Genomic DNA, 56,324 nt, shown 5'->3' on the forward strand with positions numbered 1-56,324 from the left:
ATCGTGGCTGTCGTGCTCGGGGTGGCGCTCATCCCGGTCGCCGTCGCGAACGCCCACGGCGAGTACGGCTTCCATTTCTGGTGGATCGTCATCGTCCCGGTCCTCGCCGGCCTGTACTTCGGTGTGGCCGGAGCCGTCGGGCTCCGCAACCGCCGCTGAGGCCCGCGGCGGCCGCAGGCGCCCCCGGAATCTCGCGTACCGTTGGCGGGATGAGTGACGACACCGCGACCGAGGAGCACCGCAGGACCGCTGCGCACGCCTACAGCGCGCTCGGCTGCCTGCTCCTCGACGCCGGCACCTCTGTCACCGACGTCCGCGACTCCCTGGAGCGCGCCACGATCGCATCGGGCGACGAAGGCCTCGCCTTCTCGGTGCTGCCGCAGCTCATCATCGTGAACGACGTGCGCACCGGCGCGGTGCTCGCGGCCGGCAACACGCACGGCGAGCTGTCGTTCCGCGGCGCGGCGCGGGCGAACCGGCTCATGCGCGAACTCGAGCTCGGACACTGGCCGGTCGGTGACCTGCCGGCCCGCATCCAGTCGATCCGGGAGACACCGCGGCCGCATGCGTCGATGCACTGGGTGGTCGGGAACCTGCTGCTCGCGGGTGGGCTCGCGCTGCTGTTCCGCTGCCCCTGGTGGGCGATCGTCGCATCCATGCTCGTCGGTGCTTTCGTCGGCCTCGTCATCACCCTGCTGGCGCGGTGGCGGGGAGCGGTCGCGATCGCCCCGTTCGTGACGGCGTTCGTCTCGACGACGCTCGTCGGGACGCTCGCATCGGCGATGGATCTCGGTCCCGTGCCGCTGTTCGCCGTCTGCGCGCCGATCGCGATCCTCGTGCCCGGCGCGCTCATCACCAACGCCCTGCTGGAATTGACGGCGACGGACATCGTGACGGGCTCGGCACGCCTGATGTACGGGCTCATCGTGCTCGCCTTCATGGCGGCCGGGATCTCTGCCGGGGCGCTGCTCACCGGCCTGTCGATCGACCCCGACTCGACGGCGCTCGTCGGTCAGGTGGGCCGCGGGAGTTCGGACCTCGTCGGGTGGGAGTCGGTCCCGCCGCTGTGGTTCACGTGGATCGGCGTCGTGATGCTCGCGGCCGGGATCGGGATCGCGTTCGGCTCGGGCCGCTCCCTGACGCTGCTGACCATCTGCGTGATGGCGCTGACCTACGCGGGCATCGTCCTGTTCGCCCCGCTCGTGGGGAACGCGGTCGCGACGGGGCTCACCGCCGGAATCGTGTTCGTGGTCGCTCGCATCGTCGAGCGGTACTCGGCGGCGGTGCCGTCCAACGTCACGTTCCAGCCGGCCCTGCTCATGCTCGTGCCGGGCACCGTTGGCCTGGTCTCCCTCGCGACGCTCGAGGGCTCAGCGGTCACGGCGGCGCTGACGGTCTTCATCAGCCTCTGCGTCGGCGTCAAGACGGCGGCGGTCCTCACCGGGGTCGTCATCCCGCCGGTGCGTGCGAGCGCCCGTCCTTGAGCCGCCCGGAATCGTCCGAAACCGAGCCGAATCCGTGCAGATCCGGGCGACTCAGCGGCTCAGCGCAGCCCGCGCCCGCGCCTTGATCGCGAGGATGACCTCGGTCTTCGCGTCGGCGTAGTCATTCATGTCGTCCCAGGACCTCCCGAGCAGCTCCCGCTTGGTGCGCTCGTACAGCGCGCGGTCGTCGGCGTCGGAACGCAGGTGGTCGCGGAGGAGGAGGTACTCGTCGATCTCCGGTGCGCCCTGCTCGTAGAGGTGCACGTGGACGTCGCGCTCCGGCGTCCGCACCATCCGATGGCGGGGCTCACGGACGCGCAGCACGTAGCCGGCGGTGAGCAGGGGGTCGAGGTAGTCCTCCTCCGCCGTGATGTCCTCCACAGCGACCACGATGTCGACGATCGGCTTCGCCGCGAGTCCGGGCACCGAGGTCGAGCCGATGTGCTCGATCGCGACGGTGCTCGTCTCGAGCGCGTCCAGGATGCGCTGCCGGTGCTCCCGGTACCGTTCGGGCCACTCCGGGTCGGCGTCGTGCAGCTCGACCCGGACCGGCTCGGGGCCTCCGACCAGCTCGAGCGTCGTGACGTCCGGGCGGCAGGGCCGTCGGAGTAAGCCGTTCTGGATGGCACGGATGTTGTCGCCGAGCACCCCCGAGGCCAGCAGTCCGGAACCGAGCGGCCCTGACGGATCGGTGCCGAGCGCCGGCAGGAGGCGCAGTGCCGTGCGGGCCGGTTCGCTCAGGTGCTCGAGCTGCCAGGCGATCTCGGCCGTGCCGGCTCCGGCCTGATGCAGCTCGGCGGCCTTCGCCGCGTAGGCGGCGGCGCCGAGCGCGTGGGCGCCCATGTGCGCGACACCTGCGGCCTGCCCGGCCGACCACGCGGCGGCTTTGGCTGCGGGTGAGGACACCACCTGCGAGGCCCGGTTGGCGACGAAGCGGCGGCGGATCTCCCCGGCGGTGTCGAGCTCCCCACTCGCGTACGCCCGCGCGCGGGCGATCGCGTCACGTGGACGATCGTCGTCCGGGGCCTCCGCTTCGAACAGCGGCAGCACCCGCTCGGCGCAATCGGCGGCCCACGAGGCGACGAGACGGCGGTCGGCTTCACTGAGGGACTGCGGGGAGAGCATGCTCCACCCTCGCACACCCGCCGCGCTCGGAGCGTGGGCAGGCGGGTTAGCGTAGAGGGATGGCCGCCTTGAACCTGCCCGTGATCTCCTGCAGCCTCGATCCGGCGAGTCGGAGCCGGACCCTCGCTTCAGCGAGCAGCGGGCTGCTGCGCGAGCAAGGTCATGACTCGTCCGTCATCGATCTGGCCGAGATGGAGCTGCCGCCGTTCGACAACGACCGGGTCTTCGAGAGCCCTGCGTTCCGTCGCCTGCATGCGTTGATCACTGCTGCGGACGGCGTCGTCCTCGCCTTCCCGATCTACAACTGGGCGCCGGCCGCGTCGGTGAAGTCGCTCATCGAGGCGACCGGCGCGACCGGTGAGGACGGCAGGGTCGCCGCCTGGTTCGACAAGGTCGTGACTTTCGTCTGCGCTGCCGGCCTGCCGCACAGCTACATGGCGACCGCCACGCTGGGGCAGTCGCTCATGCTGGACTTCAAGTGCGTCATCAACCCGTACACGGCATACCTGTCGGAGCGGGACTGGGAGCGTCCCGAGGTGCTGAAGGCGGACCGCGCCGAGCGGCTCGCCAAGACGATGAGCGTGCACGCTGAGCTGTCGGCGCTCCTCGCCGAGCGGAGCTACCGCTCGGTCTGGGAGGTGTGAGACGCGGTCTCGCCACGAGGATGAGCGTGCGCGCTGAGCTGTCCGGGCTCCTCGCCGAGCGGAGCTACCGCTCGGTCTGGGAGGGGGTGAGGGCGGAGCGCCACGGTCCCGCGCCTCACAACCGCACGACGAGCTTGCGGGCTGAGACGCCGCCGTGGAGTCGGTCGAGGGCCGGCTGGATCGCTTCGAGGCCGTCGCCGACCACCTCGGGGGCTGGCGCGCAGACGTGTCGTCCGCCGGCGAGCGCGCCCGGCAGGTAGTCCTCCCACAGCATCGGCCCGACCTCGTTGGTCATGAGTGAGCTGCCCCACACGTACCGCGCCGAGATCCCCGCCCGACGGGCACGGATCTGGAGGGCGACGTTGGCCGCCACGAGTCGGGTCATGGTGCGGACGAACGTCAGACTCGGGCCGGCCCGACGCGGCAACGACCCGAACGACACCGACGGGCTCGCGAGTGCGACGCGGCGTGCCCCGGTGGCGGCGGCGACGGCGACGGCTGGTTCTGCGGAGCCGGTCCCGACGGCGAGGACGCCGACGACCGAGGAGCCGCGGAGGGCGGTGACCAGATCCGCCACGACGGTCGGGCTGCGGTAGTCGAGCACGATGTCGGCACCGAGCTCGCGCATCCGGTCGTGGTTGTGCGGCGAGGCGGTGGTCGCGACCCGGTGGCCGGAGGCGACCGCGAGCTGGATGGCGTTGCTCCCGACGCTCGTGGCACCGCCCCAGACGACGACGGTCGTCCCGGTGGCGGTGGGGTGCTCCGAGGGGTGGGGGAGCGCGAGGTGGTCGCGTTGGAAGAGGGCGGTCGCGGCCGTCGAGATCCCGAGCGGCAGGACGACCGCGTCCTCGTATCGCAGACCGTCCGGGATCGGGGCAGCGAGGTCCGCCCGCACGACGGTGAACTGCTGGAACCCGCCCTCGGCGACATGGCGCCGACCGCGCTCCATGCCGACCGCGTACGCCACGACGCGGTCGCCCACGGCGAAGCGACGGACGTCCGGCCCGACGGCCACGACCTCGCCGGCGACGTCCTCACCGAGCACGGCGGGCACTGGCAGCCACCGGTACATGAGGTTCCCGGTCTGCTGCTTGACGTCGTCGAGCGGGTTCACCGCGACCGCACGGTTCCGGATGAGGAGTTCGCCCGGGCCGGGTTCGTGCATCGCGGCCGGACCGACGACGAGGTCCGCGCGGGGTGCTGGCAGCCAGGCTGCGGTGTTCGTCGGCATGAGGTCTCCAAGGATGCTGCGGATTGATGGCGCGATGATGACACGGTGTGCCATCACTGTACACCTGACGACACGACGTGTCATCGACTATCCTGATCGCATGGCACGCTGGGCACCCGACGCCGCTCTCCGACTGGAGAGCGCTGCGATGGCGCTGTTCGCCGACCGGGGCTTCGCGGCGACGACGGTCCCGGAGATCGCCGAAGCCGCCGGGCTCACCACCCGCACGTTCTTCCGTCACTTCGCCGACAAGCGCGACGTGCTCTTCCTCCGCGAGCGCGAGCTCCCGACGGTGGTGGGGCGGCTGGTCGCCGCGGCGCCAGCAGGGCTCGACCCGCTCGCCCTGGTGATGTCCGGCCTCGAGACCGTGGCCGCCGGTGAGCTGCAGCGCTGGCGGGACGACATCGCCGCCCGCCGCGCTGTCATCCGGTCGGAACCGCAGCTGCGCGAGCGGGAACGGTTGAAGTCGGCGGTCCTCACCGACGCGATGCGCGATGGCCTTATGGAGAGTGGTGTCACGTCAGCCGACGCGGCACTCGCCGCGTCCATCAGTTCGGCACTCTTCGACGCCTCCCTCGAGCAGTGGCTCGCCGGACCGGACGACGTGCTCCTCGTCGACGTGCTCCGCGCGATGCGCGCCCGACTCGGCGACCTCGCGGGTCGCTAGGGCCGATCCCGGCTCCGCGTCTGCTGCTCGGGGAGCCCGACCTGCCACAGGATGAACGCCACCGCGCTGCAGACCGCGAGCGCGGCGCCGATGATCAGTGCAGCCGTGCCGGTGGAGGCGAGCCAGTCGTGGTGGCTGATCCAGCCGGGATCGTCCTGCGGGAAGTCGAGGAACGACGCGTAGGTCGAGATGCTCACGACGCCTGCCCCCAGGAACGCCGCGGCCAAGACTGATGCGCACCAGGACAGGGTCAGCCAGCCTCGGGTCTGGGTCGCGCCCGGGCGCGCTCGTGTGCCTCGCGATTCCCCCATGCAGCGAGGCTATCGCGACGCCGTGCCACGAGGTCGATCGATGGAGCGGCGTCAGATGGTCGAGGATGAGGGCATGTCGAAGCAGCAGTCGGGCTCGCAGGAGCACCGCGATCCCACCACCAACCCGTACCGGATGAGTCGACGGCGCATCACGACGTGGACTGGCGCGCTCATCGCCTCCGTGGTGCTGCTCGTCGTCGTCGCGATCGTCTTGGCCGCCATCGGCGGCGACAGTGCCGAGTCCTGGGTCGCGATCGTCCTGTTCGTGGCGTTCGGCGTACCCGTCGCTGCGGCCGCCGTCTTGGGCGGGTTGGCGATCGCCTCATGGGGGTGGGTGGCCGGCACGGTGTTCGGTGTCGGGTGGCTGACGCTGCTCGTCGTCGTCGTGAACAACGGGTTCCATCTGCTCTTCGACGGTCAGGCTGTGGGACCCGTGATCTATGACGAGGCGATCTGGCAGGCAAGCGGGGTGGGCGGACTGGTCGTCGCTGGGGTGTTGTTCTTCGTCGCCGGCTGGCAGGGCGATGTCCCGATGTGGATCGGCGGGCCGGCCGGGGGAATCGACGTCTCGCGCAGGCGCTTGTCGGGTAGAGAAGACGACTCGGTCGGCTCTGGCGCCGTGGTCCCGCCACCGAAGCGGAAGCCGCGTCCGAAACCGAAGCGTCGCCCGAAGCAGCAGCGACGTCGCTGACGGCTCACGCGGCCCGGGCGGACCGGTCAGTCGCCGCCGCCCCCACTGCCCCCGTCTCCGCCGCCGCCGGAGTCGCCGCCACCGCCACCGCCACCGTCCCAACCGCCGGAGTCGCTTCCGCCGTGGTGGCTTCCGCCGTGGTGGCCGCCTCCATGGTGACCGTCGCCATCGACGATGAACGGCATGCCGGAGTCCGACGTCGTACCACCGCGATGCTTCGACCCGCCGGCACGTCGTCTGGCCTGCACGGTGATCGTGAAGACGATGACCGCGATAGCGGCGAGGACCACGATCATGATGACGGTTGAGCTGTCCATGGCTCGACCGTAGCGATGTCCGACGGCTGCCGCGAGGATCGGCGTCCGACCGGACTTCAGCGCCTCGGGATGGTGGAACCGCGGAGGACGAGGCGGCCCGGCAGGTACTCGATGCCCGGTGGGACGTCCGTGCCCTCGATCGCCTCGAAGATGCGGGTGGCGGCGAGCCGGCCGAGCTGTTGCAGGTTGGCGTCGATCGACGACAGCTCCGGGCGCGAGTTGGTGGCCAGGATCTCCCAATTGTCGAAGCTGACGACCGCGACGTCGCTCGGGACGTCGCGCCCGAGGTCGCGGACGGTGTCGAGCACGCCGCGGGCGATCTGGTCGGAACCGGCGACGATGCCGTCGATCTCCGGGTGCTGTGCGAGCAGCATCGCCGCCGCATCGCGACCCCAGTGCTCGGTCCACTCCGAGAACATCGGCGAGCCGACGAGCTCCAGTCCCGCCGCCGCGAGGGCGTTCTGCACGCCCGTCACGCGGTCCCTGGCAGCCGCGTACTGCGGCTCACCCGTGATCATCGCGATGCGGGAGCGCCCGCAGGCGATCAGGTGCTCGACGGCGAGGCGCCCGCCGTCGCGGTTGTCGGGGGTGATGGACACGTCCGTCGGATCGTCGGACGGTGCGTACGCGTAGACGACGGGGACGGGCAGCTTGTGGCCGAGCGAGGGCCGTGGGTCGGTGCTGCGACCCACGACGATGATGCCGTCGACGCGCCGGGTGAGCAGCGCGTTGAGTTGGTGCTGCTCGCGGATCGCGTCGCCGCGGGCGTCGCAGAGGAACACGTTCACCTGGCCTGCGCCGAACGCGTCCTCGGCGCCCATGAGGATGGGGATCACGAACCGGCCTTCGAGGTCGCTCGTGAGGAGGCCGACGGTGCCCGTCCGGCCGTTGATGAGGCTCCGGGCGAGTTCGTTCGGGGTGAACGAGACGGACTTCGCGGCATCGAGCACGCGCTGTCGGGTCTTCGGCGCGACCTCGCTCCGCCCGTTGATCGCCTTCGACGCCGTGGCGATCGAGACGCCCGCGATGCGCGCGACGTCACCGAGGGTCGCCGCCCGACCGGCAGCGATCCCGGTCGTCGCCGAAACATCGTTGTCTGGCATGAAACGCCCCCTCTTCATCTTTCGGAAACGTTACCGGATATTCCTCTTGACGCTACTCTGATCCCAGGCTAGCTTTACCGAAAGGGCTTTCGACAGTTTCGAAACCTCTCCCGAAGCACCGCCGGACCCGACCGGTCCGCTCAACGAAGAGTCAGAGGAGTCACACATGCGCAGCACGCACATCACACGCAAGCAGCGGGTCGGAGGGGTGTTGGCGGCCAGCGCCCTGCTCCTCGGCCTCGCCGCCTGTTCGTCCAGCGGCGGTGGGAGCGCCCCGCTCGCCAGCGCCGGACCCGAGGGCGTCGACGACGGCTCGGAGCTCACGCTCTGGACCCGCGCGCCCCTGGAGAAGCAGGCCAAGCTGCTCGTCGAGGCCTACAACGCCTCGCACGAGAACCAGGTCAAGCTCACCGTCGTCCCGAACGACGACTACGTCGCGAAGGTGGGTGCGGCCGCCGGTTCGGACAGCCTCCCCGACCTGTTCGCCGCCGACATCGTCTACGTCCCGAACTGGGTCGAGCAGGGCCTCTTCCAGGATCTCACCGCCAACATCGACGGACTCGACTTCAAGGACGAGATCAACCAGGGCCACCTCGCCGCCGGCACCGCGGACGGTAAGGAACACGTCCTCCCCTTCGTCCTCGACCTCTCGATGCTCTTCTGGAACAAGGAACTCTACAAGGAGGCGGGCCTCGACCCCGAGCAGGGTCCGACGACCCTCGCCGAGTTCGCCGAGGACGCCAAAGCCGTGCAGGCGCTCAACAAGCCGGACACCTACGGCACCGCCACGGGCCTCAACTGCGGCGGCTGCCTCGTCTTCACCTGGTTCCCCAGTGTGTGGGCCGACGGTGAGCAGGTCATGAACGAGGACGGCACCGAGTCGCTCCTCGCCGAGGACGGCGCGAAGGAGGTCTACAGCACGTGGGCCGATCTGTGGAAGTCGGGCGCCGTGCTCCCCTCCTCGAAGGACGAGGCCGGACCCACCTGGACCGCCGGCTTCACCGAGGGCAAGGTCGGCGTCATGCCCTACCCGGCGACGCTCCTCTCCTCGACCCCGTTCGACGTCGGCGTGTCCGGCATCCCGGGGCCGAAGGGCGGCGACTCGACCTTCGTCGGTGGCGACGGCATCGGTGTCTCCAAGGACAGCAAGAAGGCCGCGCAGTCGTGGAACTTCCTCAGCTGGCTGATGTCCGAGGACGCCCAGGTCGGTGTTCTCGCAAAGGACAACGACGTGGTCTCCCGCTCCGACCTCGCGGAGAACGAGTACTCGAGCAAGGACCCGCGCCTGGTCACGATCAACGAGGTCGCATCGAAGGGTGACACCCCGTACTCGTTGAACTTCCAGGAGGCCTTCAACTCGCCGACCAGCCCCTGGCTGACGCTCGTGCGCAACGCGGTACTCGAGGGCACCGACTCCGTCGACGCCGACAACGACGCCATCACGGACGTGCTCTCGCAGTAGTCCGACCGCCGGTGCGCCGCCGTGATCCCCCCATCGCGACGGCGCATCGGCACCCACCCGTTCGAAAGGTCCCACCCATGAGTACCACCCTCGCCAGACGAGGCCCGACGGACTCGGTCGGTGCCAGGAAGCGCCGCGCCGCGCAGGCCCGTACCGGCTGGCTGTTCGCGCTCCCGACCGCCGTCTTCGTCATCCTCCTCTTCCTCGTCCCGCTCGGGCTCGTCTTCCAGATGGCGGGGTCCGACTGGCCGCTCCTCGGCGGCAACCAGGGTGTGAACTTCCCCGAGAACTTCCCGAAGGCGATCGACAACCGCTTCTTCCTCGACTCGGTCGTCTTCACGCTGAAGTACACCGTCATCGCGACGGTCCTCCTCATCGGCCTGGGGCTCGGCCTCGCGCTCCTCGTCCAGGAGTCCAGCCGATGGAAGGGCTTCCTCCGCACCGCCTTCCTCATCCCGAGCGCGCTCGGCCTCGCCTCGGCGTCGCTCCTGTTCTACGTGCTGTACTCGCCGATCGCCGGCCCGTTCGCGGACCTCACCAAGGCGATGGGCTTCACCTTCCTCGGGACCCCGGACGCGGCGCTCTGGTCGACGGTCTTCCTCATCGTCTGGCGTTTCGCCGGCTTCTACATGCTGCTCATGCTCGTCGGGCTGCAGGGCATCCCGGAGGAGGTCTACGAGGCCGCCCGCATCGACGGCGCGTCGCGTTGGCAGACCTTCCGCGACATCACCGTCCCGCTGCTGAAGCCGACCCTCGCCCTCACCACGGTGATGTGCGTCACCGGCTCGCTCCTCGCGTTCGAGCAGTTCTACATCCTCACCAAGGGCGGTCCCGACAACAGCACCATCACCGTCGTCCAGCTCATCTACAACGTGGCGTTCCAGGGCCCCAACAACCTCGGCGTCGCCGGTGCGCTGTCGGTCATCGTGCTCGCCGCGCTCATCGTCATCAACATCGTGCAGATCCGCGCGTTCAGCAAGAAGGTCGAGGACTGAGCATGACCATCACCCGAAAGGAACCGGCCACCGTCACCTCGACGATGCCCGACGTCCGTGCTCGCCGCGGCGGGCCCCGACGCGGCTCCGGCGGACCCGAGAAGTCCACCAACTTCTTCGGCATCGCGATCAAGATGCCGTTCTGGCTCTTCTCCGGCGCACTCGCCGTGATCTTCCTCTACCCGCTCGTGTGGACGGCCGTACGATCGGTCTCCCCGCTGGCCGGCACGAACCAGACCGAGGGCTGGGGGCTCGGCAACTACATCACCCTCGCCGGCTACCAGGACGGCATCCTGCAGTACATCGGCAACTCGGCGTTCGTCTCGCTGCTCACCGTGGTCCTGACGCTCGTCATCTCGCTGTTCGGCGGCTACGCCTTCGCCAGGTTCCAGTTCCGCGGCAAGAACGCCCTGTTCCTCGCGACCATCGCGATCCTCATGGTCCCGTACGCCACGCTGCTCATCCCGCTCTACGTGCTCCTCAACCTGGTCGGTCTCTCCAACTCGCTCGTCGGGGTGGCGCTCGTGCTCACCATGTTCCAGCTGCCGTTCTCGACCTTCATGATGCGGATCGCCTTCGAGTCGATCCCGAAGGAGCTCGACGAGGCGGCGATGGTCGACGGCTGCAACTCCTGGACCGTGCTCTGGAAGGTGCTCGTCCCGGCGGTCAAGCCCGGCCTCATCACCGTGGGACTGTTCGCGTTCCTCGCCGCCTGGAACGACTTCATGGCGCCGCTGATCCTCATCAACGACTCCGCGAAGATGACCCTGCCGCTCGCCGTGTCGAACCTGCGCGGCCAGGTCCAGGGCGTCGTGGACTACGGCGCGACCGAGGCCGGCGTCGTCGTCCTCGCGTTGCCGTGCATCCTCCTCTTCCTCATCCTCCAACGTCACTACGTGCGCGGCTTCATGTCCGGCGCATTCAAGGGGTAACCATGAGCACCACCATCAGGACCACAGCAACGGGCACGGGGACCAGCATGGCCCCGGTCGTCCCCACCACCGGTGCGCTCACCCCGCTCGGGCTCGACGAGGTCGGCATCACCGAGGGGTTCTGGGCGGACCGCCAGCGCGTGAACGGCACCGCGACCCTCGCGCACGTCGAGCACTGGCTGGAGCGGGAGGGCTGGATCCGCAACTTCGACCTGGCCGCCGCCGGCACTCTGCCGGAAGGTCGCCGGGGTCGCGAGTTCGCAGACTCCGAGGTCTACAAGTACCTCGAGGCCGTCGCCTGGGAGATCGGGCGACGGGGCGGTGACGACGCGCTCGAATCCCGGTTCCGCAGCGTCGTGGACCGCGTCGCCGCCGCACAGGAGTCCGACGGGTACCTCAACACCCGCTTCGGCCGGCCCGGCCAGGGCGCGCGCTGGTCGGACCTCGAGTGGGGCCACGAGCTCTACTGCCTCGGTCACCTGTTCCAGGCGGCGGTGGCGCGAGCGCGCACGAGTCCCGGTGCCGACGACGGCCTGCTCGGCATCGCGACGCGTGCCGCCGACCTCATCTGCGAGGTGTTCGGCGCAGACGGCATCCAGTCCGTGTGCGGGCACGCCGAGGTCGAGGTCGGTCTGGCCGAGCTCTCCCGCGTGACGGGGGAGTCGCGGTACCTCGACCTCGCGTCGCTGTTCGTGGAACGTCGTGGCCACGGGGTCCTCCAGGACATCGAGTGGGGGCGCGCCTATTTCCAGGACGACCTCCCGATCCGCGACGCCGAGGCGCTGCGGGGACACGCTGTCCGGGCGAACTACCTCGCCGCCGGTGCGACCGACATCGCGGTCGAACACGGGGACACCGGGCTGCTCGACGCGCTCCGCGGCCAGTGGGACCGCACGATCGCCCGGCGCACCTACCTGACCGGTGGCCAGGGGTCGCACCACCAGGACGAGGCCTTCGGTGAGGACTTCGAGTTGCCGTCCGATCGCGCGTACTCCGAGACCTGCGCCGGCATCGCCTCCATCATGTTCAGCTGGCGGCTCCTCCTCGAGGACCGCGACGTCCGGTACGCGGACCACATCGAGCGAGTGCTGTACAACGTCGTGGCGACGTCGCCGTCAGCCGCCGGCACCGCGTTCTTCTACGCCAACACGCTGCACCAGCGGACGCCCGGGGAGTCGAGCCCGGACGACGAGGTGTCGCCCCGGGCGTCGTCGTCGGAGCGCGCGCCCTGGTTCGACGTCTCCTGCTGCCCGCCGAACGTCGCCCGCACGCTCGCGAGCCTCGCGGCCTTCATCGCGACGACCGACGACCACGGCGTGCAGATCCACCAGTTCGCCTCCGCCACGATCGACACCGTCGTCGGCGGTGAGCACGGCGGCCGGTTCCGGGCCGAGCTGGTGACGGAGTACCCGCGCACCGGGGTGGTCTCGCTTCGGATCGTCGAGGCTCCCACCCAGGCACTCACGGTGTCGCTGCGCGTCCCGTCCTGGGCGGACGACGCCCGGCTCGTGGTGCAGACGGCCTCGGGCTCCCGCGACGAGCATGAGGTCCCGACCGGGTACGCGGACGTCACCCGCGCGTTCTCCGCCGGCGACGTCGTCGAGCTGTCCTTCAGCATCCGGCCTCGGGTGACGCACCCCGACCCGCGCGTGGACGCGATCCGTGGCACCGTCGCGATCGAGCGCGGACCCGAGGTCTACTGCGTCGAGTCGGTCGACCTGCCGGGTGGCGACGAGTCGCTCGCCCGCGTCGAGATCGACGAGCACGCGGACATCGAGGAGGCGTCCGACGGGCGCCTGACGATCGTGCTCCGGACCCGCCCGGTCGTGGACGCCGCCTGGCCGTACGCGGACGGGTTCGACGCCCCGGGTGACGCCGATCCGTTCACCGCGAGCATCGCCCCGTACCACTCCTGGGCGGAGCGCGGTCCGTCGACGATGCGCGTCTGGATCCCCACGACGCGGAGCTGACCGACGCCCGCGGAGCGCCGTTGAACGCCCGACACCACACCGAAACAGCTGGACTTTCGGTGTGGTGTCGGGCGCTTTCGTCGTGCTGTCATCCGATTTCCGCCCGGTGTGCCGAAACTTCCGAAAAGCCTTGCGAAGTCTGCGAATCTCCCGATAACCTCCCCGGGAGTGTCCTACTCACTGACGAGAGGGAATCAGACAGCGTGGTCAGAACACAGCAATCCACCCCCAAGCGGGGGTCGCGTGGATGGCGTGGCGGGATCGCGGCGACAGCCGCTCTCGCCGTCATCGGCACGACCTTCCTCACGGCGCCGGCGCAGGCCGCGAACGCCGACATCGGCTACCCGACGTTCTCGGGCAGCGACACCCCGGTCCCCGCCACCGGCACCGGCTACACGGCCGGCAACCAGCTGCAGGCGATCTTCGACGCGGACGTGGCCGCTGGAGCCGGAGCCCTCGGCGGGCCCGACTTCTGGATGGACCGGATGCTCCAGCGCACCGGCACCACCGGCAGCTTCGGCGACGACAACCAGTGGCTCTTCAGCCGCGGCCGTGCCGTGTTCATGAAGGAGCACGACCCGTCGAAACTCGGCTTCGGCGGCCAGGTCGCCTACTGGGAGGCCATCGACGGCAAGGCCGCGTACACGGTCGCGGCGAAGATCGACGGCTCCGACGTGACGCTCACGGAGGACACGGCGAGCCGGGTGCAGACGCCGAGCTACTGGCGCAGCGTGCACCGCCACGCGGCCTCGGGGATCGAGGTCGTCCAGACGAAGTACATCACCGACGGGAACGTCGCGGTCACCGGGCTGCAGGTCCGCAGTACCAACGGCGCGCACACCGTGCAGCTCACGGCCAGCTCGGCCTACACGACGACCGTCGAGGGCGATGAGCTCACCGGCGTCGTGTCCGCGGCCAACAAGCTCACGACGATCTTCCCGCGGCTCTCCGGCGACGGCTTCACGCCGGACGGCGGCGGCATCACGGCCAGCCTCGCCGTCCCGGCCGGCGGCACCGTGTCCACCAAGGTGCAGCTCGGGTTCGTCACCGACGAGATCGCGGAGTCGCGCACCCAGTACGACGCCGTCCGCGGACTCGCGCCCGACGCCTCGTACACGGCGCAGGTCACCGCGTACAACCAGTGGTGGGCCGACAACGTGCCCTACCTGGACACGCCCGAGGACAACATCGACAAGACGCTGTACTACCGCTGGTGGCTCATGCGCTTCAACTTCCTCGACGCCGACATCCCCGGCAACGACTACCAGTTCCCTACCTCGATGGAGGGCGTGCTCGGCTACAACAACGCCATCGTGCTCACCACGGGCATGTTCATCGACGACCTCAAGTACTTCCGCAACCCGATCTACTCCTACGGCCCCTGGGTGTCGGCGGGGGAGACCTCGAAGAGCTACAAGTTCGTCGACAACCCCGGTGACCCGGCGAACTGGTCGAACAGCTACACGCAGTACATCTCCGAGGCGGCGTGGCGCTCCTACCAGCTGCACGGCGGACCGACGGCGATCGCCGAGAACCTCGCGAAGTACGCCGAGGACGACGTGAAGGGCCTGCTCGACGCGTACGACACCGACGACAGCGGCCTCATCGACTACAACTGGGGTGCCATGACGGGCAACGACGCCGACGCGGTGTCGTTCCACGAGCGCCCGAACGCGTACATGGACCGCACCGAGAACGCGTACCTGTACTCCAACGCGCTCGCCTCGGCCGCCGCCTACCGGACCGCCGGCAATGAGGCGAAGGCCGTCGAGATGGACGAGTTCGCCCAGGGCATCAAGGACAAGGTCGTCGAGCTCCTCTGGGACGCCGACGCGAAGGTCCTGAAGCACCGGTTCACGTCCGACGGCAAGCTGGCGAAGTGGAAGGAGATCAACAACTTCTACCCCTTCACCGTCGGCCTCATGCCGAAGCCGGGCGACGCGGACTACGCCGACGACTACGTCAAGGCCCTCGACCTCTTCGCGGACGACGCCCAGTACCCGATCTTCCCCTTCTACACGGCGAACCAGGCCGACCAGGCGGACTACGGCGGACCGGGCAGCAACAACTTCTCGGTGATCAACTCCACCGTGACGTTCCGCATGCTGGCGAAGGTGCTCCGCGACTACCCGACGAAGGCGATCGACGCCGAGTGGTACAAGAAGCTCCTGTATTGGAACGCCTGGTCGCACTACCAGAACGGCGGCGACAACCGCCTGCCCGACCAGAACGAGTTCTGGTCCGACGGCGACGCCGACCCGCAGGACATCGGCTACCGCTCCTGGATCCACCACACGATCCTCGGCGCGACGAACTTCACGATGATCGAGGACACCATGGGGCTCCGTCCGCGGAGCGACGCGAAGATCGAGTTGGACCCGATCGACATCGACTGGGACCACTTCACGGCGAACAACATCGCCTTCCGCGACCAGGACCTCACCATCACCTGGGATGCTCCGGGCGGTGAGCGCCACTACGGCGACAGCATCCCGGAGGGCTACTCGGTGTTCCTCGACGGCAAGCTGGCCTTCACCATCGACTCCCTGAGCAAGGTCGTCTACGACCCCGCGACGGGCACGGTCGAGGTGGCGGACGACGTCACCGTCCTGTCCTCGACGACCGCCTCGCTGCAGGCGCCGCAGGACGTCTCCTTCGCCGCCGGCGACCGGGTCGTGGACCTCTTCGCCAAGGCGGGCGCCGACGTGGACCCGGCCAGCGCCGGATCCGCGAACGCCGCCGAGGGTGCCGAGGTCAGCGCGAGCTTCTCCGCGCCGAGCCGTCCCGCCACCGCGGCGGTGGACGGCACGACCGCCAACGAGCCCTTCTGGGGAACCGCGGGGTCACCCAACGCGAAGGACTCGCTCGTGGTCGAACTCGGAGGCACCAAGACCTTCGACGACGCCAGGGTGTACTTCTACAACTCCTCGTCCACCGCCACCGTGCAGGGGTACTCGGAGCCGGCGACGTACTCGCTCGAGGTCCGGAACGGCGACACCTGGACGGCGATCCCGGCCCAGGCGCGTGGCCCGGTCTACCCCCGAGCCAACTACAACCATGTGCAGTTCCCCGAGATCACCGGCGACGCCGTGCGGCTGACGGTCAACCACGCCGCCGGGTTCAAGACGGGGGTCAAGGAGCTCCAACTCTTCGCGACCGGCGTTGCGGCACCCGCCTCCACCAACCAGGCTCCGTCGGTGAACGCCTGGGTCGACCAGGCGAACTCGGCCGGCGGCACGCTCGCGCTCGTCGGCGAGGTCAAGGACGACGGGCTGCCGCTCGGCGACGTGACCTCCTCGTGGTCCGTGGTCGACGCCCCGGACGACGGTCTCGTCATCTTCGGTGACGCCACCGCGGCGTCCACGACGGCGAGCTTCACCGCCGAGGGTTCGTACACGCTGCGCCTCACGGCGAGCGACGGCGAGCTCACGAGCACGAAGGACCTCGTGGTCCAGGGTGCGGTGTCGGCGGGCGGTCAGAACGTCGCCCGCGAGGCGACGCCGACCGGCGAGTTCACCGCGGGGTGGAACAACGTCAACGCGGTGAACGACGGCACGGTCCTCCACAGCGGCGGGTCGCAGGCCGACATCTGGGGCACCTGGTCGGGGAGCCGCCCGGCCACCCGCTGGCTGCAGTACGACTGGGCGAACCCGGTCCGGGTCGACGCCGCGACGGTGTCGTTCTGGGCCGACCAGACGAACCCCTCCTCCGGCGCCGGTGTGAACGTGCCGAAGTCCTGGAAGGCGCAGTACTGGACCGGCGACGCGTGGGCCGACGTCACGGGCGCTTCCGCCTACGGCGTCGAGCGCGACGCACCGAACGCCGTCGACTTCGACGCCGTGACCACCACCAAGCTCCGCCTCGTGCTGAGCGCGGCCGGTCCCGGCACCGGAGCCGACCCGTACGCCGGTGTCGCGGTCAGCGAGTGGGAGGTGTTCGCGGTCGCGCCGACGGCGATCGAACCCATCGACGTCCGCACCACCACGGGTGTCGTGCCGACATTGCCGTCGACGGTCGACGCGACGTTCGCGGACGGCAGCCACGCCGACCTCCCGGTCTCGTGGGCGTCGATCACACCCGAGCAGGTCGCGGGTGAGGGCAGCTTCTCCGTCGTCGGTCTCGTGACCGGCTCCGCGGTGCCGGCGAAGGCGACCGTCTGGGTGCGGGCGACCGCCCCCGGGCAGATCAACGCCGTCGACCCGGTCGCGGTCACCACCGCAGCCGGGGTCGCACCCGCACTGCCGGCCTCGCTCGGCGTCCTCTACAACGACGGGTCCCGCGAGGACCTGCCGGTGACGTGGGCCACCGTCGATCCCGCGTCCTATGCGGCCGAAGGTGTCTTCGAGGTCACGGGGACGGTCGAATCGGCCCTCCCGGGAGCGAAGACGGCGACCGCCACCGTGACGGTCGGCGCCGGTGGCGGCGAGGAGGACGACACCGCTCCGGTGGTCGCCCTCACCGTCGATCCGGCGGCCCCGGCATCGGGCTGGTACACGGGAGCGGCGACCGTCTCGGTCACCGCGACCGACGACCGCGACTCGGCGCCCGTCGTCGAGGTGTCGGTCGACGACGCCGCCTGGGCTCCGTACACCGGTCCGGTCGCCGTGAGCGGGGACGGTGTCCACACCGTCGCCGCCCGCGCGACGGACTCCGCCGGCAACCGCTCCGCCTCCTCCGACGTCACCGTCCGGATCGACGCGACAGCGCCGTCGGTGACCCCGGTCGCCGACGCCGCGGCCCGCACGGTCAAGGCGACCGCGACGGACGCCGGTTCCGGCCTCGCCTCCATCGAGGTCCGCATCGGTGACGCGGCGGAGTGGATGCCCTACACCAAGGCGGTCCTCGTGGGCCTGGAGGAGACCACGGTCCACTTCCGTGCCACCGACACCGCGGGCAACGTGTCTGCGGACACCACGGTCGTCGTGCAGAAGAGCGACGGTCAGCTCCGCCGGAACGTCGCGATCGGCGCCGTCCCCACGGCCTCGTTCACGGCCGCCTGGAACACGGTGAACGGCCTCAACGACGACGTCGCTCCGACCTCATCGGGTGATGTCACGCCGAACGACAACGCGACCGTCTGGGGCGCGTGGCCGGAGATCGGTCAGCAGTGGGTCCAGTACGACTGGGCGGAGGCGGTCACCGTCGGCGAGACCGGGGCGTACTTCGTCTCGAACCTCGACGACGCGGGCCTCGGCATCGAGGTCCCGGCGTCCTGGAAGGCGCAGTACTGGGACGCCGAGGCCGGAGACGGCGCCGGCGCATGGGTCGACGTCGAGGCGCTCGGTGCGTACGGGACCGAGGTCGACGCGTTCAACCCGGTCGCCTTCACCCCGGTGACGACGACGAAGCTGCGTCTGCGCCTCGAGGCCTCGGGCACCGAGAGCGGCAAGGGCAGCCTCGGGATCAAGGAGTGGCAGGTGTTCGAGGCGGCCGACCAGCCGGTCCCGGACGTCACCGCTCCCGTCGTGACCACCACGGTCACCCCCGAGCGGCCCGCCTCCGGATGGTTCCGCGAGGACGTGAGCGTCTCGGCGACCGCCGTCGACGACCGCGACCTCGTCGCGACCCTCGAGGCGCGGGTCGGGACCGGCGAGTGGGCGGTGTACACCGGCCCGGTCGTCGTGACCGATGACGGGGTCGCCACGGTGTCCTTCCGTGGAACGGACGCCGCCGGCAACGTGTCGGAGCCGTCGGTCGTGGAGGTGCGGCGCGATGCGACCGTCCCGACAGCCGCGGGGACGTTCGACGGCACCGGGCGCACCGTCACCGTGACCGCCGAGGACGAGCACTCCGGTGTCGCCTTCACGGAGGTCCGGGTCGGGGACGGGGTGTGGTCCACGTACACCGCACCCGTCGCCACAGGTGAAGCGGCGACCACGGTGGCCGTCCGCGCCACCGACGTCGCGGGCAACGTCTCGGAGTCCGTCTCCGTCGACGTCCCCGCGAAGCCGGTCACGCCGGAGCCGACGCCGACCCCGGTCGACCCGACGCCGACGCCCGGCCCGAGCGAACCGAGCGGTTCGCTGACGGGTGACGAGGTGCTGCGACTCGGCGTCACGAGCGTGGCCCCCGGCGGAGCGCTGCCGGTGTCGCTGACGGGAGCCCAGCCGGGCGCGGTGTTCCGCGTCGAGCTGCGGTCGACGCCGGTGACGCTCGGGACGCTCACGGTGGGTGCCGACGGCACGGCGAACGCGGTGTTCACCGTCCCGTACACGACCACGGCCGGCGTCCACACGCTCGCCCTGGTCCTGCCTGGCGGCGAGGTGACGGCCCAGGTGACCGTCATCACGCCGGGTGCCAGCACGCCGGACGCCATCGCATCGACCGGTGTGCCCGAGGAGGCCGCCACGTTCGGTCGCCTCGCCGCCCTCGCGGTGCTCCTCGGAGCCGCCGCCGTGCTGATCGCCCGCCAGCGGGCCGGACGCACGCAGCTCGAGCGCGGACCGACCGGACCGCTCGTCTGATCGCCTCGGCAGGCCCGGGGAGCGCATCCCGCTCCCCGGGCCTGCCCCGGCTGCCGCCCCTGCCCCCTGCGCCGGTCCCTGAGCCCGTTCACCCCGGTCCGTGAGCCCCTACCCCGGTCCCCTACCCCGGTCCCTGAGCTTGTCGAAGGGCCACCCGCACCACCACACCGATCACTGGAGATCCTCGTGTCCCGTCCCCTCCGCCTCGCCGCTCTCGGAGCCGCGACCGCCGTCCTCGCCTCACTGCTCACGGTCGTCGTCGGTTCACCACCGGCTGAGGCGGCCACGCAGAACCCCATCATCGGCGACGGCTCCGTGTACTCGGCGGACCCCGCCACCCTGGTCGTCGACGACGAGCTCTACATCTACGCGGGGCGGGACGAGGCCGGCCCAACCACGAACGACTTCATCATGAACGAGTGGCAGTCGTTCTCCACCGGCGATCCCGACTCCGGCACCTGGGAGCACCACCCGTCGCTCATGCGTCCTGAGACCGTCTTCGACTGGGCGACCTCCGGCCGCGCCTACGCGGGGCAGGTCGTGGAGGGTGCCGACGGCCGCTTCTACTGGTACGTCCCGGTCCACGAGGCGGCGAGCACGTCGGAGGACCAGTTCGGCATCGGCGTCGCGGTCGCCGACGACCCGCTCGGCCCGTGGACGGACGCGGTCGGCGGCCCGATCATCTCCCAGGCCATCCTCGGCAACACGATCCACAACATCGACCCGACGGTCTTCGTCGACGACGACGGTCGTGTCTACCTCTACTGGGGCAGCTTCAGTCAGCTCCGCGCGGTCGAGCTCGAAGCCGACATGGTGACGCTCACGGGTGACGTGCGCACGATCTCCTCCGGTGTCGACGGCTTCTTCGAAGCGGCGTGGCTGTTCAAGCGCGGCGCCACCTACTACCTCGCCTACGCGGCGAACAACGCCGGACCCGACTCCACCTGCACCCCGGCGACCTACCACGCGTGCATCGCGTACTCCTCGGCCGATTCGCCCTTCGGGCCGTGGACCCAGCGCGGCCGCGTCCTCGCCCCCGTGTCGTCCACGACCTCGCACCCGGCCATCACCGAGTTCCAGGGCGAGTGGTACATCGCGTACCACACGGCCGACGCCGTCGGCGGGAACCACTTCCGTCGCTCGGTCGCCATCGACAGCGTGGAGTGGGACGACACGACCGTGCCGCCGACCATGCGCGAGGTCGTCACGACCCCGGAGCGCGGCCCCGACCTCAGCCCACGGCGCAACGTCGCACCCTGGGCGACCGCCTCGGCCTCGAACGAGCCCGTCCCGACGCAGTACTGGATCGACGCCCTCAACGACGAGACGATCCGACCGAACCCGCTGCCGCCCGACATGTGGGGCAGCTGGTCGGCGGAGCGTCCCGCCCAGCAGTGGATCCAGTACGACTGGGACCGCCCCGTGCGCATCGACAGCGCATCGATCAAGTTCTTCCGCGACGTCGCACCGGGCACCGGCAACGGGGTGTCCGACCCGTCGAGCTGGAGGCTGCAGTCCTGGAAGTCCGGAGCCTGGGTCGACGTCGTGAACCCGAGCAGCTACCCGACCTCCACGACCGCGGAGCACACCGTGACCTTCGAACCGGTCACCACCACCCGGCTCCGGGCGGTGCTCAACGCCTCGTCCAACGGGGCGAACCCGCCGGCGTATTCGGCGCTCGCCGTCGAGGAGTGGCGCGTGCTGGCCGCCGAGACGACGGGGTATCAGCCGGTCGTCGTGTCGACGATCACCGGGACGCAGCCCCTCCTCCCGGAGACCGTGCTCCTCGACGACGCGACGGGCGGCTCCGTCCGCGCGACCGCGCACTGGGACCCCGTCCCCGCGGACCAGCTCGCCGCGCCCGGATCCTTCACCGTGCTCGGCACCGCCGAAGGCTATGCGGCCGGCCGCGTCGAGGCGACCGTGACGGTCATCGACGGCACGGTCACCGAGGACACCCAAGCGCCGACGCTCGACGTCGAGACGATCGGCGTCGACGGCGCGGGGGACTGGTTCCTCGGTGACGTCACGCTGCGGGCGACGGCGCTCGACGCGGCGGACCCCACGCCGCTCATCGAGTTCCAGCGGGACGGCGGCGACTGGACCGCCGTCGCCGGGCAGCGGACGGCCGTGCAGACGATCACCGGTGACGGACCGCACAGCGTGGCCATCCGGGCGACGGACGCCGCCGGGAACACCTCCGAGGTCTGGAACGCGTCGTTCCGGATCGACTCCGGTGTACCGACCGTCGACGCGGCGTTCGATGCGGAGAGCCGCGCGGTCACGGCGTCGGCCGCCGATCCTGGCGCGCCGGAGACCGCGTCCGGTCTCGCGGGCCTCGAGGTCGCCGTCGACGGACAGGACGCCTGGGAGCCGTACACCGCGCCGGTCATGCTCGACCTCGAGGCGCACGACGTCTACCTGCGTGCGAGCGACACCGCCGGCAACGTGTCGGCGGTCACCGCCATCACCGTGCAGCGCTCGGCGGACGCCCCGCTCGAGGGCGACATCGCGTCGTTCGCCACGGCGACCGCCTCCTACTCCTCGCCGTGGACCACGGTCGACGCCGTCAACGACGGCAGTGCCTCGGGTGCGTCCTGGGGCACCTGGCCGATGGTCGGTGAGCAGTGGGTGCAGCTGAGCTGGGACCGCGAGGTCACGCTCGACGCCGCGTCGGTGCACTTCTTCGCCGACGCCGCAGACGAGGCGAACGTGGGGGTGATCCCGCCGCGCAGCTGGGTGGTCGAGACGCTCGCCGCGGACGGCTCCTGGGTGCCGGTCGACACCACGGACCCGTACACCCGGGACCGCGACGTCGCCAACGCCGTGGGCTTCACACCGGTCGCGACGTCGGCCCTCCGGGTGCGCATGCAGGCTTGGGGTGCGGCGGAACAGGGCGGATCCGTCGGGATCCTGGAGATCACGGCGAACGCGGTCGCTCCGGCGGGGGAGCCGGACACGACGGCGCCCACCGTGACGCTCGCGTCGAGTCCGGCCGAGCCGACGGGCGAGGCCGGTTGGTATCGCGAGGGCGTGTCGGTCGCGGTCGACGCTGACGACGACGTCGACGACGCCCCGATGGTCGAACTCCGGCTCGGCGACGGCGCGTGGACGCCGGCGGAGGAGGTCGAGGCGTTCGACCCGGAGACGCGGGTGCTGATGCTCGGCGCCGATGGCGTGTACGTGGTCGCGGCCCGCGCGACCGACGCTGCTGGGAACGTCTCCGAACCGGTGGCCCTGTCCGTGGACATCGACACGACCGCGCCGGAGGTCGAGGCGGTCACCACACCGGAGGCCTCCGCGACCGGACCGGTCACCGTGCGGTTCGACGCGACGGACAAGGGTTCCGGGGTCGCCCTGGTCGAAGCGGCAGTGAGGTCGGGCGACGCGGGTTCGGGTGGTGCCGGCCAGGACGATGCCGGCTGGTCGCCGGTCTCCGATGCCGGGCTCGTGCTCGACGAACCGGGCGAGCACCTCGTGCGGTACCGCGCCACCGACGTCGCCGGCAATGTCGGCGCCGAGCGTTCGGTGACCGTCACGGTCGTCGAGACGCCCGTCGACCCGGAGCCGGGGGACGGCGCCCGGGTGGTCCTCGGTGCCTCATCGGTGACGGCGGGCGGTTCCCTCGCGGTCGCCGGTTCGGGTTTCGGCGCCGGTGAGCAGGTGACGGTCACGCTCTTCTCCGACCCGGTGCGGCTCGCCACCTTCACCGCCGACGGCTCGGGTGCCGTCTCGGGTGTCGTCGCCGTGCCGGTCTCGACGCCGAACGGGGTGCACACGGTCGAGCTCCGAGGTGTCACCACCGATCGCGCGGCGACGGCCTCGCTGCAGGTGACGGGCGGTGGAGCCCTCCCGGGCACGTCTGTCGGAAGCCCCGGTGCCTCGGCGCCCGGAGCCGGCGGGGGCGGTGGTGGCGACGACCTCGCCAGGACCGGCGCCGCGCCGTCCGCGGCGCTGCTCATCGCCGCACTCGCCCTCCTCTCCGGTGTGCTGCTCGTCGCGAGGCGTCGTCAGGAGGCGTTCCGAGGTTGAGTGCGCCCTTCGACAGGCTCAGGGACCGGAATTGCTCTGGGACCGGGATGGCCCTGGGACCCGACGGACTCGGGGACTGGAAGGGCTCTGGGACCGGATGGGCTCAGGGACCGGATGGGCTCAGGGACCGGAATGGCTCAGGGAGCGGGATGGCGTCGGCTTGCGCAATCTATCGAATAACGATAGCTTTCCATTGTTCTTCGATGGAGGTGCGCGATGCGCGGAGTGACGGTCCTGGTGCTGCGGGTGATCCTCGCGGTCGCTCTGGTGGGTTCGCTGGTGGTGCAGGTGGTGATGGTCCCGTTGCTCTGGGCGGACCTCGACGGCGTGAACGAGGTGCCGCGGACCCTGTTCGCGATCATCGTGATCGCCGAGATCATCACCTTCCAGCTCTGCGCCGTGTGTGTCTGGGCGCTCCTCGACCTGGTCCGTCGGGGGCGGGTCTTCTCGGCTCGCTCGTTCCGGTTCGTCGACGTCATCATCGGTGCGATCGCCGTGTCCGCGCTGCTCACGTTCGGGCTCGCCGTCCTCCTCGCTCCGGGCGGGATCGCGCCGGGGGTCATCGGTCTCCTCTGCGGTGCCGCGCTCGTGACCGCCGGTGTCGCCCTCGTGGTCGTGGTCATGCGGTCCCTGCTGCGTCAGGCCGTCGACCGCGAGATCGAGGCGCAGGGGCTCCGTTCCGAGTTGGACGACGTGATCTGATGCCGATCATCGTGGACATCGACGTCATGTTGGCTCGCCGCAAGATGTCGGTCGGTACCCTGTCGGAGCTCGTGGGGGTGACACCGGCCAACCTCGCGGTACTGAAGAACGGCCGTGCGAAGGCGGTCCGATTCACGACGCTCGAAGCGCTGTGCGTCGCACTCGACTGCCAGCCGGGCGACCTCTTGCGCTGGGAGGCCGCGTCGGAGTGATCCGCCCCGATGCCCCGGTCGCCATGCCGGGCATACTGGAGGCACCTCGACCAGCGATCCGGAAGCAGTCATGACGTATCCTCCAAACCCTCCAGGTCCGCAGTCCCAGCTGCCGTACGGGCAGCCGCAGTACGGCCAACCGCCGTACGGGCAGCCGCAGTACATCGCGCCCCCGCCCCGGGGTGCCAGCTCGCCGGACGACCTGACCCTGCCGCTCTACGGGGCCACGTTCCGCCAGGCCACCAAGCGGTTCTTCAAGCAGTACGCGAACTTCTCGGGGCGCGCGTCGCTCAGCGAGTACTGGTGGAGTTCGCTGCTCACGACGATCCTGATCCTCATCCCGACGCTGCTCGTCATGGTCGGTGCCATCATGACCGGCGTCGCAGCAGCGACGGCTGCGCAGGAAGAAGACCTGTCCGGGGGTGGCTATGACTTCGCGGAGCCTGGGCCCATGGAGTTCGGCATGCGTGTGCTCCTCATCCTCGGCGTGATCCTGCTGTTGGTGGTGTGGTTCGCCCTCATCGTGCCGAGCCTGGCGATCACCTGGCGGCGCCTGCACGACGCGAACTTCCCCGGCCCGTACTACTTCTTCACACTCGTCCCATCGATCGGAAGCGTCATCATCCTGGTCCTCGTGCTGCTTCCGTCGAAGCCCGAAGGGCAGCGCTTCGATCGCCCGGCGCAGGTGTCGTCCGGACGCTGAGGTCGCAGGAGACGCGGTTCACTGCGGCAGTTCGGCGGCCTTCCGCAGCAGGACGTCGCGCTCACGGTCGTTCGCTGCGAGGTGCGCGGCGGTCAGGAGTTCCGAGCGCGCCTCCTCGATGCGCCCCAGCCGTGCGAGCAGTTCGCCGCGGACGCTCGGGATGAGATGCGACCCCCGCAGCGACGCATCGTCGGCGAGGCTGTCGACGATGCGGAGCGCCGTCGCCGGGCCGGTCGCCATCGACACCGCGATCGCGCGGTTGAGTTCGACGACCGGGTTCGGGGCGATCCGTCCGAGCGTCTCGTAGAGGATCACGATCTGCTCCCAGTCCGTCGCGTCCACGCTCGGAGCGACCGAGTGGCACTGCGCGATGGCCGCCTGGAGTGCGTAAGCGCCGCGTCCCCGGCCGAGGGCGTCGGCGCGGCTGAGTGCTGCCGTCCCGCGAACGATCTGCGCCCGATCCCAGCGCTCGCGGTGTTGGTCGGCGAGCAGGATGGCGGAGCCGTCGGGTGCGACGCGGGCGGCGAAGCGTGAGGCCTGGAACTCCATGAGGGCGACGAGCGCGTGCGCCTCCGGCTCGCGGGGGACGAGCGCGACGAGGCGTCGGCCCAGCCGCAGGGCCTCGTTCGCGAGGTCGGCGCGGATCCAGGTCGGTCCGCTCGTCGCCGCGTACCCCTCGGTGAAGAGCAGGTAGACGACGCCGAGGACGGCCGACAGGCGCCGGGGCCACTCGGCCGGGTCCGGCGCCTCGAAGTGGACGTTCGCCGCGGCGAGCGTCTTCTTCGCACGGGTGATCCTCGCCTGCACCGTCGGCACCGGGACGAGGAGCATCCGGGCGATCTCCTGGGTGGTGAGCCCGCTGACGACCCGCAGCGTCAGCGCCACCTGCGACTCCCGCGAGAGCGCCGGGTGGCAGGCGGTGAAGACGAGCCGCAGCACGTCGTCCCCGATCGGCTCCCAGTCGAGGTCGCTCGCCTGCTCCAGGTCACGGGCGAGCGAGCGGTACCGCTCATCGAGGGCTGCCCGACGTCGCCACCCGTCGATCGCGCGACGTTTGGCCACCATCGTCAGCCACGCACCCGGGGTGCGCGGCACGCCGTCGCGCGGCCAGTGTTCGAGGGCCTCCATCAGGGCCTCCTGAGCGAGGTCCTCCGCCAGGCCGAGGTCGCCCGTCAGCTTCGTGAGGGTCGCGACGATCTGCGCGCTCTCGATCCGCCAGACGCTGTCGACCACGCGGCGGGCGGCCTCATCGCCGTCCGCCGCGCCGGTGTCGGTCATGTCGGCGTCGGTCATGTCCGTCTCGCGTCGGTCGTGCTCAGGCCGGGTCGGCCGCCGGCTTCGCCACACCTTCCTGCGCCCGCCACTCCTGCTCCTTCTGGAGGTACTCGTTGTCGGCGTGGTCGGCGAAGTCCGTCTCGTCGGTCACACGGCGCACCTCGATCTTGTTGCCGGGGCCGAGCGGCGCACGGCCGGCCCATTCGATGGCCTCCTCGCGGGTGGCGACCTCGATTGTCCAGAACCCGTTGAAGAGCTCGTGGAGTTCGCCGTAGGGGCCGTCGGTGACGATCGGCGCCTCGGTCGTGAACTCGACGACGGCGCCCTGTGCGGCGTCGGTGAGGCCATCGCCGCCGACCATCACGCCGGCGTTGATCATCGACTCGTTGTAGGCGCCCATCGCGTTGATGACCGCTTCGAAGTCCATGTCCTCGAGCTTCTCGACGGACCCGCTGTTGCGCATGATGAGCATGTACTTCGACATCGTCTTCTCCTGTCGTCAGGGGCGCTGATCGCCCGCCTCACTCTGACGTCGAACGGCGAACACGGAAATCGACATCGCGGTCAGAATATCCTCGGCGGGTGCCCGATGGGGAGGGTGAACGGATCGCGGCGGCCAGGTGTCCGGCGGGAGAACAGCGGCGGACGGAAGTCGCGATTCACAGCCCAGGCAACAACTGTGGGTTGATACTGAGTCCATGGCAACTGAGATCGACCACGAAGAGATCATCCGTCAGCTCACTGCGAAGCTGAGCGAGAAGTACTCGGGGGTCGATTCCGCTCGGATCGGCGAGCTCGTGCGCGAAGAGGTCAGCGCGCTCGCCGAACGCCCGGTCCAGGATTACGTGACCGTCCTCGCCGAGCGTGCGGTCAAGAAGTCCCTCAAGCGCGCCGAGAAGTAACGGTCCCGTCGCCGGGCGGATCGCTACCGGTCAGGTCTGCTCGTCAGCGCCTCGATCGAGACCACGATGACGATGCAGACGACGAGCAGGATGAACACGTTCGGGTTCAGGGTCAGCGCGTAGAGGACGACGGCGATCAGAACGAGGACGCCGATGATGACGATCGCGCGGCGTGGTGATCTCCGCCTCGTCCGGTCCAGGTCTGCCATGGTGCCCCCTCGCTGGTGGTCGGTCGAAACTCCAGACTATGAGTGCCCGGCCACCCGCGCGCCCAGTCTCTGTCGATAGACTCGGCTCGGGTACTTTTGTCGATGAGTCGACAGAAGCGGTCCGGCTCGGTGTCCGTCACCGATCCGATCGCCCGTCGGTGCCCGCCCGAAGCTACGAAGGAGTACCCATGAGCGCACCGTCCGTGCAGCTGTACACCGTCCGCGACGCCATCGCCGAGGACCTGCAGGGCGCCGTCGCCCGCATCGCCGAGATCGGCTTCACGAAGGTCGAGCCATACGCGTTCGTCGAGCGCGCTGCCGAGTTCGAGACCGCTTTCGCCGCCGCTGGTGTCACGGCCCCGTCCGGCCACGCGCCCGTCATCGACGCCGCCGACCCGGCGGTCGCGTTCGACGCGGCATCGCGGCTCGGGATCGGGACGGTCATCGACCCCTTCATCCCCACCGATCGCTGGCAGACCGCCGACGACGCGGCACGTCTCGCCGAGCGCGTCAACGAGCTCGCCGTCCAAGCAGCGGCGTCCGGCCTGAAGTTCGGTTACCACAACCACAACTGGGAGTTCTCGACCCACGTCGACGGGCGCCCGATCTTCGAGCTGTTCGTCGAGCAGCTGTCGCCCGAGGTCGTCCTCGAGATCGACACCTTCTGGTCGACGGTCGGCGGTGCCGACACCCCGGCGTTCCTCCGTTCGCTCGGTGACCGCGTGCAGTTCCTGCACATCAAGGACGGCATCATCTCCGGTGACATCGCCACCGCACTGCCGAGCAGCGAGAGTGCGCTCGTCGTGCCCGACGCGCTCGCCCAGGCGTTCGCGAACCAGCAGCCCGCGGGTCAGGGCCAGGTCGACATCCCGGCGATCCTCGCTGCCGCACCGCACGCGACCCGCGTCGTGGAGTTCGACGGCTACAGCAAGGAGATCTTCGGCGGCGTCGCCGAGTCCTACGCCTGGCTCGCCGAGAACGACAAGTAGGCGCGCACCTCGACAGGCTCGGTGAGCGGGGCGCACGTTCCCTGAGCTGCGCCGCACTGAGCCTGTCGAGGTGTCGAAGGGCCCAGGGGGAGTCGTTCTGTGGCCGTGGACGTGTGCTCGGGGGCACTTCGACAAGCTCAGTGACCGAAGTTGGCTCAGTCACCGAGGTCGGCTCAGTGACCGAGGTCGGCTCGGTGAGCGGGGCGCCCGTTCCCTGAGCCTGTCGAAGGGCCTACGGGGAGTCGTTCTGTGGCCGTGGACGTGTGCTCGGGGGCACTTCGACAAGCTCAGTGACCGAAGTTAGCTCAGTGACCGAAGTTGGCTCAGTGACCGGGGCGCGGGCGTGCGCAACCCCAGGACGATCGGCGGCGGCTCGGTCAGGATGGAACCATGAGCGACCAGTCCGACACCACCACCCAGCCCGATCCCGACACCGTGCCCGGCATCCCGGACGCGGAGTCGCTGGAACCGACGAAGCGCACCATCGCCATCCTCGGCGCCAACGGCGACCTGGCCAAGCGGCTCCTGATCCCCGGCCTCGGCGAGGTCGTCGACGCCGCACGCGACATCTCGCTGCAGATCATCGGCGCCGCCCGCACGCCGCAGCCGAACGAGGAGTGGCGTGCGACCGTCCGCGCCAGTCTCGAGGACGCCGGCATCGGCGCCCGGACCGTCGACGCGCTGGTGTCGACGACGGAGTTCATCCCGACCGACGCCTCCGACCCCGACGAACTGCGTGCACTGCTCGACGCCTGCACCGGCTCGCCGATCCTCTACATCGCGCTGCCACCGTCCGCCGGGCGCAAGGTCGCCGAGGCGCTCGCGCAGATCGACCTGCCCGACGACCTCCTCATCGCCATCGAGAAGCCCTTCGGTGACGACCTCGCCGACGCCCAGGCGCTCAACGCGGCGCTCGCCGAGGTCGTGCCGGAGGAGCGTCTGTGGCGCATCGACCACTTCCTCGGCAACGCGACCGTCCTCGGGATGCTCGGCCTCCGCTTCGGCAACCGACTCCTCGAGGCGGGCTGGAACGCGGAACAGATCGAGAAGGTGGAGATCCTCTACGACGAGGAGCTGGGGCTCGAGGGGCGTGCGGCGTTCTACGACCAGACCGGCGCGCTCCGCGACATGCTGCAGAGCCACCTGCTCATGGTCCTCGCCCTCACGGCGATGGAGCGTCCGGACGCGGTGACGCCGACCGACGTCCACGACCGCATCGCCGAGGTCCTCGGCGCCGTGCGACTGTGGAAGGACGATCCGTCGACTGCCCGTCGCGCCCGCTACACCGAGGGCCGGGTCGGCGACCGGCTCTTCCCCTCCTATGTGGACGAGCCCGACGTCGACGCCTCCCGCGAGACGGAGACGCTCGCACAGCTCCTGCTCCAGGTCGACACCCCGCGTTGGCAGGGCGTGCCGTTCGTCCTGCGCTCCGGCAAGGGCATCGGTGACCCGCGCCGCGAGGTCGCCGTGCACTTCCGCCGCTCGGCTGCGCCGACCGGACTGGACGCTCCGGACGGACACTCCGACACCGTCCTCCGCATGTCGCTCAAGGGCGGTGCGGTGCACCTCGACCTCATCGTGACCGGAGCCGATGACGTCGACGGCCTGCGCCGGGTCGAGCTCGAGGCCGATCCCGGAGCTGCGACCCTCAGCGCCTACGCGCAGGTGCTCGCCGGCCTCCTGCAGGAGAACACGCTGCTGTCGGTGCGCGGCGACATCGCCGAGCAGTGCTGGCGCATCGTCACCCCGGTCGTCGCCGCCTGGGCCGCTGGCGAGACGCCGCTCGAGGAGTACGAGGCGGGTAGTGCCGGTCCGACGGACTGGTGACCGGGCCCTGACGCACTGCTGAGCGCCTGACACGAAACGACCCGCGCCGAATGATCGGCGCGGGTCGTTTCGTGCTGAGGGCGGTTACGCCGACGGCTTCAGGACGACCTTGATGCAGCCGTCCTCCTTCTTCTGGAAGGTCTCGTACATCGCCGGAGCTTCGGCGAGCGGCACGCGGTGGGTCGCGAGGTCGAGCACACCGAGCGGGTCGGTGCTGTCCTCGACGAGGGGGAGCAGCGTCGGGATCCAGCGGGCGACGTTGCACTGACCCATCCGGAGCGACACCTGCTTGTCGAACATCGACTTCATCGGCATGATGTCCGCCTCACCGGCGTAGACGCCGCTCAGGGACACGACGCCGCCACGGCGGACGAGCTCGAGCGCGGTGTGCAGGGCGGCGAGCCGGTCGATGCCGGCGTGCTCCATGGCCGGTCGCGCGATCGCGTCGGGCAGCACGCCGACGGCCGTCTGTGCCGCAGCCGCGATCGGTGACCCGTGGGCCTCCATGCCGACGGCGTCGACGACCCCGTCCGGGCCGCGTCCGCCGGTGGCGTCGCGGAGCTCCGCGACCACGTCGTCCGAGAGGTCGAGCGCACGGATGCCGTAGCGCTCGGCGAGGGCACGGCGCTCCGGCACCGGGTCCACGGCGAAGACCTCGAGACCGCGGTGCTTGGCGATGCGAGCCGCGAGCTGACCGACCGGGCCGAGGCCGAGCACGGTGATCGAGCCGCCGTCCGGCACCTCGGCGTACTCGACGCCCTGCCAGGCGGTCGGGAGGATGTCGCTCAGGTAGAGGTAGGACTCGTCCGGCAGGTCGCGACCGACGACGATGCAGTTCGCGTCGGCGAGTCGGACCTGCAGGAACTCGGCCTGTCCGCCCGGCACCTGCCCGTAGAGCTTCGTGTAGCCGTAGAGGGAGGCGCCGCTGCCGTGCTCGGTGACCTGGGTCGTCTCGCACTGCGACTGCAGCCCGTTGCGACACATGAAGCACTCGCCGCACGCGATGGTGAACGGGATGACGACCCGGTCGCCGACCGCGACGCGGGTGACCTCCGAGCCGACGGCTTCGACGACACCCATCGTCTCGTGGCCGAGGACGTCGCCGCGGTCGAGGAACGGGCCGAACAGTTCGTAGAGGTGGAGGTCGGAGCCGCAGATGGCTGCCGAGGTGACACGGATGATCGCATCGGTGGGGGCGGTGATCGCGGGGTCCGGGACGGTCTCGACCGACACCGAACGGCGACCCTGGTACGTGAGTGCGCGCATGGATGCTCCTTCGTCGTTGTCCTTCCACCCTGCGCCTCCTGGACGTCGGGCGACTGGGGGTGGACGTCTCGTCGGAGGGCTGATACGAGCTCAGCGTGCTGCGTCGGCGGCCACGCGCTGGAGGCTGGCGAGCACCGACCGGACCGCGGATCGCGCCATCGCCTCCGGTCTCGCCAGGACGTCGACGTGCCGGACGAGGACCGCGCCGGCGACCGGTCGGAGGACCATGCCGTCGACGGCCAAGGGTGCCGCCGTGGTGCGCGGCATGACGGCGATCGCCGCCCCCGTGCGGACGACCTGGGCGGCGACCGAGAACTCGTTGATACGGTGGTCGATCCGCGGCGCCCGGCCGCTCAGTGCGCCCAGGTGATGGAGGACGCCGGCGAGCGGGAACCCCTCGTGCGTGGAGATCCAGCGTTCGTCGCGCAGATCCTCCGGTCGCAGCTCCGACCGCGCCGCGAGCGGATGCGCCTCGTGCATCGCGATGTCGAGGGGTTCGACGAGCAGCGGCGTCACGACGAGGCGGTCGAGCGGCCACGCCGGTTCGTTCGGGAGGCGGTGGGCGATGACGAGGTCATAGTCGGCGGTGAGCCCGGCGAACCGGTCCTGCGCGACGTCGGCGTCGGCGAGGATGAGGCGCGGAACCGGACCGGTCGCATCGGCTCCGGGAATGGGGCCGCTCGCGAGCAGCGGTCCGAAGAACGCCAGCCCCGCGCTGTGGAACGCGGAGACGCTCACGGGGCGCTGCTCGTGTTGGAGGAAGGAGTCCACGGCGTCCCTCGCCTCGGCGAGTGCCTCCTCGACGCGCGCGGCGGCGACGGCCAGGGCTTCGCCGGCCTCGGTGAGGACGAGGCGGCGCCCGTGCTTCTCGGTGAGCGGCACCGGCATGGTGGCCTGCAGCGCGGCGAGCTGCTGCGACACGGCCGAGGCGCTGACGTGCATGGCTGCGGCGACCGCGGCGACGCTGCCACGGTCGCCGAGTTCGCGGAGGAGGCGGAGGCGCGCGGGATCCATAAGTGTTTCCTTCATCGTCGATCCAGACACTGCCTGTTGTTCTGTCGTGTCCGTCTCCAGGAGAGTAGCGGCATGGCCCGCCGCGCACCCTCCGAACTCATCGTCGATGTGCTGCTCGTCGGGGTCGCGGCGGTGTGGGGCGCCAGCTTCCTCGCGGCGAAGGACCTCGCCGCCGCCACCGGTGTGCCGGCGGCGGTCGCCCTGCGGTTCCTGGTGGCGGTGATCGCCATCGGGCTCATCTGCCTCGTGCGGCGGGAGCGGCTCCCTCGCCGACGGGGCCTGCTGATCGCGGCGGCACTCGGCTGCTCGCAGGCCGCGATCATCGGCCTCGAGACGTGGGGCGTGCACCTGACCTCGGCGACCAACGCCGGGCTGCTCATCAGTCTCGCGCTCGTCATGACGCCGGTGCTCGACGGTGTCGCGTCGCGGTCCTGGCTCCCGAGGTCCTACTTCGTCGCCGCGGTCGCAGCCGTGGTCGGTGTCGCGCTGCTCGTGTCGGACGGCGGTCTCCGCGCACCCACCGCGGGCGACGCGCTCGTGATCGCCGCCGCCGTCGTCCGTGCGGTGCACGTGACGTCGAGTGCGCACCTGACGCGAGGTCGAACCGACAGCACGCTCGGCGTGGTGTTCGTCCAGATGCTCGTGTGCGCCGGGGCGTTCAGCCTCATCGCCGGTGACGGTCTCGCTGCGGCTGTCACGCTGCTGGATCTGCGCGGCTGGCTGGACGTGCTGTTCCTCGGTCTGCTGTGTTCCGTGTTCGCATTCGTCGTCCAGCTGTGGGCGGTGCGGCGGACCTCGGCGTCGCGCGCGAGCATCCTCATGGGGACGGAACCCGTCTGGGCGCTCCTCGTCGGCGTGCTCATCGCGGGGGAGGTGATCGGCGCGCTGGGTGCGCTCGGTGCGGCGCTGATCATCGTGGCGAGCTATGTCGGCCAGGCGATCGAACGCCGCCACCGCGCGCGGACGACCGGCACGGCACCCACGGTGCAGCAGGAGCCGGCGCCTGTCTGACGGGGTCTACGGTGTGGTCGTCGCGCCCGTGAGCGGCGTTCCCAGCGGTGCTGCGTCCTCGATCCGGCACACGCGGACGTCGATCTCATGGATCGGCGTCCCCTCCGTCGACGTCGCGAGCACCTTGCCGATCGCATCGCCGACGAGACGGAGGGTCGCCGGGACCGGAGCCCCGTCGGTCACGCCGATGGTCACGCCGATCGTCAGCGCGCCGTCGGCTCCGCGACCGACGGCCACCTTCGTCGGCTTGTCGTCGTCACGCCCGACCGCGTCGGCGACGGTCCGCAGGACCGCACGGATCGGCGACCCGGACGCGTAGACCGTCGTGACCCCCGGTGTCGCGGCGACGACGGCGGTGAGCTGCTGCGAGAGTGCGGCATCGGTGTCCATCAGGAGTCCTCCGGCCGGGCGACGCGCTGCGTGTGGATGTCGATGATCGTGACGTCGACGGCGACCACGTTGAGCTCGGTGTGCGTGGCCAGTTCCGCGACGACGCGATCCCGGATGAGCTGCGACAGCCGTTCGAGGTTGTTGCCGAACGCGGCCGAGGCGGTGATCGCCACCGTGATGGGCGCGTCCAGGGTCGTCACATCGCCGTCGAGCCGGACCCGACCGACGATGACCCCGCCGACGCTGTCGCCCACCCCGCGGATCAGGGTGCGGACGGAGCCCTCCGTGATACGGAGGTGCACCTCGGGGTCCGGGTGCCTGAGTGGGATGTCCCGACCGGCGTGCGCCTCGAGTGAGATGTTCTGGAGGACCGCGTGCATCCAGGAGCGGTCCTGCTCGGAGTGCGTCGCCGCCTCCGACTTGAGCAGCGCCCAGGTCTGGGTGCGCAGCCGGAGCAGGGCGTCGAGGGCGAGTTGGCAACCGGGGGAGGCTTCGATGCCGGGGTCGAGGGGCTCACGGCCGCTGTCGAGGTAGTCGGAGAGCTCGTCGATGGTGTGCCCGTCGAGGTCGGCGCCGGCCAGGCCGTCGAGCATGGACTCGTGGTCGTCGTCGTTCATCGCCACACCTCCATCTCCCGCAGGACGGTCTGTCTGGCCCGCGCGAGCTGGCCGCGCACCGTCGACGTCGGGACCCCGAGCGACTCGGCGATCTCGACGTACGACAGCCCGCCCGTCTCCTTGAGCATCCAGCACTCGCGCTGCATGGCGGGCAGTCGGTCGAGGACCGATGCGAGGGCGCTCATCTGCATGCGCACCTCGACGACCCGTTCCGGGGACTGATGGGACGGGGCGGGGGCATTCCAATCCTCGATCTCGCTGTGTTCGCGGCGGCGTCTGATGCGGTCGATCGCCCGGTTCGAGACCATGCGCATCAGCCAGGACTTCACCGCGTTCGGGTCGTTCAGCCGGTCCAGCTGGCCCCACGCCTGGATGAGGACGTCCTGCACGACGTCCTCCGCCTCCGACTGGTTGCCCAGCACGCGGACGGCGTAGGCGCGCATGAGCGAACCGTGCCGGAAGACGAGGACCTCGAAGGCGGTGGCGTCTCCGTCGGCGGCGCGCTCGGCGAGGATGCCGTCCGGGAGCACCTCGAGCGAGCGCTTCACGGAGTGGTTAGAGGACGGCGAACGCGGTGAAGGCGACGGCGGTCGCGGACACGATCGCGGACGCGGCGACAGCGGCGACGTACGGAAACTGGAGCGTCTTCGCCGGGCCGTTCTCCACCGCCTCCTTGGCGCGGAGCAGGGAGACGAAGACCCCGAGATCCTTGCCGGTGCTCGAGGCGGCGACGAAGCGGCCGTCCCGGAACTCGACCATGCCGGCGTACTCGCCGTCGACCGAGGCGACCCAGAGGGTCGCGTCCGGCTCGGCCCAGGAGACCGTGGTCCCCGTGCCTCGCTCCAACACCGTGCTCATGACTGCTCCTTGCTCAACGTTCGTGTTGTTAGAGAATCTAGCTATTCATGCGTCTGCATGTACCCCACTTGACATCGCGATCCAGACTCCGCTAGACAATCTCGTTACGAGAACCACTACTGTTGGAATTCATGACCGCCCAAGCCGTTGACGCGCAGCACTACTGGTACGAACAGGACGAGCACGAGCGCGGCCGCCGCATGCTCGAGGCCATGCGTCTGTACCGTGCCGCCGAGGCCGCCATGCGTCGTCGGACCCGCGACGAGATGCACATGGGCGAGAACGACCTCCTCGCGCTGCGGTTCATGCTGCGCGCCAAGCAGGAGCACCGCCTCGTCAGCCCCACGGATCTCGGTGCCTACCTCGGCATCAAGACCTCATCGGTCACGGTCATGCTCGACCGCCTGGAGGCGGCGGGTCACGTCGTCCGTCGGCCGAGCGAGACCGACCGTCGCCGCGTCACCGTCTCGACCACCGACTTCGCCGACTCGGAGGTCCGCAAGACCCTGAGCCACATGCACCACCGCATGATGGAGGCGACCACCGGGATCGAACCGGAGATCGCGGCCGGCATCGTCGACTTCCTCGACCGCATGCGCGAGGCCGTCGACTCGATCGACCGCACCGAGCCCGAGGGGCAGCCGCAGCACTGAGCCGCGGCTCTGAGGCGTCGATGGGCCGGGAGGCCACTCGGTCTTCCCCACCTGGTCTGAGGGGAGACAGCGAGGCGGGCCGCACGGTCTGATCCGTGTGACCCGCCTCCGAATGTCTTCGACGATTTCGACCGCGCGCTGCGGGCCCTCCAGGCACCGCTCGAGCCGACTCTCAGAAGTCCCCGACCTTCGATGATCCGATGGTAATCGAGCACGTGTCGGACGACCGATGCTTGAACGGTCGGATCGCTTGTGCTACTCGGGATCGTGCTGGTGGCGGTGCCTCAGTTGTCGGCGGACAGCTCCGGGTAGTCGGTCTCCGGCATGAGCTCGAGCCCAGCGGGCGTGTAGGTGCGGTCGAGCATGGCCTGCAACCAGGTGCGGTTGAGTGCGACCGGGCGGGAGCCGGTGAACCGGAAGACGATGGGGACACCGGTCTCGATCCAGATCGCGTAGCGGCCCGAGCCGTGTGCGGGGTCGATCGTCCAGGAGAGGAGGAACGCCTCGCCCTTGCGGAGCTTGGAGACGACGACCATCTGCACATGGGCGAGGGTCCGATCCTCGAGTTCGAGTGCTTCGTTCCCGTACCGCAGCGCTCCCATGTTCCCCAGCCCCCTGTCGTCGTCTGCGCGGTCGATCACCGCGCCGACAATTCTGGCAGCTCCCGTCGATGCGGCGCGAATGCCAGGGGCGGGATTGCTGGTCAGTCGGCGTCGAGGACGGCGTCGAGCAGACCCGGGAACCGGGTGTCGAGGTCGTCACGCCGCAGGGTGAGCGTGCGGTGGCGACCGTTCGGCTCGTTCCGGATGACGCCGGCCTCGCGAAGCACCTTCATGAGGTGGGACTTCGTCGACTTCGGGATCGTGGGGTCGAGGGCGGTGCAGTTCGCGGCGTCCATCGGTCCGTCCCGGAGCTGCCGCACCATCTCGAGTCGGTCCGGATCGCTGAGCGCGAAGAGGACGGCCGGCAGCTCGATCGCCTCGCGGTCGGGGTGCGTGAGATCGGCTGGTGCGGGCATGGTTCGATAATAGTTGAACAATGAGCGGAAAGCGCGTATCGTCCAATCGTTCGACATTTTTGGAACCGAAGGATGCCCGCCCCGTGCAGACGACGACCCCGTCACCCCCGACCCGACCCGTGCCCACCACGGCTGACGGCGCGCCCGTGCTGCCGCGCCGTCGCTTCGGTTTCGTCCTCGCGGGGCTCGGCAGCACACTCATGCTCGCCGGTGCCAGCGCTCCGTCACCGTTCTACCCGGAGCTCCAGGAGCGGCTCGGCATCGGCCCGATCGGCGTCACCATCGCCTTCTCGGCCTACGCGCTCGCCCTGCTCGTCGCGCTCCTCACGATCGGCTCGGTCTCGGACCATCTCGGACGCCGCCCGGTGATCACCGCCGGGTTCATCGTGCTCGCCGCGAGCATGCTGCTCCTCTGGCACGTCGACTCAGGAGCGCTGCTGTACCTCGCCCGCGTGCTCCAAGGCCTCGCCAGCGGGGCACTGCTCTCGACCCTGTCGGCGACCATCATCGATCTGGCCCCGCCCGAGCGGCCACGAGCGGCGACCCTGCTGAACGCCATCGCCCCGATGGTCGGTCTCGCCTCCGGCACGATCCTCGCGGGCGTCCTGCTGCAGACGGTCGCCGACCCGTCGAGCTGGACGTTCCTACCGCTGGCGATCGCTTATCTGCTCATCGCGGCGTCCATCTGGATCGTGCCGGAGACCGCGGCCCGCACCCCCGGGTGGGCGCGCGCCATCCGTCCTCGCGCCGCCGTGCCGGTCGACGCTCGACGGCTCTTCGTCGTGAGCATCCCGATCGTGCTCGGTGGATGGGCGACCGGCGGGCTGTTCCTCTCCCTCGGGCCGAGCATCATGCACACGGAGCTCGGCGTGGACGGCCAGCTCGGAGGGGCACTCCTCATCGGGCTGCTGCCGGCCGCTGGGGCCGTCGCGGCCGCGGTGCTCCACCGTCGCCGACCCGTCGTCGCGGCCGTCTACGGGGCGTCCGCGCTGTCCGCCGGGACCGTGCTCCTGCTCGTCGCCCTGATCCTCGGGTCGCTCCCGGTCGCGGTGGTCGCCGTCGTGATCGCCGGAACCGGGTTCGGCACGGCGTTCATGGGCACGATCGCCTCGCTCGTCCCGCTCGCGCCGGCCGACGAACGCGCTGAGCTGTTCGCGGCGCTGTACATCGTCGCCTACCTGTCCTTCGGCGTGCCGGCCGTCATCGCCGGCCTGCTCGCCTCGGCCATCGGGCTCCACGCCACGGTGCTCGGTTACGGCACGGTCGTCGCGATCGCCGCGGGCACGGCCGCCGTGGTGCGCGCCCGGTCGGCGCGCTGACGGTTCGAGCCCGCTAACGACCTCAGCGCGCTGACGGCTCCTCGGCGAGGCGGTCGAGGAGGCTCGACGATCGGTACGGGATGACCTCGATCAGGGAGACCTTGGTGTTCGTCCGGACCACGCCAGGGGCAGCGAGGAGGACGCCCGCGATGCGGTGCAGGTCCTCCGTGTCGTGTGCCACGACCTTCGCGAAGAGGTCGGCGTCGCCGGTGGTCGCGTGCACCTCGACGATCTCCGGGATCGACTCGAGGGCCGCATAGGCCTCGGTCGCGAGGTCCTGACGGATGGAGATCTCGATGAAGGCGGTCAGCGGGTAGCCGAGCGCCGAGAGTCGGACCCGTCGGCTGGGGGCGGCCAGTGCGCCGCTTGTCTCGAGTCGGCGCAGACGGGCGTGGACGGTGTTCCTCGCGACGCCGAGGGTGCGCGCAAGGGCGAGCGCCGTCATGGACGGGTCGTCGTCGAGCGCAGTCAGGATGCGCGCGTCGAGGTGGTCGATGGTCGCAGGATGAGGCATGTTGCTCACTCTCTGGCTGGGAATCGAGCACGATGACCACTGCACTCTACTCGTGTTGCGCAAGAAGACGAGCTGACGCATCGTTGGCGGAATGAGCACCCAGCAGCCGAGCGCCGCGACGTCGAGCGCGCAGCAGGCTCCCTCCACACCTGCCCCGGCACCGTCTCCAGTCCGACACGGGGCGGTCGAGGACATCCTCGGGCTGCTCGTCGGCGTCACGGTCGTGTCGTTCGGCCTCTTCATCCTGAAAGCCGGTTCGGCGGTGACCGGCGGGACGGCCGGCCTGTCGCTCCTCGTCAGCTACCTCGCGCCCGTGCCGTTCCCGGTGCTGTTCATCGCGATCAACCTGCCGTTCTTCCTGCTCGCGATCCGCGGCAAGGGCTGGGTGTTCACGCTGCGGAGCGGCGGCGCGATCGTGCTCGTGTCCGTCCTGTCCGGGGCGCACCCGCTGTTCCTGCCGGTCGGGCACATCGACCCGTTCTACGCGGCCGTCGTCGGCAACGTGCTCTGCGGCGTCGGCATCCTCATCCTGTTCCGACACCGAGCCAGTCTCGGTGGGTTCAACATCGTCGCGCTGATCCTCCAGGACCGATTCGGCATCCGCGCGGGCTACGTGCTCATGGCCGTCGACACCGTGGTGGTGCTCGTGTCACTCGTCGCCGTGCCGCCGCTCAACGTGCTCGTCTCGGCGCTCGGTGCGGTCCTGCTGAACCTCATCCTCGCGCTCAACCACCGGCCGGGCCGCTACCTCGGCGTCTAGGGCAGGAGATCCGCCCGGCAGCAGGACGTGCTGCTCGACAACATCCTGCTACCGCGCTGATGTCCTGCTGTCGTGCGCCTACTGCTTGTAGGACGACAGGAAGTTCCCGAGCCGCTCGATCGCGTCCGTCAGCACGCGCTCCTCGGGCAGGGTCACGACCCGCAGGTGGTCGGGGTCCGGCCAGTTGAAGCCCGTGCCCTGGACGAGCAGGATGTGCTCCGCGACGAGCAGATCGTGGACGAGCTGCTCGTCGTCGTGGATCTCGTGGACCTCGGGGTCGAGACGCGGGAAGGCGTAGAGCGCCCCCATCGGCTTGGTGCACGAGACGCCGGGGATCGAGTTGAGGCCGGCCCAGGTGGCGTCGCGCTGCTCGAGCAGGCGACCACTGGGTGCGATGAGGGCGTCGATCGACTGCACGCCGGAGAGCGCCGCCTGCACCGCGTGCTGCGCGGGCACGTTCGGGCACAGGCGCGTGGACGCCAGGAGGGTGATGCCCTCGAGGAAGCCGCGCGCGTGGTCGCGGGGCCCCGTGATGACGAGCCAGCCGGACCGGTAGCCGGCGACGCGGTAGGTCTTCGACAGGCCGTTGAAGGTGAGGCAGAGGAGGTCTGGGGCGACGGTCGCCATCGGGATGTGGACCGCGTCGTCGTACAGGATGCGGTCGTAGATCTCGTCGGCGAGCAGCAGCAGCCCGTGCTCGCGTGCGACGCCGGCGATCTGCTCCAGCACCTCGCGGGAGTACACCGCGCCCGTGGGGTTGTTCGGGTTGATGACGACGATTGCCTTGGTGTTCGGCGTGATCTTGGAGCGGATGTCCTCGATGTCGGGCGCCCAGTCCGCCTCCTCATCGCAGCGGTAGTGCACCGGCGTGCCACCCGCGAGGCTCGTCATCGCGGTCCACAGCGGGTAGTCGGGCGCGGGGATGAGGACCTCGTCGCCGTCGTCGAGGAGGGCCTGCATCGTCATCGTGATGAGCTCGGAGACGCCGTTGCCGAGGAACACCCACTCCGGGTCGACCCGGGGGAACCCCTCCATCTCCTCGTAGCGGTAGGACACGGCCTGACGCGCGGAGAGGATGCCGCGGCTGTCGCTGTACCCGTGGGAGTGGGGGAGCGCGGCGATCATGTCGCGCACGATCTGGTGCGGTGCCTCGAAGTCGAAGATCGCGGGGTTGCCGGTGTTGAGCTTCAGGATGCGGTGCCCGTCGGCCTCGAGACGCACGGCCTCGACGAGGGCCTTCCCCCGGATCTCATAGAGGACGCTTTTCAGCTTGGAGGACTGGTCGAGGGTGCGGCGGGTGGTCATCCCCACAGGCTACTGCGGGGATGTGAGCGCACGACAATGCCGATTCAGGGATCGCGGCTCCCGCGGTCGGTCGGCTCCGGTGTCAGACGGCAAGGGCCTCGAGGCGGGCGAGGAGCACCGGACGAGGAGGCCGCGCCGTGCGGACGACGTCGAGCGCGGTCCGGCCGTCGGCGAGGACGACGGCCGGGTCGAGGCCGGGCGCGGCGAGGAGCACGTCGTAGAGCGGTTCGAGTCGGTTCTCGGGGAAGTTGCCCTGCCCGGCGAGTGCGGTCAGCGGGACGCCGTTCGCCGGTGAGGACGCGTTGACGTCGGCACCCGCGGTGATGAGTGCGCCGAGCACCCCGGCGTCCTGCTCGGCGTCCCGCGCGCCGGAGCGGTCGAGCGCGAGGTGGAGGACGCTGTCGCCCTCGGCGGTGCGCAGGGCGACGTCGGCACCGTCGGCCAGCAGCTGCGGGACGAACGTGGAGCGGACGGTGAGGTCGGGATTGCGCAGGACGGCGTGGAGCAGGCTGTCGCCGTTCTCGTCGACCGCGGACGCGAGGCCTGGGGTGTAGACGGCTCGGAGCTCGTCGAGGTTCTGCCATGTCGCCGTGCGGGTCACCGCCTCGGCGGCGGGGGCGAGTCCGGCCGCATCCAGATACACCGTCACCAGGTCGAACAGCTGCGGCCGCCGGAAGCGACTCGAGCGCGCGCGGTCGAGCACCGAGTGCCCGTGCGGGTCGGGCGCGAGGAGCTCGAGGCCCGGCTGGTCGAAGAACGCACGGTAGTAGGGTTCGAGCTCCGCTTCGGACAGCTTCGGGTGGTCGACCTCCTCCACCGGGCGGCGCTGGTGTCGTCCGGCAGGCCGGTTCACGTCGGCACCGGCGGCGATGAGGCGACGGACGAGCGGAGGGTCGACCTCGGGGTCCCGGGCGCGCTGCGCCAGCAGGACGTGCAGCAGCGTGTACCCCTCGTCGAGGACGACCGTCGCATCCGCCCCGTCGTCAAGGAGCCGCCCGGCGATGAACGCGCGCGTCGCCGGATCCTGGTTGGACATCGCCTCGGCCAACAGCGGCAGCCCGGTCGAATCGGTGTACGAGGGCCAGGTCTCGGGGTCGTAGGCCGCCTCGAAGTCCTCGATGCTCGCACGCTTCAACCAGTAGGGCCGGACCACCATCGTGACATCCTCCGATCGGGCGGCACCGGCGGAACGGGCCGCGCCCACCAGCCTAGGCGGACGCCCCGCGCGCTGTCCGGCTGGACGCCCGCTGTCAACGTCGGGGACACGATTCGTCCACGTTCAGGGTAGAGGAGTACCGTCAGACGCTGGCGGTCAAGACTGCCTGGTCAGAGGCACGGAGGAATCGTGACCGGAAACGCAACTACCCGATTCGACAATGTGGCCATGTTGTCGGTGGCGAGCACGCTGCCGTCCGCAGTGGTGACCTCGGTCGAGATCGAAGAGGGCCTCGCGGCCGCGATGAAACGCGCCCGCCTCCCGAAGGGCATCCTGCGACGCGTCGCCGGTGTGGTCGAGCGACGACACTGGGGACCCGGTGAGAACTCGGATGACGCCACCGTGTCGGCCGGACGCCGTGCGCTGGCCGAGGCCGGCATCTCGCCGTCGCAGATCGGCCTCATGATCAACACTTCGGTCACGAGACAGCACCTCGAGCCCTCCGTCGCCGTCCGCATCCACGACGGCCTCGGCTTGCCGAGCTCGGCCATCAACTTCGACATCGCCAACGCCTGCCTCGGGTTCGTCACCGGTATGACGATGGCGGCCGCGATGATCGAGTCCGGACAGATCGAGTACGCGCTCATCGTCAACGGTGAGGACGCGAGCGAGGTCCACGCCAACACGATCGAGCGCCTGAGCGGCAGCACCATCGACCGTGACGACTTCATGAGCGAGTTCGCCTCTCTCACGCTCGGCTCCGGAGCAGCCGCCGCCGTCATCGGGCCGGCCGATCGTCACCCCGAGGGACACCGCATCCTCGGCGGGGTCACCCGCGCGGCGACGGAGTTCAACCACCTCTGCGTCGGCAGCGTCGACGGCATGTTCACGGACGCCCGAGCACTCCTCAAGGGTGGGCTCGACCTCGTCGTCTCCGCGTGGAAGGAAGCCGCCGGCGACTCGTGGCGGTGGTCGAAGATGGACCGCTACATCACCCACCAGGTGTCGTCCATCCACACGGACTCCATGGTGAAGGCCGCGTCACTCGACCGCAGCCGGGTGCCGGTCACCTATCCCTACCTCGGCAACGTCGGACCGGCCTCCATCCCGATCACCCTCGCCGACCAACAGTCGACCCTGAACAAAGGCGACCGCGTCCTCCTCATGGGCGTCGGCTCGGGGTTGAACACCGGCCTCATGGAACTCGCGTGGTAGCGGGCACCGTCGCCGCGAACGTCGGTCTGCGGACCATGGGGGTGCGCGCCGCAGGTCTGCCCGGCCTGCCCGCCGCCTTCTCCCACCGCATCGACGTCCCCGGCCGCCTGGCCGACGACGGCACCACGCGCAACTGGCACTACCTCGACACCGCCTCCGCGCTCGCCGAAGCCGGCGTGACACCGGTCGGCACCGTGCTCGCCGTCCACGGGAACCCGACGTGGTCGTACCTGTGGCGCTCGCTCGTCACGCAGTCGGTCGAGCAGGCGTCCTCCGGTGGCGACGCCTGGCGCGTCGTCGCCGTCGACCAGCTCGAGATGGGCTGGTCGGAGCGCACCGAGACCACCCGCACCCTCGAACAGCGGATCGCCGACCTCGCCGCCTTCACCGAGGCGCTCGGCATCACCGGTCCCGTCGTCACGCTCGGCCACGACTGGGGTGGCGTCATCTCCCTCGGCTGGGCGACGGAGCACCCGGAGGAGCTCGTCGGCTCGATGCTCCTCAACACCGCCGTGCATCACCCGGAGGGCACGGCGATCCCCGCGCCGCTGCGTCTCGCCGGCGCTCGAGGCATGCTCGGTGCCGGATCGGTCCAGACCACGGCGTTCCTCGACACGACGCTCTCCCTCGCGTCACCGCCGCTCGACCGCGACGTCCGCGACGCCTACCGGAGCCCGTACGGGTCGCCGGCCCGCCGTCGGGGGATCGGTGCGTTCGTCGCCGACATCCCCGCGACGCCCGACCACGTCAGCTTCCCGCGCCTCGAGCGCCTCGCCGACGACGTCGCCCAGCTCCGTGTCCCGGCCGTCATGCTCTGGGGCCCCCGCGATCCGATCTTCAGCGACCGCTACCTCGACGACCTCGCCGACCGCCTTCCGCACGCCGAGGTCCACCGCTTCGAGGGTGCCGGCCACCTCGTCATCGACGACGCCCCCGTCGCCGAATCGCTGCTCACCTGGCTCGACGACAGCCTGCCGCAGGGCGCGCCTGTCGAAGCCACGCCGGTGGAGTCCGCCGCCGCGGCCGAGCAGCCCGACTTCGAACCGCTCTGGCGGCGACTGGACGAGCGGTGCACCGACGACAGCGATGCGATCGTCGAACAGCGCGGTTCGGGTGCGGCCCGTCGCGTCAGCTGGCGGCAACTCGACGACCGCGTGACCCGCCTGGCCGCCGGCCTGCACCGCATCGGTGTGCGACGGGGCGACCGCGTCTCGCTGCTCGTCACGCCTGGCGCCACGCTCACCGCCGTCATCTACGCCTGCCTGCGCATCGGTGCGGTCGTGGTCGTCGCCGACGCCGGTCTCGGCGTCAAGGGACTCCACCGAGCCGTGCGCGGTGCCTGGCCCGCCTACGTCATCGGTGAGACCAAGGGCCTCGCCGCAGCCCGGGCGCTCGGCTGGCCCGGCGTGAAGGTCTCAGCCGCCCGCCTCCCCGGCGCGACAGCAGCAGCGCTCGGCGTCTCGTACAGCCTCAAGGACCTGCTCGACACCCGCACGACGCCTGAGCTGCCCAGCGAACCCGGCCCGACCGACCTCGCGGCGATCCTGTACACCTCTGGATCGACCGGCCCGGCGAAGGGCGTGAAGTACACCCACGCCCAGCTGTCGTCGCTCCGCGACGTCCTGTCGGACCACTTCGCGATCACCGCCGATTCGGGACTCGTCACCGGCTTCGCTCCGTTCGCCCTCCTCGGTCCGGCGCTCGGTGCCCGCTCCTCCACGCCTGAGATGGACATCTCCTCGCCACGCACGCTGACGGCCCGCGCTGTGGCGGCGGCCGTGGCGGAGACGGATGCCGACATCGTGTTCCTCTCGCCGGCCGCCATCCTGAACGTGGTCGCGACGGCCGACGCGCTCGACAGCGCGGACCGTCAGGCGCTCCAGGGCGTCAGGACCGTGCTCTCGACGGGCGCGCCCGTCAGTCGCCAGCTCCTCACGGCACTCGTGGGCGTCCTGCCCAACGCGTCCGCGCACGCGGTGTACGGCATGACCGAGTGCCTGCTCGTCGCGGACATCACCCTCGACACGCTGCCCGACGAGGACACCGAGCACACGGGTGTGTGCGTCGGGACGCCCATCGGCGGCGTCGACGTGCGCATCAGCCCACTCGATGAGGCCGGACGCGCCACGGGTGCGCCGACGCAGGACGCGGATCGCCTCGGCGAGGTCATCATCTCGGCGGAGCACCTCAAATCGCAGTACGACCGGCTCTGGCTGACCGACCGGGCCGCTGTCCGCGACGTCGCCGATGACGGACGCTGGCACCGCACCGGCGATGTCGGGCATCTCGACGCCGACGGCCGCCTCTGGATCGAGGGCCGTCTGCCGCACGTGATCGCGACCCAGGACGGACCGATCGCTCCGGTCGGACCGGAGCAGGCGATCGAGACCGTGTCGCTCGTTCGCCGCGCCGCCGTCGTCGGCGTCGGCCCCGCGGGTCTCCGCCAGTGCGTCGCGATCGTCGAGACGACCACGGGTACGAAGCGGGTCCAGCTCGCTGAGGCGGAGCTCGCCGCGCAGGTGCGGGACGCTTCGACGCAGCCGCTCGTCGCGGTGTTCGTCGTACCCGAGCTGCCGACGGACATCCGCCACAACTCCAAGATCGACCGCACCCGCCTGTCGGTGTGGGCGGAAGGCATCCTGGCCGGTGAACGGCTGAGCACCCCGTGACGGTCCTCGTGACCGGCGCGAGCGGCATGCTCGGCCGCGAGGTCGCGTTGGAGCTGCTCCGCGCCGGCAACCACGTCCGCGTCCTGCAGCGCGGCCCGTCGGCGCTCACCGATGTCGAGGAAGTGCGCGGGTCGATCACCGACGCGGCGGTCGTCGAGACGGCCATGGACGGTGTCGACGCCGTCGTCCACCTGGCCGCGAAGGTCTCGTTGGCGGGTGACCCGGCGGAGTTCGAGCGCGTCAACGTCGCCGGGGCCGAGGTCGTCCTCGACGCCGCCGAGACCGCGGGCGTCTCACGATTCGTCCACATCTCCTCGCCGTCCGTCGCGCACGGTGGCTCGGCGCTCGTGGGTGTCGGTGCGGAACCGGCCGACCCGGACGCAGCACGCGGGGAGTACGCGCGGACGAAGGCGAAGGGTGAGCTCCTCGCCCTCGAACGTGACCGTCGCGGGTTCGCGGTCGTCGTCGTGCGGCCGCACCTCGTCTGGGGCCCGGGCGACCCGCAGCTCGTCGAGCGCATCGTCGACCGCGCACGCCGCGGCCGGTTGCCGTTGCTCGACGACGGAACCGCCCTCATCGACAGCACGTACGTCGCGAACGCGGCGTCGGCGATCGCGGCGGCACTCGAGCATGCGGAGACGGCACACGGTCGTGCGTTCGTGGTGACGAACGGGGAGCCGCGTCCGGTCGGCGAGCTGCTCGCGGGCATCTGCCGTGCTGCCGGTGTGAAGCCGCCCGCCTTCAGTGTCCCCGCCGGCGTCGCCCGGGCCGCAGGTGGGCTCGTCGAGCGCCTGTGGAGCATCCGCCCCGGCGCCGATGAGCCGCCGATGACGCGCTTCCTCGCGGAACAGCTGTCGACCGCCCACTGGTTCGACCAGCGTCAGACCCGCAGCGCGCTGCACTGGACCCCAGCGGTCTCGATCTACGAGGGACTCGAACGCCTGGCGGAGCACTACCGCGCCTGAGGTCTTCTCCTCCCGTTCATGCGCTCAGGGGGTAGCGTCGGTCAGCCCGTTGAGCGCTTGGCAGCAGCCAACACGTCCACGGCCAGGCGGTACACGTCTTCTCGGCTGTCCGTCAGACTCATCGATTCCTCGCCATAGATGTCGAAGGCGATGTCGACGAGGGTTTCCGCAGCGGTGATCCCCAGGTGTCTCACCAGCAAGACGAGGTCACTGAGATCCTGTTCCCGAGCGCTCGCGAGCTTCATCGCGACGAGCACCTTCGGATCTGCAAGAGCGACGACGAAGCCTTCGGAGTGTGCCCTGACGTCTCCTCGGCCGTCCGGGATGAACGGCTTTGCATTCGAGTTCAACCAGGTCGGCGAAAGCGAATAGCGCTCCGCCAGCCTCGCTGCTTCTTCTCGCACTTCAACGTCTGGCCAGAAGACCGCGTCGACATCGGTCGTCACACGTATGTCGTGATCGTCCGGGTACTGCAGAGCCAGTGCAGCCCCTCCGACCACGTACATTCGTCCGTTCACCTTCCGCTCGGTCAAAGCGCCTTCGAGCTCCCGCATCAACTGGCGGACGAAACCCGGATCCAACTGCGGCTCACGGTTCACGCGCGGCTCAGGCTCTGCTCGTCGATGAAGATGTTGAGGCGCCGCAAGTGCTCCGGCGAGCGGGTGCGCGCACGCTCCCGCAGGCTGTCGAACTGGGAGACGAACCATGGCTCGGGCAGCGGCGTCAGCTCGGGCCATCGTGCGGTGAGCGCATCAGGCAGTGCTCGGCCGTAATGGGCACGGAACAGGGTGTCCCATCCGGTATCCGGGAGTTGCTCTGGAGGTCTGGCGAACAGCGGATCAGTCGCAAGGTCGGGCTCGACTGCGACCTTCTGCGCCGCTTGCGTCAGCAGGCGGAGGGCGAACGTGCGATCTCCCTCGAGGAGTGCGTCGCTCATCGCCTGGGAGACTCCGGCGGGCGAGAACCGAGCGGCGGGTGATGACGACTCGACCGCGTTGATGACGATGTCCTTCCCAAGGGCGCGCAGTGCCCGCTCGAGCGATGCCAGCTTGATCGTCGCGTCCTCCTCGGACTTCAAGAGCTGCGAGATCGCCCCAGGCGTGACGTGCAGGCGCCGAGCCAGTTCGGCCCCGCTCGTCCCCGCCGCGCTCATCGTGTCCCGAATCAGCGTACTCATCGACTCCCCGATCATTAGCTATAGCTAAATGATACCCGAACATCGTGATCGAACACCGTCGCTGCGCATCTTCATCCCTGTCGGACGTCTGCCCTAGCGTCGAGCGCATGCGTTCGTTCCGGATCCAGGTGCCCGATGCCGACCTCGAGGACCTGCGACGGCGACTCGACACGGTTCGTCTCCCCGCCGCGATCGGTGACGCGGGCGAGGAGAGCGCCCTCTCGGTCGACCGGTTGCGGGCACTCGTCGACCACTGGCGGGACGGCTTCGACTGGCGGCGCATCGAACGGGAGCTGCAGGAGGTGCCGCAGTTCGAGGCGGAGGTCGACGGCCAGCGGCTGCATGTCGCGCGGCTACCGGCGCCGGACGGCGTCACGGTGACGGTCCCGGTGATCGCGTTCCACGGCTGGCCGCACTCCTTCGTCGAGATGCTGCCGCTGGCGAGGGAACTCGCAGGACGCACGGTCGACCTCGGCGACGGCCGGACACTCGGCTTCGAGGTCGTCGTCCCCTCGCTGCCCGGGTACGGGTTCTCGGCGCCTCTCGTGGACCGGCCGTTCACCGGCCCGGTGGTCGCCGAACTCATGCACGCACTCATGACCGAGGTGCTGGGGCGCGCGAGCTACCTCACCTACGGCGAGGACGTGGGGTCGACGACGAGCGACTGGCTCGCGGCCCTGTATCCCGAATCGGTCATCGGCCAGTTCGCGACGCACGCCGCCTTCCCATCTGCGTCCCGAGCGCGCGACCTCACCGCCGAGGAGCAGGACTGGCTCGATCGACACGACCAGGAGTGGGCTCGCGGTCTCGCCTATGCCCGGGTGCAGGCCACCAGGCCCGAGATCCTCGCGACGGCCCTCAACGACTCGCCGGTGGGCCTCGCCGCGTGGATCGCGGAGAAGCTCCTCGCGTGGGCGGGCGAGGGGGACTGGTGGACCGACGATGAGCTGCTGACCACGGTCTCGCTGTACTGGTTCACGCAGAGCGTCGGGTCATCGTTCCGGCCGTATCGCGATCACCCGAAGCGGCCTGAACTCCCACTGATCGAGGTGCCCGTGGCCGTCGCCGTGCAGACGGGCGAACGCGGACTCCCGCGCTCCTACGCGGCGCGGACGTACACCGACATCCGGAGCTGGGAGGAGCTGGACCGCGGCGCGCACTTCACGGCCTGGCAGGTGCCGGTCACGATTGCGGACCGGATCCAGGCGTTCGTGGAGACCCTTCCCATCACCGACTGACGGGTGCCTCAGCGTTCGTCGTCGCGAAGTGATCGGATCATGCTGCGCAGGAGGGCGAGTGCCTCCCGCTGCTGATCGGCGTTCAGGCCGCTCAGCATCCGGACCTCGACCGACCGCACGGCAGCGGTCGCCTGCGCGAGGTGCTCACGACCGAGCGGCGTGAGCCGGGTCGGCAGCGCCTTGCCGACGGGCGCCTGTTCGGGGCGGCTGACGAAGCCGTCGCGCTCGAGGGCCTGCAGGAGCACGTTCATCGACTGTCGGGTGACGAAGGCACCGCGGGCAAGGTCGGAGTTCGACAGTCCAGGTCGCTGGGCGAGGAGTTCGAGGCAGGAGTAGTGCGTGATCGTCATGCCGAGTGGCCGCAGCACCGCCTCCATGGCTGAGCGGAGTGCGCTCGACGCCTCCTTCAGGAGGTACCCGAGCGAGGTGTCCAGTTCGATCCCGCGTTGACTCATGTCAGTATTCTGACATAGACTGAGTGTGTCAGATAACTGACACAAGAGAAATGGACGCACATCATGCCCGTCACCGGACCCGACTTCATCTCCCTCCAGGTCACCGACCTCGACGCCTCGCAGGCCTTCTACGAGCAGTACCTCGGCCTCGTCCGCTCGCAGGCCGGCCCGCCGCATGCGGTCGTCTTCGAGACGACGCCGACCGCCTTCGCCCTGCGCGACATCGTCCCCGGAACCGATCTCGCCTCCGCGCCCCAGCCTGGGATCGGCGCGGCGATCTGGCTGCACGCCACGGACGTCCAGGAGATCCACGACACCCTCGTCGCCGACGGCCACGCGATCGTCTCGGCGCCGATCGACGGCCCGTTCGGTCGCACCTTCACCTTCGCCGACCCCGACGGCTACCAGCTGACGCTCCACGACCGCGCCTGAGCTGTTCAGTGCCCGACGCGTCAGAATGGACGGATGCGACGATCGAGAGTGCACGTGATGGGCGCCAGTGGTAGTGGCGTGACGACGCTCGGGCGGGCGCTCGCCGATCACTGGTCCGTCCCGCACGCCGACGCCGACGACTACTTCTGGGTGCCGACGGACCCGCCTTACGTCACCAAGCGTTCTGACGCGGAGCGGGTGCGGCTCATGCGCGAGCTGTTCGTGCCGCGCGAGGCGTGGGTCCTGTCGGGTTCGATGCCCGGCTGGGGCGACGAGATCGTCGCCGAGTGCGACGCGATCGTCTTCGTGACCCTCGATCCGGCGGAGCGGCTGCGGCGTCTGGAGGCCCGAGAGATCGAGCGGCGGGCAGGCGAACCGCACGACGACCGCGCGTGGCGGGAGTTCCGTGAGTGGGCGAGCGGCTACGACGACCCTGCGTTCGACGGCCGGAGTCGGGCGTCGCACGAGGCCTGGCTCGCGACCCTGCCGCAGCCGGTCCTCCAGGTGGACAGTGGGCTGTCGCGAGCTGAGCTCCTCGAGGTCGTCCTGGCCTGGGAACCGCGCTGACGGGTGTCGGTGTCAGAGCGCTGTCAACGGGGTGCCGGCCGCCGGATCGAGGCGCATACTGGAACGGTCAGACTTATCTGACACACGTCGCTTAGTGAGCGACTGCGGCGTGCGGTTCCGACGCTCGAGGAGGATGTCTCACCATGAAGGCACTGCGGTACACGAAGATCGGCTCGGCCCCCGAGGTCGTCGAGATCGAGAAGCCGACACCGGGGTCGGGTGAGATCCTGCTGAAGGTCACCGCTGCCGGTGTCTGCCACTCGGACGACTACGTCATGAGCCTGCCGGAGCAGGACTACCTGGAGCAGCAGTACCCGCTGCCGCTCACGCTCGGTCACGAGGGTGCCGGCATCATCGAGTCGTTCGGTGAGGGTGTCGAGACCGGCCTGCAGATCGGTGACGCGGTCGCCGTCTACGGACCGTGGGGCTGTGGTCACTGCCTCAACTGCTCCCAGGGCAAGGAGAACTACTGCACGAACGCCGCCGCCGAGGGCATCCGTCCTCCTGGGCTCGGCGCGCAGGGTTCCATGGCCGAGTACATGATCGTCGACGACGTCCGCCACCTCGTGCCGATCGGCGACCTCGACCCCGTGAAGAACGTGTCCCTCACCGATGCCGGCCTCACGCCGTACCACGCGATCAAGCGCAGCCTGCCGAAGCTCGGTGCCGGCACCTTCGCCGTCGTCATCGGATCCGGTGGTCTCGGTCACGTCGGCATCCAGATGCTTAAGGCGCTCTCCGGAGCGACGGTCATCGTCCTCGATGTGAGCGACGAGAAGCTCGAGCTGGCGAAGCACGTCGGCGCCGACGTCACGCTCATCAGCGACGAGTCGGCCGCGGGCAAGATCCGCGAGCTGACCGGCGGGGTCGGGGTCGACGCGGTGTTCGACTTCGTCGGCGCCAACCCGACGATCGCCACGGCCACCGCGGTCGCCGCCATGGAGGCCGACGTGACGATCGTCGGCATCGGCGGCGGATCGGCGACCATCGGCTTCGGATCGATCGCCTACGACGCCGCCGTCCGGGTGCCGTACTGGGGTTCGCGGAGCGAGCTCATCGAGGTCTTCGAGCTCGCGAAGGCGGGCAAGGTCGACGTCGAGGTGCAGCCGTACTCGCTCGACGACGCCCCGAAGGCCTACGAGGACCTGCACGCGGGCACGATCCGCGGGCGTGCGGTCATCGTTCCGTAACCACGACTCCCGGAACCGGCGTCCGTCGCACTCGCGGCGGGCGCCGGTTCCGTGTTTTCGGTGCACCTGGGCGCAGGGTTCACACCCCGGAAACACTTTCGACACTGCATCGAAACTCCACCCACGCATACTTTCAATACAGTATCGAAATGAGTCGCGGCGAGGGCAGCGACGTAACCGGAGGAGCATCCCATGACCGTCGTCGAGACCGTTACCACCGTGGAGTCCGTCCGCGCCCGCCTGCAGGAGGCCGGCGTCAAGTACGCGATGGCGAGCTTCGTGGACATGCACGGCAGCATCAAGACCAAGTTCGTCCCGCTGTCGCACCTCGAGCGCATGGCCGGGGGATCAGAGCTCTTCACGGGGGCTGCGCTCGACGGCCTCCCGCAGGCGATCAGCGACGAGGAGCTCTCCGCTCGCCCCGACATCGACAGCGCCGTGCAGTTGCCGTGGCGGAAGGACGTCGCCTTCTTCGCGAGCGACCTCTACACGAAGGGCGAGCCGTTCGAGGCGGCCTCCCGCAACATCCTCAAGCGCCAGCTCGATGCGGCGGCCGAGATGGGCTTCACCTTCAACCTCGGGATCGAGACCGAGTTCTTCGTCCTGAAGGACACCCCGGAGGGTGTGACCGAGGTCAGCGACCGCGACGACCTTGCGAAGCCCTGCTACGCGGCGACCGCGGCGCTCGACAACCTGGACTGGCTCACCGAGCTGGTCGAGGCGATGACGGAGATGGGCTGGGGCGTGTACTCCTTCGACCACGAGGATGCCCCGGGGCAGTTCGAGATCGACTTCAACTACTCCGACGCGCTCACCATGGCCGACCGCGCCGTGTTCTTCCGCCTCATGGCGAACGAGATCGTCCGCAAGCACGGCTACTTCGCCACCTTCATGCCGAAGCCCTTCGCCGACCGCAGTGGTTCCGGTGCGCACTTCAACATGTCGCTCGCCGACATCGAGACCGGCGAGAACCTCTTCGAGACGGACGACGACCCACGTGGTTGCGGCATCTCGGAGCTCGGCTACAAGTTCATCGCCGGTGTCCTCAAGCACGCGCCGGCGCTCTCTGCGGTCATCGCGCCGACGGTCAACAGCTACAAGCGCCTCGTGCGTCAGGGCAGCATGTCGGGCTCCACCTGGGCTCCGGTGTTCGTGAGCTACGGCAACAACAACCGGACGAACATGCTCCGCGTGCCGCTCCAGGGCGGGCGCGTGGAGTGCCGGGCGGCCGACATCAGCTGCAACCCGTATCTCGGGGCGGCGCTCATCCTGGCCGCGGGCCTCGAGGGTATCCGTGAGGACCTCGACCCGGGAGCGCCGCACACCGAGAACATGTACGACTACACCGAGGCGGAGGTGGCGCAGCTCGGCATCGGCATGCTGCCCCGCAGCCTCGGTGAAGCGGTCGACGAGTTCGCCACCGACTCCCTGTCGCGGTCGGTATTCGGTGAGGCGATGTACGACGCGTTCATCGACTACAAGCGCCAGGAGTGGAACGAGTACCAGGCGCACGTGTCGGACTGGGAGACCGCCCGCTACCTGAAGTTCTTCTGATCCCGATGCACCAGGTCTTCGACCTCGGGAGGTTCGCGCTGGAGTCCGGCGCGGACCTCCCGGAGGCGCGGCTCGCGTACACGACGCAGGGCGCGCTGAACGCCGACGGCGACAACGCCGTCCTGCTCCCGAGCTACTACACCGGGACGCACGCGAGCTACGAGCCGTGGATCGGGCCGGGCCGGGCGCTCGACCCGGAACGTTGGTTCATCGTCTCGGTCAACCTGTTCGGCAACGGCGTCTCGACCTCGCCGTCGAACGCGGCTGAGGAGGTGCGCGCGGTGCGCGGTGCCGCATTCCCCGAGGTCTCGATCGGAGACAACGTGCGTGCGCAGCGGCAGCTCGCCGAACACCTCGGGGTCCGTCGCTGGCGGTTGGTCGCCGGTTGGTCGATGGGTGCGTTGCAGGCGTACGAGTGGGCGGTGCGGCATCCGGAGTTCGTCGATGCATTCCTCCCCGTCGCCGGTGCCGCGCGGTGTTCGCCGCACAACGCGGTCTTCCTGGCGGGGGTCGAGGCGGCGCTCCGGGCGGATCCGGCCTTCGACGGCGGCCGCTACACGACACCGCCGCGGGCCGGACTCCGCGCATTCGGGACGGTGTATGCCGGGTGGGCCTACTCGCAGGCGTTCTTCCGCGACGGCACCTACCGTGAGCTCGGGTACGCCGACGTCGCAGACCTCCTCGAGGACTGGGCGGCCGACCACGAGCGGTGGGACGCGAACGACCTGCTCGCGATGCTGCGCACCTGGCAGCGGGCGGATCCCGGGCGAGGGGTCAAGGGTGGCTTGGCCGCGGCGCTCGGCGGAGTGCGCGCGCGGAGCCTCGTCATGCCGTCGTCGACCGACCTCTACTTCACCGTCGAGGACAACGTCCTGGAGTCGGCGATGATGCCTCGGAGCGAGGTGCGGGTGATCGAGTCCGACCTCGGCCATGTGGCGGGGCGGCCTGGCGTGCGTGCCGCCGAGACGGCCGTGATCGAGGCCGCGCTGCGCGAGCTGCTGGGCGAGAGGTGAGCTGCTGTGCCCGCCCGTAGGATTGGCGGAGGTGTCCGCGAGCAGGGAGTGGTGATCGATGGCCGGCCGCACAGGAGCATCGCCCGGTCGTCCTCGCGCGAGCGGCATCGCCGCGGAGGATCCTCGTGAGGAGATCATCCAGGTCGCGACCAGGCTGTTCGCCGAGCGCGGGTACGAGCGCACGAGTATGACGATGCTGGCCGAGGCGTGCGGGATGAAGCAGTCCTCGCTCTACTACTGGTTCGCGAACAAGCGCGAGGTGCTGCGGGCGACCGCCGCCTCGAACCGCCAGTCGGTCGGCGCCGCGGAGGCCCTCGGTCCGATCGAGGCTGGCGTTCCCGCGAAGCTCTACCGCGTCCTCTACGAGGACGGCGTCGCGATCTGCGAGGCGCCCTTCGACTACAACGAGATCGAGCGGCTCGCGGCGGAGCATCCCGACGACCTCGCGTCGTTCTGGGACGACTACCGCACGCTGTTCACATTCGTCGCCGGACTCATCCGCGACGGCGTCGAGCAGGGGACCCTCGTGCTCGGCGGCAGCGAGACGCCGGAGTGGGCGGCAGCGGCCGCACTCCACGCCAACGAGGGCATGCAGAAGGCCTACCGCTATGGCTCCGGCGACATCGCCGCGCAGTACCCGCCGGTCGAGGCCGCCGAGGGTGCGAGCGAGACGGACCGCATCCGGGCCTTCGCGCGGCGCACCGCCTCCGCCACCCTCCACAGCCTGTTGGTCGACCGCGCTGCGCTCGCCGACCTCGAGCGGGCTGCGCTCGCGCTCGACCTTGCGGCCAGCTGATCTGCCGATGGCGCGTCGTGACCGCTGGAGGGTGCCCGCTCCGCTGATCCCGTAACGAACACGAAACGGATTCGATACTGCATTGAAACCGGTCGTCGTGACAATTGGATGACCTATTGAAAATGCGGTCGTCCGTTTCGGATCCCGCGCGAACCCTGGAGGTCCGGATGGACACGGCTGCAATCGCGGGCAACACGGCATGGCTCCTGACGGCGGTGGTGGCCGTGGCGCTCATGCTGCCCGGCCTGGCCATGTTCTACGGCGGGATGGTCAGCCGCCGCGTCACCATGAACATGATGATGATGATCTTCGCGTCGTTCTGTCTCGTCGGGATCCTCTGGGTGGCCTTCGGCTACTCGATGGTCTTCGGTGACAGCCTCGGCGGCCTCGGGCTCGTCGGCGACCCCACCGAGTACCCGGGCCTCGGCCAACTACTCGTCGCGCCGGAGGGGAGCACGCTGCCGCCGCTGGCGCTCGCCGCACTCCACCTGATGTTCGCCGGTCTCACGATCGGGATCGTCGCGGGAGCGGCCGCCGGTCGGATGAAGTTCGGCGCGTGGATGGTCTTTGCCGGTGTCTGGTCGACGCTCGTCTACTTCCCGGTCGCGCACTGGGTCTTCGCCTTCGACTCGGCCGACGGCAGCGTGCAGGGCGGGTGGCTCGCCAACACCATCGGCTCGATCGATTACGCGGGCAGCACCGCGATCCACGTCAACTCCGGGGTCGCCGCCCTCGCGCTGGCCATCGTCCTCGGGAAGCGCAACGGCTTCCCGTCGCAGCCCAAGGCGCACAGCCTCCCGCTCACCCTGCTCGGCGCCGGACTCCTCTTCGTCGGTTGGATCGGCTTCGACGGCAGCGCCCTCGGTGCGGCCGACAACAACGCCGCCGTCGCGGTCTTCAACACCGTCGCCGCCACCTGCGCCGG

54 protein-coding genes (2 of these 54 running past the window's edge) are annotated in these 56,324 nt (G+C 70.0%); 32 read left to right on the forward strand and 22 right to left on the reverse strand.

What is annotated here, in order from left to right:
- Positions 1–159, forward strand: the 3' portion of a protein-coding gene (locus IFU30_RS02110; protein ID WP_192004139.1) for a hypothetical protein. The gene continues 48 nt to the left of window position 1, outside the view; 159 of the gene's 207 nt are visible here — the last part of the coding sequence; its start codon lies off the left edge, out of view; its stop codon occupies positions 157–159.
- A gap of 50 nt (positions 160–209) precedes the next feature.
- A complete protein-coding gene (locus IFU30_RS02115; RefSeq protein ID WP_192004140.1) occupies positions 210–1,484 on the forward strand; it encodes a threonine/serine ThrE exporter family protein in 1,275 nt (424 codons plus the stop codon).
- A gap of 51 nt (positions 1,485–1,535) precedes the next feature.
- On the opposite strand, the gene IFU30_RS20815 is transcribed toward IFU30_RS02115, so the two are convergent.
- Positions 1,536–2,609, reverse strand: coding sequence for a GrpB family protein (locus IFU30_RS20815; protein ID WP_342450788.1), 1,074 nt, complete (start codon positions 2,607–2,609; stop codon positions 1,536–1,538).
- Positions 2,610–2,668: 59 nt separating this feature from the next.
- Between IFU30_RS20815 and IFU30_RS02125 the strand changes: the two genes are divergently transcribed.
- Entirely contained in the window at positions 2,669–3,253 is a 585-nt protein-coding gene (locus IFU30_RS02125; protein ID WP_192004141.1) for an NADPH-dependent FMN reductase, read from the forward strand.
- A gap of 115 nt (positions 3,254–3,368) precedes the next feature.
- Here the strand turns inward: IFU30_RS02125 and IFU30_RS02130 are convergent, their stop codons facing one another.
- The gene (locus IFU30_RS02130; RefSeq protein ID WP_192004142.1) at positions 3,369–4,484 is read right to left on the reverse strand and encodes a zinc-binding alcohol dehydrogenase family protein; all 1,116 of its coding nucleotides are present in this window, start codon (positions 4,482–4,484) and stop codon (positions 3,369–3,371) included.
- A 100-nt stretch (positions 4,485–4,584) separates the two neighbouring features.
- Here IFU30_RS02130 and IFU30_RS02135 point away from each other — a divergent pair, with 100 nt between their 5' ends.
- Positions 4,585–5,151 carry a TetR/AcrR family transcriptional regulator gene (locus IFU30_RS02135; protein WP_192004143.1) on the forward strand — a complete coding sequence of 189 codons (567 nt, stop codon included), beginning with the start codon at positions 4,585–4,587 and terminating at the stop codon, positions 5,149–5,151.
- Here the strand turns inward: IFU30_RS02135 and IFU30_RS02140 are convergent.
- Positions 5,148–5,462 (reverse strand): hypothetical protein, encoded by a 315-nt coding sequence (locus tag IFU30_RS02140; RefSeq protein WP_192004144.1) that lies wholly within the window; start codon positions 5,460–5,462, stop codon positions 5,148–5,150. The two genes, IFU30_RS02135 and IFU30_RS02140, sit on opposite strands and share 4 nt — an antisense overlap.
- A 73-nt stretch (positions 5,463–5,535) precedes the next feature.
- Between IFU30_RS02140 and IFU30_RS02145 the strand changes: the two genes are divergently transcribed.
- Entirely contained in the window at positions 5,536–6,153 is a 618-nt protein-coding gene (locus IFU30_RS02145) for a hypothetical protein (protein ID WP_192004145.1), read from the forward strand.
- Positions 6,154–6,179: 26 nt separating this feature from the next.
- On the opposite strand, the gene IFU30_RS02150 is transcribed toward IFU30_RS02145, so the two are convergent.
- Together IFU30_RS02150 and IFU30_RS02155 are read right to left on the reverse strand one after the other, a co-directional pair.
- The gene (locus IFU30_RS02150; RefSeq protein WP_192004146.1) at positions 6,180–6,470 is read right to left on the reverse strand and encodes a hypothetical protein; all 291 of its coding nucleotides are present in this window, start codon (positions 6,468–6,470) and stop codon (positions 6,180–6,182) included.
- A gap of 56 nt (positions 6,471–6,526) precedes the next feature.
- Entirely contained in the window at positions 6,527–7,573 is a 1,047-nt protein-coding gene (locus IFU30_RS02155; RefSeq protein WP_192004147.1) for a LacI family DNA-binding transcriptional regulator, read from the reverse strand.
- Between the two features lie 166 nt (positions 7,574–7,739).
- Here IFU30_RS02155 and IFU30_RS02160 point away from each other — a divergent pair, with 166 nt between their 5' ends.
- The 9 genes from IFU30_RS02160 to IFU30_RS02200 all read left to right on the forward strand — a co-directional run bounded on the left by IFU30_RS02160 (position 7,740) and on the right by IFU30_RS02200 (position 25,045).
- Entirely contained in the window at positions 7,740–9,035 is a 1,296-nt protein-coding gene (locus IFU30_RS02160; RefSeq protein WP_137242737.1) for an ABC transporter substrate-binding protein, read from the forward strand.
- A gap of 77 nt (positions 9,036–9,112) precedes the next feature.
- On the forward strand, positions 9,113–10,030 hold the full coding sequence (locus tag IFU30_RS02165) for a carbohydrate ABC transporter permease (protein ID WP_192004148.1): 918 nt from the start codon (positions 9,113–9,115) through the stop codon (positions 10,028–10,030).
- Between the two features lie 2 nt (positions 10,031–10,032).
- Positions 10,033–10,962, forward strand: a complete 930-nt coding sequence (locus tag IFU30_RS02170; RefSeq protein WP_338000136.1) for a carbohydrate ABC transporter permease — start codon at positions 10,033–10,035, stop codon at positions 10,960–10,962.
- Between the two features lie 2 nt (positions 10,963–10,964).
- The gene (locus IFU30_RS02175; protein WP_192004149.1) at positions 10,965–12,932 is read left to right on the forward strand and encodes a glycoside hydrolase family 127 protein; all 1,968 of its coding nucleotides are present in this window, start codon (positions 10,965–10,967) and stop codon (positions 12,930–12,932) included.
- A 203-nt stretch (positions 12,933–13,135) separates the two neighbouring features.
- Entirely contained in the window at positions 13,136–19,396 is a 6,261-nt protein-coding gene (locus IFU30_RS20220; protein WP_342450789.1) for an OmpL47-type beta-barrel domain-containing protein, read from the forward strand.
- 186 nt (positions 19,397–19,582) lie between these two features.
- Entirely contained in the window at positions 19,583–23,428 is a 3,846-nt protein-coding gene (locus IFU30_RS02185) for an OmpL47-type beta-barrel domain-containing protein (RefSeq protein WP_192004150.1), read from the forward strand.
- A 216-nt stretch (positions 23,429–23,644) separates the two neighbouring features.
- Complete coding sequence (locus tag IFU30_RS02190) at positions 23,645–24,130, forward strand: DUF2975 domain-containing protein (protein ID WP_192004151.1); 486 nt, start codon at positions 23,645–23,647, stop codon at positions 24,128–24,130.
- Positions 24,130–24,342 (forward strand): helix-turn-helix domain-containing protein, encoded by a 213-nt coding sequence (locus IFU30_RS02195; RefSeq protein ID WP_137242732.1) that lies wholly within the window; start codon positions 24,130–24,132, stop codon positions 24,340–24,342. The genes IFU30_RS02190 and IFU30_RS02195 overlap by 1 nt, the downstream gene beginning before the upstream one ends.
- 70 nt (positions 24,343–24,412) lie before the next feature.
- Positions 24,413–25,045 (forward strand): DUF805 domain-containing protein, encoded by a 633-nt coding sequence (locus IFU30_RS02200; RefSeq protein ID WP_192004152.1) that lies wholly within the window; start codon positions 24,413–24,415, stop codon positions 25,043–25,045.
- Positions 25,046–25,063: 18 nt separating this feature from the next.
- Here the strand turns inward: IFU30_RS02200 and IFU30_RS02205 are convergent, their stop codons facing one another.
- Both IFU30_RS02205 and IFU30_RS02210 read right to left on the reverse strand, forming a co-directional pair.
- Complete coding sequence (locus tag IFU30_RS02205; protein WP_192004750.1) at positions 25,064–26,323, reverse strand: RNA polymerase sigma factor; 1,260 nt, start codon at positions 26,321–26,323, stop codon at positions 25,064–25,066.
- Positions 26,324–26,360: 37 nt separating this feature from the next.
- The gene (locus IFU30_RS02210) at positions 26,361–26,804 is read right to left on the reverse strand and encodes a YciI family protein (RefSeq protein ID WP_191940091.1); all 444 of its coding nucleotides are present in this window, start codon (positions 26,802–26,804) and stop codon (positions 26,361–26,363) included.
- Positions 26,805–27,018: 214 nt separating this feature from the next.
- Between IFU30_RS02210 and IFU30_RS02215 the strand changes: the two genes are divergently transcribed.
- The gene (locus IFU30_RS02215) at positions 27,019–27,222 is read left to right on the forward strand and encodes a three-helix bundle dimerization domain-containing protein (RefSeq protein ID WP_079704549.1); all 204 of its coding nucleotides are present in this window, start codon (positions 27,019–27,021) and stop codon (positions 27,220–27,222) included.
- A 23-nt stretch (positions 27,223–27,245) separates the two neighbouring features.
- Here the strand turns inward: IFU30_RS02215 and IFU30_RS02220 are convergent, their stop codons facing one another.
- Entirely contained in the window at positions 27,246–27,431 is a 186-nt protein-coding gene (locus tag IFU30_RS02220) for a hypothetical protein (protein ID WP_192004153.1), read from the reverse strand.
- A gap of 188 nt (positions 27,432–27,619) precedes the next feature.
- Here IFU30_RS02220 and IFU30_RS02225 point away from each other — a divergent pair, with 188 nt between their 5' ends.
- Together IFU30_RS02225 and IFU30_RS02230 are read left to right on the forward strand one after the other, a co-directional pair.
- Positions 27,620–28,420 carry a sugar phosphate isomerase/epimerase family protein gene (locus IFU30_RS02225; RefSeq protein ID WP_079704551.1) on the forward strand — a complete coding sequence of 267 codons (801 nt, stop codon included), beginning with the start codon at positions 27,620–27,622 and terminating at the stop codon, positions 28,418–28,420.
- Between the two features lie 390 nt (positions 28,421–28,810).
- Positions 28,811–30,247: a glucose-6-phosphate dehydrogenase gene (locus IFU30_RS02230; RefSeq protein WP_192004154.1), complete on the forward strand. Its 1,437-nt coding sequence runs from the start codon at positions 28,811–28,813 to the stop codon at positions 30,245–30,247.
- An 84-nt stretch (positions 30,248–30,331) separates the two neighbouring features.
- Here the strand turns inward: IFU30_RS02230 and IFU30_RS02235 are convergent, their stop codons facing one another.
- Together IFU30_RS02235 and IFU30_RS02240 are read right to left on the reverse strand one after the other, a co-directional pair.
- Positions 30,332–31,513, reverse strand: a complete 1,182-nt coding sequence (locus tag IFU30_RS02235) for an alcohol dehydrogenase catalytic domain-containing protein (protein ID WP_079704553.1) — start codon at positions 31,511–31,513, stop codon at positions 30,332–30,334.
- Between the two features lie 90 nt (positions 31,514–31,603).
- A complete protein-coding gene (locus tag IFU30_RS02240; protein WP_192004155.1) occupies positions 31,604–32,527 on the reverse strand; it encodes a LysR family transcriptional regulator in 924 nt (307 codons plus the stop codon).
- A 72-nt stretch (positions 32,528–32,599) separates the two neighbouring features.
- Between IFU30_RS02240 and IFU30_RS02245 the strand changes: the two genes are divergently transcribed.
- Entirely contained in the window at positions 32,600–33,538 is a 939-nt protein-coding gene (locus tag IFU30_RS02245) for a DMT family transporter (protein WP_192004156.1), read from the forward strand.
- A 6-nt stretch (positions 33,539–33,544) separates the two neighbouring features.
- Here the strand turns inward: IFU30_RS02245 and IFU30_RS02250 are convergent, their stop codons facing one another.
- Genes IFU30_RS02250 through IFU30_RS02265 form a run of 4 tightly spaced genes read right to left on the reverse strand, consistent with a single transcriptional unit; the run spans position 33,545 to position 35,403 of the window.
- On the reverse strand, positions 33,545–33,928 hold the full coding sequence (locus IFU30_RS02250) for a hypothetical protein (protein ID WP_192004157.1): 384 nt from the start codon (positions 33,926–33,928) through the stop codon (positions 33,545–33,547).
- Entirely contained in the window at positions 33,928–34,545 is a 618-nt protein-coding gene (locus IFU30_RS02255; protein WP_240773496.1) for a hypothetical protein, read from the reverse strand. The genes IFU30_RS02250 and IFU30_RS02255 overlap by 1 nt, the downstream gene beginning before the upstream one ends.
- Positions 34,542–35,093: an RNA polymerase sigma factor gene (locus IFU30_RS02260; protein ID WP_079704557.1), complete on the reverse strand. Its 552-nt coding sequence runs from the start codon at positions 35,091–35,093 to the stop codon at positions 34,542–34,544. The genes IFU30_RS02255 and IFU30_RS02260 overlap by 4 nt, the downstream gene beginning before the upstream one ends.
- A gap of 7 nt (positions 35,094–35,100) precedes the next feature.
- Entirely contained in the window at positions 35,101–35,403 is a 303-nt protein-coding gene (locus IFU30_RS02265; RefSeq protein WP_079704558.1) for a hypothetical protein, read from the reverse strand.
- Between the two features lie 131 nt (positions 35,404–35,534).
- On the opposite strand from IFU30_RS02265, the gene IFU30_RS02270 reads away from it, so the two are divergent.
- Entirely contained in the window at positions 35,535–36,056 is a 522-nt protein-coding gene (locus tag IFU30_RS02270) for a MarR family winged helix-turn-helix transcriptional regulator (RefSeq protein WP_079704559.1), read from the forward strand.
- A gap of 284 nt (positions 36,057–36,340) precedes the next feature.
- On the opposite strand, the gene IFU30_RS02275 is transcribed toward IFU30_RS02270, so the two are convergent.
- Complete coding sequence (locus IFU30_RS02275) at positions 36,341–36,697, reverse strand: DUF7882 family protein (protein ID WP_192004158.1); 357 nt, start codon at positions 36,695–36,697, stop codon at positions 36,341–36,343.
- Between the two features lie 62 nt (positions 36,698–36,759).
- Positions 36,760–37,074, reverse strand: a complete 315-nt coding sequence (locus IFU30_RS02280; RefSeq protein WP_064295809.1) for an ArsR/SmtB family transcription factor — start codon at positions 37,072–37,074, stop codon at positions 36,760–36,762.
- A gap of 83 nt (positions 37,075–37,157) precedes the next feature.
- On the opposite strand from IFU30_RS02280, the gene IFU30_RS02285 reads away from it, so the two are divergent.
- Positions 37,158–38,393 carry an MFS transporter gene (locus IFU30_RS02285; protein ID WP_197977361.1) on the forward strand — a complete coding sequence of 412 codons (1,236 nt, stop codon included), beginning with the start codon at positions 37,158–37,160 and terminating at the stop codon, positions 38,391–38,393.
- Positions 38,394–38,415: 22 nt separating this feature from the next.
- Here the strand turns inward: IFU30_RS02285 and IFU30_RS02290 are convergent, their stop codons facing one another.
- Positions 38,416–38,907, reverse strand: coding sequence for an Lrp/AsnC family transcriptional regulator (locus IFU30_RS02290; RefSeq protein WP_192004160.1), 492 nt, complete (start codon positions 38,905–38,907; stop codon positions 38,416–38,418).
- A gap of 91 nt (positions 38,908–38,998) precedes the next feature.
- Between IFU30_RS02290 and IFU30_RS02295 the strand changes: the two genes are divergently transcribed.
- A complete protein-coding gene (locus IFU30_RS02295; protein ID WP_192004161.1) occupies positions 38,999–39,667 on the forward strand; it encodes a YitT family protein in 669 nt (222 codons plus the stop codon).
- Between the two features lie 78 nt (positions 39,668–39,745).
- Here IFU30_RS02295 and IFU30_RS02300 read toward each other — a convergent pair whose 3' ends face one another.
- Both IFU30_RS02300 and IFU30_RS02305 read right to left on the reverse strand, forming a co-directional pair.
- A complete protein-coding gene (locus tag IFU30_RS02300; protein ID WP_056009747.1) occupies positions 39,746–40,972 on the reverse strand; it encodes a pyridoxal phosphate-dependent aminotransferase in 1,227 nt (408 codons plus the stop codon).
- Between the two features lie 82 nt (positions 40,973–41,054).
- Positions 41,055–42,128 (reverse strand): hypothetical protein, encoded by a 1,074-nt coding sequence (locus IFU30_RS02305; RefSeq protein ID WP_192004162.1) that lies wholly within the window; start codon positions 42,126–42,128, stop codon positions 41,055–41,057.
- Between the two features lie 228 nt (positions 42,129–42,356).
- On the opposite strand from IFU30_RS02305, the gene IFU30_RS02310 reads away from it, so the two are divergent.
- From IFU30_RS02310 to IFU30_RS02320, 3 genes are read left to right on the forward strand one after another with little or no spacing between them, the layout of a single operon-like run.
- The gene (locus IFU30_RS02310) at positions 42,357–43,343 is read left to right on the forward strand and encodes a 3-oxoacyl-ACP synthase III (protein ID WP_194718740.1); all 987 of its coding nucleotides are present in this window, start codon (positions 42,357–42,359) and stop codon (positions 43,341–43,343) included.
- A complete protein-coding gene (locus IFU30_RS02315; protein ID WP_342450790.1) occupies positions 43,337–46,012 on the forward strand; it encodes an alpha/beta fold hydrolase in 2,676 nt (891 codons plus the stop codon). The genes IFU30_RS02310 and IFU30_RS02315 overlap by 7 nt, the downstream gene beginning before the upstream one ends.
- On the forward strand, positions 46,009–46,977 hold the full coding sequence (locus IFU30_RS02320; protein ID WP_192004163.1) for an NAD-dependent epimerase/dehydratase family protein: 969 nt from the start codon (positions 46,009–46,011) through the stop codon (positions 46,975–46,977). The genes IFU30_RS02315 and IFU30_RS02320 overlap by 4 nt, the downstream gene beginning before the upstream one ends.
- 41 nt (positions 46,978–47,018) lie before the next feature.
- Here IFU30_RS02320 and IFU30_RS02325 read toward each other — a convergent pair whose 3' ends face one another.
- Positions 47,019–47,576, reverse strand: a complete 558-nt coding sequence (locus IFU30_RS02325; protein WP_079704568.1) for a hypothetical protein — start codon at positions 47,574–47,576, stop codon at positions 47,019–47,021.
- Complete coding sequence (locus tag IFU30_RS02330) at positions 47,573–48,154, reverse strand: helix-turn-helix domain-containing protein (protein WP_124768119.1); 582 nt, start codon at positions 48,152–48,154, stop codon at positions 47,573–47,575. The genes IFU30_RS02325 and IFU30_RS02330 overlap by 4 nt, the downstream gene beginning before the upstream one ends.
- Positions 48,155–48,261: 107 nt before the next feature.
- Between IFU30_RS02330 and IFU30_RS02335 the strand changes: the two genes are divergently transcribed.
- A complete protein-coding gene (locus IFU30_RS02335) occupies positions 48,262–49,392 on the forward strand; it encodes an epoxide hydrolase (protein WP_192004164.1) in 1,131 nt (376 codons plus the stop codon).
- A gap of 8 nt (positions 49,393–49,400) precedes the next feature.
- Here IFU30_RS02335 and IFU30_RS02340 read toward each other — a convergent pair whose 3' ends face one another.
- Positions 49,401–49,847 carry a MarR family winged helix-turn-helix transcriptional regulator gene (locus IFU30_RS02340; RefSeq protein WP_192004165.1) on the reverse strand — a complete coding sequence of 149 codons (447 nt, stop codon included), beginning with the start codon at positions 49,845–49,847 and terminating at the stop codon, positions 49,401–49,403.
- A gap of 63 nt (positions 49,848–49,910) precedes the next feature.
- On the opposite strand from IFU30_RS02340, the gene IFU30_RS02345 reads away from it, so the two are divergent.
- The 7 genes from IFU30_RS02345 to IFU30_RS02375 form a co-directional block, all read left to right on the forward strand.
- A complete protein-coding gene (locus IFU30_RS02345; protein WP_192004166.1) occupies positions 49,911–50,279 on the forward strand; it encodes a VOC family protein in 369 nt (122 codons plus the stop codon).
- 33 nt (positions 50,280–50,312) lie between these two features.
- A complete protein-coding gene (locus IFU30_RS02350) occupies positions 50,313–50,846 on the forward strand; it encodes a hypothetical protein (protein WP_192004167.1) in 534 nt (177 codons plus the stop codon).
- Positions 50,847–50,989: 143 nt separating this feature from the next.
- Positions 50,990–52,036, forward strand: coding sequence for an NAD(P)-dependent alcohol dehydrogenase (locus tag IFU30_RS02355; protein ID WP_192004168.1), 1,047 nt, complete (start codon positions 50,990–50,992; stop codon positions 52,034–52,036).
- Between the two features lie 192 nt (positions 52,037–52,228).
- On the forward strand, positions 52,229–53,590 hold the full coding sequence (gene glnT / locus IFU30_RS02360; protein ID WP_192004169.1) for a type III glutamate--ammonia ligase: 1,362 nt from the start codon (positions 52,229–52,231) through the stop codon (positions 53,588–53,590).
- Between the two features lie 5 nt (positions 53,591–53,595).
- On the forward strand, positions 53,596–54,603 hold the full coding sequence (locus tag IFU30_RS02365; protein WP_197977362.1) for an alpha/beta fold hydrolase: 1,008 nt from the start codon (positions 53,596–53,598) through the stop codon (positions 54,601–54,603).
- Between the two features lie 58 nt (positions 54,604–54,661).
- Positions 54,662–55,399 carry a TetR/AcrR family transcriptional regulator gene (locus IFU30_RS02370; protein ID WP_192004170.1) on the forward strand — a complete coding sequence of 246 codons (738 nt, stop codon included), beginning with the start codon at positions 54,662–54,664 and terminating at the stop codon, positions 55,397–55,399.
- Positions 55,400–55,566: 167 nt separating this feature from the next.
- Positions 55,567–56,324, forward strand: partial view of an ammonium transporter gene (locus IFU30_RS02375; RefSeq protein WP_192004171.1) — the 5' portion only. It continues 562 nt past the right edge of the window; only the first 758 of its 1,320 coding nucleotides appear in the window; the start codon lies at positions 55,567–55,569; the stop codon falls past the right edge of the window.

It is taken from the genome of Plantibacter sp. CFBP 8798, from assembly GCF_014841195.1.
Lineage (GTDB): Bacteria > Actinomycetota > Actinomycetes > Actinomycetales > Microbacteriaceae > Plantibacter > Plantibacter auratus.

Coding starts and splice junctions, on each gene's coding strand:
- IFU30_RS02345 (WP_192004166.1), top strand. CDS start 49,911: ATGCCCGTCACCGGACCCGACTTCATCTCCCTCCAGGTCACCGACCTC.
- IFU30_RS02235 (WP_079704553.1), bottom strand. CDS start 31,513: ATGCGCGCACTCACGTACCAGGGTCGCCGTTCGGTGTCGGTCGAGACC.
- IFU30_RS02370 (WP_192004170.1), top strand. CDS start 54,662: ATGGCCGGCCGCACAGGAGCATCGCCCGGTCGTCCTCGCGCGAGCGGC.
- IFU30_RS02305 (WP_192004162.1), bottom strand. CDS start 42,128: ATGGTGGTCCGGCCCTACTGGTTGAAGCGTGCGAGCATCGAGGACTTC.
- IFU30_RS02135 (WP_192004143.1), top strand. CDS start 4,585: ATGGCACGCTGGGCACCCGACGCCGCTCTCCGACTGGAGAGCGCTGCG.
- IFU30_RS02200 (WP_192004152.1), top strand. CDS start 24,413: ATGACGTATCCTCCAAACCCTCCAGGTCCGCAGTCCCAGCTGCCGTAC.
- IFU30_RS02295 (WP_192004161.1), top strand. CDS start 38,999: ATGAGCACCCAGCAGCCGAGCGCCGCGACGTCGAGCGCGCAGCAGGCT.
- IFU30_RS02220 (WP_192004153.1), bottom strand. CDS start 27,431: ATGGCAGACCTGGACCGGACGAGGCGGAGATCACCACGCCGCGCGATC.
- IFU30_RS20815 (WP_342450788.1), bottom strand. CDS start 2,609: ATGCTCTCCCCGCAGTCCCTCAGTGAAGCCGACCGCCGTCTCGTCGCC.
- IFU30_RS02190 (WP_192004151.1), top strand. CDS start 23,645: ATGCGCGGAGTGACGGTCCTGGTGCTGCGGGTGATCCTCGCGGTCGCT.
- IFU30_RS02165 (WP_192004148.1), top strand. CDS start 9,113: ATGAGTACCACCCTCGCCAGACGAGGCCCGACGGACTCGGTCGGTGCC.
- IFU30_RS02130 (WP_192004142.1), bottom strand. CDS start 4,484: ATGCCGACGAACACCGCAGCCTGGCTGCCAGCACCCCGCGCGGACCTC.
- IFU30_RS02150 (WP_192004146.1), bottom strand. CDS start 6,470: ATGGACAGCTCAACCGTCATCATGATCGTGGTCCTCGCCGCTATCGCG.
- IFU30_RS02340 (WP_192004165.1), bottom strand. CDS start 49,847: ATGAGTCAACGCGGGATCGAACTGGACACCTCGCTCGGGTACCTCCTG.
- IFU30_RS02140 (WP_192004144.1), bottom strand. CDS start 5,462: ATGGGGGAATCGCGAGGCACACGAGCGCGCCCGGGCGCGACCCAGACC.
- IFU30_RS02160 (WP_137242737.1), top strand. CDS start 7,740: ATGCGCAGCACGCACATCACACGCAAGCAGCGGGTCGGAGGGGTGTTG.
- IFU30_RS02355 (WP_192004168.1), top strand. CDS start 50,990: ATGAAGGCACTGCGGTACACGAAGATCGGCTCGGCCCCCGAGGTCGTC.
- IFU30_RS02310 (WP_194718740.1), top strand. CDS start 42,357: ATGTTGTCGGTGGCGAGCACGCTGCCGTCCGCAGTGGTGACCTCGGTC.
- IFU30_RS02115 (WP_192004140.1), top strand. CDS start 210: ATGAGTGACGACACCGCGACCGAGGAGCACCGCAGGACCGCTGCGCAC.
- IFU30_RS02215 (WP_079704549.1), top strand. CDS start 27,019: ATGGCAACTGAGATCGACCACGAAGAGATCATCCGTCAGCTCACTGCG.
- IFU30_RS02170 (WP_338000136.1), top strand. CDS start 10,033: ATGACCATCACCCGAAAGGAACCGGCCACCGTCACCTCGACGATGCCC.
- IFU30_RS02210 (WP_191940091.1), bottom strand. CDS start 26,804: ATGTCGAAGTACATGCTCATCATGCGCAACAGCGGGTCCGTCGAGAAG.
- IFU30_RS02230 (WP_192004154.1), top strand. CDS start 28,811: ATGAGCGACCAGTCCGACACCACCACCCAGCCCGATCCCGACACCGTG.
- IFU30_RS02155 (WP_192004147.1), bottom strand. CDS start 7,573: ATGCCAGACAACGATGTTTCGGCGACGACCGGGATCGCTGCCGGTCGG.
- IFU30_RS02240 (WP_192004155.1), bottom strand. CDS start 32,527: ATGGATCCCGCGCGCCTCCGCCTCCTCCGCGAACTCGGCGACCGTGGC.
- IFU30_RS02335 (WP_192004164.1), top strand. CDS start 48,262: ATGCGTTCGTTCCGGATCCAGGTGCCCGATGCCGACCTCGAGGACCTG.
- IFU30_RS02350 (WP_192004167.1), top strand. CDS start 50,313: ATGCGACGATCGAGAGTGCACGTGATGGGCGCCAGTGGTAGTGGCGTG.
- IFU30_RS02205 (WP_192004750.1), bottom strand. CDS start 26,323: ATGACCGACACCGGCGCGGCGGACGGCGATGAGGCCGCCCGCCGCGTG.
- glnT (WP_192004169.1), top strand. CDS start 52,229: ATGACCGTCGTCGAGACCGTTACCACCGTGGAGTCCGTCCGCGCCCGC.
- IFU30_RS02245 (WP_192004156.1), top strand. CDS start 32,600: ATGGCCCGCCGCGCACCCTCCGAACTCATCGTCGATGTGCTGCTCGTC.
- IFU30_RS02265 (WP_079704558.1), bottom strand. CDS start 35,403: ATGAGCACGGTGTTGGAGCGAGGCACGGGGACCACGGTCTCCTGGGCC.
- IFU30_RS02365 (WP_197977362.1), top strand. CDS start 53,596: ATGCACCAGGTCTTCGACCTCGGGAGGTTCGCGCTGGAGTCCGGCGCG.
- IFU30_RS02255 (WP_240773496.1), bottom strand. CDS start 34,545: ATGAACGACGACGACCACGAGTCCATGCTCGACGGCCTGGCCGGCGCC.
- IFU30_RS02125 (WP_192004141.1), top strand. CDS start 2,669: ATGGCCGCCTTGAACCTGCCCGTGATCTCCTGCAGCCTCGATCCGGCG.
- IFU30_RS02195 (WP_137242732.1), top strand. CDS start 24,130: ATGCCGATCATCGTGGACATCGACGTCATGTTGGCTCGCCGCAAGATG.
- IFU30_RS02330 (WP_124768119.1), bottom strand. CDS start 48,154: ATGAGTACGCTGATTCGGGACACGATGAGCGCGGCGGGGACGAGCGGG.
- IFU30_RS02270 (WP_079704559.1), top strand. CDS start 35,535: ATGACCGCCCAAGCCGTTGACGCGCAGCACTACTGGTACGAACAGGAC.
- IFU30_RS02175 (WP_192004149.1), top strand. CDS start 10,965: ATGAGCACCACCATCAGGACCACAGCAACGGGCACGGGGACCAGCATG.
- IFU30_RS02280 (WP_064295809.1), bottom strand. CDS start 37,074: ATGCCCGCACCAGCCGATCTCACGCACCCCGACCGCGAGGCGATCGAG.
- IFU30_RS02250 (WP_192004157.1), bottom strand. CDS start 33,928: ATGGACACCGATGCCGCACTCTCGCAGCAGCTCACCGCCGTCGTCGCC.
- IFU30_RS02145 (WP_192004145.1), top strand. CDS start 5,536: ATGTCGAAGCAGCAGTCGGGCTCGCAGGAGCACCGCGATCCCACCACC.
- IFU30_RS02300 (WP_056009747.1), bottom strand. CDS start 40,972: ATGACCACCCGCCGCACCCTCGACCAGTCCTCCAAGCTGAAAAGCGTC.
- IFU30_RS02225 (WP_079704551.1), top strand. CDS start 27,620: ATGAGCGCACCGTCCGTGCAGCTGTACACCGTCCGCGACGCCATCGCC.
- IFU30_RS02290 (WP_192004160.1), bottom strand. CDS start 38,907: ATGCCTCATCCTGCGACCATCGACCACCTCGACGCGCGCATCCTGACT.